Source organism: Pectobacterium atrosepticum (genome assembly GCF_000740965.1).
Lineage (GTDB): Bacteria > Pseudomonadota > Gammaproteobacteria > Enterobacterales > Enterobacteriaceae > Pectobacterium > Pectobacterium atrosepticum.
In genome coordinates, this window is the sequence record NZ_CP009125.1 from 3,977,179 (window position 1) to 4,034,849 (window position 57,671).

Annotated in this window: 59 protein-coding genes, 1 pseudogene and 1 CRISPR repeat array (2 of these 61 only partly in view); of the genes and pseudogenes, 36 read left to right on the plus strand and 24 right to left on the minus strand. The window is 49.6% G+C overall.

The window, feature by feature from the left end; genetic code table 11:
• Positions 1-1,440 carry the 5' portion of a ribonuclease R gene (rnr, locus tag GZ59_RS17575; protein WP_011095124.1) on the minus strand. The gene continues 1,017 nt to the left of window position 1, outside the view, so 1,440 of the gene's 2,457 nt are visible here — the first part of the coding sequence; its start codon is at positions 1,438-1,440; its stop codon lies beyond the left edge, outside the window.
• A 41-nt stretch (positions 1,441-1,481) separates the two neighbouring features.
• The gene (nsrR, locus tag GZ59_RS17580; RefSeq protein ID WP_011095125.1) at positions 1,482-1,907 is read right to left on the minus strand and encodes a nitric oxide-sensing transcriptional repressor NsrR; all 426 of its coding nucleotides are present in this window, start codon (positions 1,905-1,907) and stop codon (positions 1,482-1,484) included.
• A 296-nt stretch (positions 1,908-2,203) separates the two neighbouring features.
• Between nsrR and GZ59_RS17585 the strand changes: the two genes are divergently transcribed.
• Both GZ59_RS17585 and GZ59_RS17590 read left to right on the plus strand, forming a co-directional pair.
• A complete protein-coding gene (locus GZ59_RS17585; RefSeq protein WP_011095126.1) occupies positions 2,204-3,775 on the plus strand; it encodes a methyl-accepting chemotaxis protein in 1,572 nt (523 codons plus the stop codon).
• A gap of 530 nt (positions 3,776-4,305) precedes the next feature.
• Positions 4,306-6,138, plus strand: a complete 1,833-nt coding sequence (locus GZ59_RS17590; RefSeq protein WP_011095127.1) for a sensor domain-containing diguanylate cyclase — start codon at positions 4,306-4,308, stop codon at positions 6,136-6,138.
• Here the strand turns inward: GZ59_RS17590 and GZ59_RS17595 are convergent.
• On the minus strand, positions 6,107-7,123 hold the full coding sequence (locus GZ59_RS17595) for a type IV pilus twitching motility protein PilT (protein WP_011095128.1): 1,017 nt from the start codon (positions 7,121-7,123) through the stop codon (positions 6,107-6,109). The two genes, GZ59_RS17590 and GZ59_RS17595, sit on opposite strands and share 32 nt — an antisense overlap.
• A gap of 21 nt (positions 7,124-7,144) precedes the next feature.
• On the opposite strand from GZ59_RS17595, the gene GZ59_RS17600 reads away from it, so the two are divergent.
• From GZ59_RS17600 to GZ59_RS17630, 8 genes are all read left to right on the plus strand, one after another.
• Entirely contained in the window at positions 7,145-7,858 is a 714-nt protein-coding gene (locus GZ59_RS17600; protein WP_039293482.1) for a YggS family pyridoxal phosphate-dependent enzyme, read from the plus strand.
• Between the two features lie 97 nt (positions 7,859-7,955).
• A complete protein-coding gene (proC, locus tag GZ59_RS17605) occupies positions 7,956-8,777 on the plus strand; it encodes a pyrroline-5-carboxylate reductase (RefSeq protein WP_039295236.1) in 822 nt (273 codons plus the stop codon).
• 50 nt (positions 8,778-8,827) lie between these two features.
• Complete coding sequence (locus tag GZ59_RS17610) at positions 8,828-9,382, plus strand: YggT family protein (RefSeq protein WP_010295003.1); 555 nt, start codon at positions 8,828-8,830, stop codon at positions 9,380-9,382.
• A complete protein-coding gene (gene yggU, locus GZ59_RS17615) occupies positions 9,379-9,669 on the plus strand; it encodes a DUF167 family protein YggU (RefSeq protein ID WP_005974847.1) in 291 nt (96 codons plus the stop codon). Before GZ59_RS17610 ends, yggU begins: the two co-directional genes overlap by 4 nt.
• A 17-nt stretch (positions 9,670-9,686) precedes the next feature.
• Entirely contained in the window at positions 9,687-10,280 is a 594-nt protein-coding gene (locus GZ59_RS17620) for an XTP/dITP diphosphatase (RefSeq protein WP_039293489.1), read from the plus strand.
• Positions 10,273-11,412 (plus strand): radical SAM family heme chaperone HemW, encoded by a 1,140-nt coding sequence (gene hemW, locus GZ59_RS17625; protein WP_039293491.1) that lies wholly within the window; start codon positions 10,273-10,275, stop codon positions 11,410-11,412. The genes GZ59_RS17620 and hemW overlap by 8 nt, the downstream gene beginning before the upstream one ends.
• A 230-nt stretch (positions 11,413-11,642) precedes the next feature.
• On the plus strand, positions 11,643-11,903 hold the full coding sequence (locus GZ59_RS23095) for a type II toxin-antitoxin system ParD family antitoxin (protein WP_071843040.1): 261 nt from the start codon (positions 11,643-11,645) through the stop codon (positions 11,901-11,903).
• Complete coding sequence (locus GZ59_RS17630; RefSeq protein ID WP_080708297.1) at positions 11,854-12,078, plus strand: type II toxin-antitoxin system RelE/ParE family toxin; 225 nt, start codon at positions 11,854-11,856, stop codon at positions 12,076-12,078. The genes GZ59_RS23095 and GZ59_RS17630 overlap by 50 nt, the downstream gene beginning before the upstream one ends.
• 78 nt (positions 12,079-12,156) lie before the next feature.
• Here GZ59_RS17630 and GZ59_RS17635 read toward each other — a convergent pair whose 3' ends face one another.
• Positions 12,157-13,074 carry a LysR family transcriptional regulator gene (locus tag GZ59_RS17635; protein WP_011095135.1) on the minus strand — a complete coding sequence of 306 codons (918 nt, stop codon included), beginning with the start codon at positions 13,072-13,074 and terminating at the stop codon, positions 12,157-12,159.
• Positions 13,075-13,177: 103 nt separating this feature from the next.
• Here GZ59_RS17635 and GZ59_RS17640 point away from each other — a divergent pair, with 103 nt between their 5' ends.
• A complete protein-coding gene (locus GZ59_RS17640) occupies positions 13,178-14,386 on the plus strand; it encodes an MFS transporter (protein WP_039293495.1) in 1,209 nt (402 codons plus the stop codon).
• A 200-nt stretch (positions 14,387-14,586) separates the two neighbouring features.
• Complete coding sequence (locus GZ59_RS17645; protein ID WP_228729491.1) at positions 14,587-15,243, plus strand: hypothetical protein; 657 nt, start codon at positions 14,587-14,589, stop codon at positions 15,241-15,243.
• Positions 15,244-15,682: 439 nt separating this feature from the next.
• Here GZ59_RS17645 and GZ59_RS17650 read toward each other — a convergent pair whose 3' ends face one another.
• Complete coding sequence (locus GZ59_RS17650; protein ID WP_011095138.1) at positions 15,683-16,069, minus strand: hypothetical protein; 387 nt, start codon at positions 16,067-16,069, stop codon at positions 15,683-15,685.
• 374 nt (positions 16,070-16,443) lie between these two features.
• Between GZ59_RS17650 and GZ59_RS17655 the strand changes: the two genes are divergently transcribed.
• Complete coding sequence (locus GZ59_RS17655) at positions 16,444-16,572, plus strand: entericidin A/B family lipoprotein (protein WP_010279129.1); 129 nt, start codon at positions 16,444-16,446, stop codon at positions 16,570-16,572.
• A gap of 93 nt (positions 16,573-16,665) precedes the next feature.
• Here GZ59_RS17655 and GZ59_RS17660 read toward each other — a convergent pair whose 3' ends face one another.
• The 3 genes from GZ59_RS17660 to aas are packed head-to-tail and all read right to left on the minus strand — an operon-like array spanning position 16,666 to position 20,570.
• Entirely contained in the window at positions 16,666-17,121 is a 456-nt protein-coding gene (locus tag GZ59_RS17660; RefSeq protein ID WP_039293499.1) for a GNAT family N-acetyltransferase, read from the minus strand.
• A gap of 12 nt (positions 17,122-17,133) precedes the next feature.
• The gene (gene lplT, locus GZ59_RS17665; RefSeq protein WP_011095141.1) at positions 17,134-18,357 is read right to left on the minus strand and encodes a lysophospholipid transporter LplT; all 1,224 of its coding nucleotides are present in this window, start codon (positions 18,355-18,357) and stop codon (positions 17,134-17,136) included.
• Entirely contained in the window at positions 18,354-20,570 is a 2,217-nt protein-coding gene (aas, locus tag GZ59_RS17670) for a bifunctional acyl-ACP--phospholipid O-acyltransferase/long-chain-fatty-acid--ACP ligase (protein ID WP_039293503.1), read from the minus strand. The genes lplT and aas overlap by 4 nt, the downstream gene beginning before the upstream one ends.
• A gap of 633 nt (positions 20,571-21,203) precedes the next feature.
• Here aas and GZ59_RS17675 point away from each other — a divergent pair.
• Positions 21,204-22,856, plus strand: coding sequence for a methyl-accepting chemotaxis protein (locus GZ59_RS17675; RefSeq protein WP_039293506.1), 1,653 nt, complete (start codon positions 21,204-21,206; stop codon positions 22,854-22,856).
• A 63-nt stretch (positions 22,857-22,919) separates the two neighbouring features.
• On the opposite strand, the gene GZ59_RS17680 is transcribed toward GZ59_RS17675, so the two are convergent.
• The 5 genes from GZ59_RS17680 to GZ59_RS17700 all read right to left on the minus strand — a co-directional run bounded on the left by GZ59_RS17680 (position 22,920) and on the right by GZ59_RS17700 (position 27,521).
• A complete protein-coding gene (locus tag GZ59_RS17680) occupies positions 22,920-23,387 on the minus strand; it encodes a GNAT family N-acetyltransferase (protein WP_011095144.1) in 468 nt (155 codons plus the stop codon).
• Between the two features lie 2 nt (positions 23,388-23,389).
• Positions 23,390-24,157: an FCD domain-containing protein gene (locus tag GZ59_RS17685; protein WP_011095145.1), complete on the minus strand. Its 768-nt coding sequence runs from the start codon at positions 24,155-24,157 to the stop codon at positions 23,390-23,392.
• Positions 24,158-24,375: 218 nt separating this feature from the next.
• Positions 24,376-24,693 (minus strand): PTS sugar transporter subunit IIB, encoded by a 318-nt coding sequence (locus GZ59_RS17690; protein WP_011095146.1) that lies wholly within the window; start codon positions 24,691-24,693, stop codon positions 24,376-24,378.
• Between the two features lie 29 nt (positions 24,694-24,722).
• Entirely contained in the window at positions 24,723-26,159 is a 1,437-nt protein-coding gene (locus tag GZ59_RS17695) for a glycoside hydrolase family 1 protein (protein WP_011095147.1), read from the minus strand.
• Between the two features lie 24 nt (positions 26,160-26,183).
• Positions 26,184-27,521: a PTS sugar transporter subunit IIC gene (locus tag GZ59_RS17700; RefSeq protein WP_011095148.1), complete on the minus strand. Its 1,338-nt coding sequence runs from the start codon at positions 27,519-27,521 to the stop codon at positions 26,184-26,186.
• Positions 27,522-27,807: 286 nt separating this feature from the next.
• On the opposite strand from GZ59_RS17700, the gene GZ59_RS17705 reads away from it, so the two are divergent.
• Both GZ59_RS17705 and GZ59_RS17710 read left to right on the plus strand, forming a co-directional pair.
• Positions 27,808-28,152 carry a PTS lactose/cellobiose transporter subunit IIA gene (locus tag GZ59_RS17705; protein WP_011095149.1) on the plus strand — a complete coding sequence of 115 codons (345 nt, stop codon included), beginning with the start codon at positions 27,808-27,810 and terminating at the stop codon, positions 28,150-28,152.
• A gap of 133 nt (positions 28,153-28,285) precedes the next feature.
• The gene (locus tag GZ59_RS17710; protein WP_011095150.1) at positions 28,286-29,311 is read left to right on the plus strand and encodes a LacI family DNA-binding transcriptional regulator; all 1,026 of its coding nucleotides are present in this window, start codon (positions 28,286-28,288) and stop codon (positions 29,309-29,311) included.
• 23 nt (positions 29,312-29,334) lie between these two features.
• On the opposite strand, the gene GZ59_RS17715 is transcribed toward GZ59_RS17710, so the two are convergent.
• The gene (locus tag GZ59_RS17715; RefSeq protein ID WP_039295241.1) at positions 29,335-29,925 is read right to left on the minus strand and encodes a helix-turn-helix domain-containing protein; all 591 of its coding nucleotides are present in this window, start codon (positions 29,923-29,925) and stop codon (positions 29,335-29,337) included.
• A gap of 148 nt (positions 29,926-30,073) precedes the next feature.
• Here GZ59_RS17715 and GZ59_RS17720 point away from each other — a divergent pair, with 148 nt between their 5' ends.
• Positions 30,074-31,030, plus strand: coding sequence for a DMT family transporter (locus GZ59_RS17720; RefSeq protein ID WP_011095152.1), 957 nt, complete (start codon positions 30,074-30,076; stop codon positions 31,028-31,030).
• Here GZ59_RS17720 and lysA read toward each other — a convergent pair.
• The gene (gene lysA / locus GZ59_RS17725; RefSeq protein WP_011095153.1) at positions 31,027-32,289 is read right to left on the minus strand and encodes a diaminopimelate decarboxylase; all 1,263 of its coding nucleotides are present in this window, start codon (positions 32,287-32,289) and stop codon (positions 31,027-31,029) included. The genes GZ59_RS17720 and lysA overlap by 4 nt on opposite strands.
• A gap of 135 nt (positions 32,290-32,424) precedes the next feature.
• Between lysA and GZ59_RS17730 the strand changes: the two genes are divergently transcribed.
• Positions 32,425-33,348 (plus strand): LysR family transcriptional regulator, encoded by a 924-nt coding sequence (locus GZ59_RS17730; RefSeq protein ID WP_011095154.1) that lies wholly within the window; start codon positions 32,425-32,427, stop codon positions 33,346-33,348.
• Positions 33,349-33,374: 26 nt separating this feature from the next.
• Here GZ59_RS17730 and GZ59_RS17735 read toward each other — a convergent pair whose 3' ends face one another.
• A complete protein-coding gene (locus GZ59_RS17735) occupies positions 33,375-34,283 on the minus strand; it encodes a LysR family transcriptional regulator (RefSeq protein WP_011095155.1) in 909 nt (302 codons plus the stop codon).
• 107 nt (positions 34,284-34,390) lie between these two features.
• Here GZ59_RS17735 and GZ59_RS17740 point away from each other — a divergent pair, with 107 nt between their 5' ends.
• The 7 genes from GZ59_RS17740 (at position 34,391) to pspG (ending at position 41,023) form a co-directional block, all read left to right on the plus strand.
• Complete coding sequence (locus tag GZ59_RS17740; RefSeq protein ID WP_011095156.1) at positions 34,391-35,272, plus strand: MBL fold metallo-hydrolase; 882 nt, start codon at positions 34,391-34,393, stop codon at positions 35,270-35,272.
• The gene (locus tag GZ59_RS17745) at positions 35,260-35,916 is read left to right on the plus strand and encodes a DsbA family protein (RefSeq protein WP_011095157.1); all 657 of its coding nucleotides are present in this window, start codon (positions 35,260-35,262) and stop codon (positions 35,914-35,916) included. Before GZ59_RS17740 ends, GZ59_RS17745 begins: the two co-directional genes overlap by 13 nt.
• A gap of 193 nt (positions 35,917-36,109) precedes the next feature.
• Positions 36,110-36,403 (plus strand): DUF7677 family protein, encoded by a 294-nt coding sequence (locus GZ59_RS17750; RefSeq protein WP_010279195.1) that lies wholly within the window; start codon positions 36,110-36,112, stop codon positions 36,401-36,403.
• 113 nt (positions 36,404-36,516) lie between these two features.
• On the plus strand, positions 36,517-37,146 hold the full coding sequence (locus GZ59_RS17755; protein ID WP_226302302.1) for a hypothetical protein: 630 nt from the start codon (positions 36,517-36,519) through the stop codon (positions 37,144-37,146).
• A gap of 377 nt (positions 37,147-37,523) precedes the next feature.
• On the plus strand, positions 37,524-39,215 hold the full coding sequence (locus tag GZ59_RS17760) for a DUF262 domain-containing protein (protein WP_011095159.1): 1,692 nt from the start codon (positions 37,524-37,526) through the stop codon (positions 39,213-39,215).
• A 346-nt stretch (positions 39,216-39,561) separates the two neighbouring features.
• A complete protein-coding gene (gene dusA, locus GZ59_RS17765) occupies positions 39,562-40,584 on the plus strand; it encodes a tRNA dihydrouridine(20/20a) synthase DusA (RefSeq protein ID WP_011095160.1) in 1,023 nt (340 codons plus the stop codon).
• Positions 40,585-40,750: 166 nt separating this feature from the next.
• Positions 40,751-41,023 carry an envelope stress response protein PspG gene (pspG, locus tag GZ59_RS17770; protein ID WP_011095161.1) on the plus strand — a complete coding sequence of 91 codons (273 nt, stop codon included), beginning with the start codon at positions 40,751-40,753 and terminating at the stop codon, positions 41,021-41,023.
• A 447-nt stretch (positions 41,024-41,470) separates the two neighbouring features.
• Here pspG and GZ59_RS17775 read toward each other — a convergent pair whose 3' ends face one another.
• A complete protein-coding gene (locus GZ59_RS17775; protein WP_039293513.1) occupies positions 41,471-42,859 on the minus strand; it encodes a cytochrome P450 in 1,389 nt (462 codons plus the stop codon).
• 320 nt (positions 42,860-43,179) lie between these two features.
• Positions 43,180-44,166 (minus strand): quinone oxidoreductase, encoded by a 987-nt coding sequence (locus GZ59_RS17780; protein WP_039293515.1) that lies wholly within the window; start codon positions 44,164-44,166, stop codon positions 43,180-43,182.
• Between the two features lie 180 nt (positions 44,167-44,346).
• Here GZ59_RS17780 and dnaB point away from each other — a divergent pair, with 180 nt between their 5' ends.
• The 9 genes from dnaB to GZ59_RS17825 all read left to right on the plus strand — a co-directional run bounded on the left by dnaB (position 44,347) and on the right by GZ59_RS17825 (position 52,036).
• A complete protein-coding gene (dnaB, locus tag GZ59_RS17785; protein WP_039293518.1) occupies positions 44,347-45,753 on the plus strand; it encodes a replicative DNA helicase in 1,407 nt (468 codons plus the stop codon).
• A 41-nt stretch (positions 45,754-45,794) separates the two neighbouring features.
• A complete protein-coding gene (alr, locus tag GZ59_RS17790) occupies positions 45,795-46,877 on the plus strand; it encodes an alanine racemase (protein WP_011095165.1) in 1,083 nt (360 codons plus the stop codon).
• The gene (locus GZ59_RS17795; protein ID WP_011095166.1) at positions 46,870-47,538 is read left to right on the plus strand and encodes a hypothetical protein; all 669 of its coding nucleotides are present in this window, start codon (positions 46,870-46,872) and stop codon (positions 47,536-47,538) included. Before alr ends, GZ59_RS17795 begins: the two co-directional genes overlap by 8 nt.
• 163 nt (positions 47,539-47,701) lie before the next feature.
• Positions 47,702-48,031 carry a hypothetical protein gene (locus GZ59_RS17800; protein WP_011095167.1) on the plus strand — a complete coding sequence of 110 codons (330 nt, stop codon included), beginning with the start codon at positions 47,702-47,704 and terminating at the stop codon, positions 48,029-48,031.
• 125 nt (positions 48,032-48,156) lie between these two features.
• Complete coding sequence (locus GZ59_RS17805; protein ID WP_011095168.1) at positions 48,157-48,627, plus strand: Lrp/AsnC family transcriptional regulator; 471 nt, start codon at positions 48,157-48,159, stop codon at positions 48,625-48,627.
• Positions 48,628-48,882: 255 nt separating this feature from the next.
• On the plus strand, positions 48,883-49,497 hold the full coding sequence (locus GZ59_RS17810; protein ID WP_039293524.1) for a YitT family protein: 615 nt from the start codon (positions 48,883-48,885) through the stop codon (positions 49,495-49,497).
• Positions 49,498-49,560: 63 nt separating this feature from the next.
• On the plus strand, positions 49,561-50,754 hold the full coding sequence (locus tag GZ59_RS17815) for an amino acid aminotransferase (protein ID WP_039293526.1): 1,194 nt from the start codon (positions 49,561-49,563) through the stop codon (positions 50,752-50,754).
• A 184-nt stretch (positions 50,755-50,938) separates the two neighbouring features.
• The gene (locus GZ59_RS17820) at positions 50,939-51,436 is read left to right on the plus strand and encodes a M48 family metallopeptidase (RefSeq protein ID WP_011095171.1); all 498 of its coding nucleotides are present in this window, start codon (positions 50,939-50,941) and stop codon (positions 51,434-51,436) included.
• A gap of 120 nt (positions 51,437-51,556) precedes the next feature.
• Positions 51,557-52,036 (plus strand): Hcp family type VI secretion system effector, encoded by a 480-nt coding sequence (locus GZ59_RS17825; RefSeq protein WP_011095172.1) that lies wholly within the window; start codon positions 51,557-51,559, stop codon positions 52,034-52,036.
• 48 nt (positions 52,037-52,084) lie between these two features.
• Here the strand turns inward: GZ59_RS17825 and GZ59_RS23105 are convergent, their stop codons facing one another.
• From GZ59_RS23105 to GZ59_RS23120, 6 genes and pseudogenes are all read right to left on the minus strand, one after another.
• Positions 52,085-52,492 carry a DUF1240 domain-containing protein gene (locus GZ59_RS23105; RefSeq protein ID WP_071598488.1) on the minus strand — a complete coding sequence of 136 codons (408 nt, stop codon included), beginning with the start codon at positions 52,490-52,492 and terminating at the stop codon, positions 52,085-52,087.
• A gap of 45 nt (positions 52,493-52,537) precedes the next feature.
• Positions 52,538-52,943 (minus strand): annotated as a pseudogene (locus GZ59_RS23110) (DUF1240 domain-containing protein).
• 46 nt (positions 52,944-52,989) lie between these two features.
• The gene (locus tag GZ59_RS17830; protein WP_039293529.1) at positions 52,990-53,394 is read right to left on the minus strand and encodes a DUF1240 domain-containing protein; all 405 of its coding nucleotides are present in this window, start codon (positions 53,392-53,394) and stop codon (positions 52,990-52,992) included.
• 51 nt (positions 53,395-53,445) lie between these two features.
• The gene (locus GZ59_RS17835; protein ID WP_039293532.1) at positions 53,446-53,853 is read right to left on the minus strand and encodes a DUF1240 domain-containing protein; all 408 of its coding nucleotides are present in this window, start codon (positions 53,851-53,853) and stop codon (positions 53,446-53,448) included.
• Between the two features lie 31 nt (positions 53,854-53,884).
• Positions 53,885-54,289: a DUF1240 domain-containing protein gene (locus GZ59_RS23115; protein ID WP_071598487.1), complete on the minus strand. Its 405-nt coding sequence runs from the start codon at positions 54,287-54,289 to the stop codon at positions 53,885-53,887.
• Complete coding sequence (locus GZ59_RS23120; protein ID WP_080641334.1) at positions 54,282-55,139, minus strand: hypothetical protein; 858 nt, start codon at positions 55,137-55,139, stop codon at positions 54,282-54,284. The genes GZ59_RS23115 and GZ59_RS23120 overlap by 8 nt, the downstream gene beginning before the upstream one ends.
• Before the next feature lie 491 nt (positions 55,140-55,630).
• Positions 55,631-56,141: a CRISPR direct-repeat array (repeat unit 28 nt; unit sequence TTTCTAAGCTGCCTGTACGGCAGTGAAC).
• Positions 56,142-56,436: 295 nt separating this feature from the next.
• Here GZ59_RS23120 and cas1f point away from each other — a divergent pair.
• Both cas1f and cas3f read left to right on the plus strand, forming a co-directional pair.
• Entirely contained in the window at positions 56,437-57,417 is a 981-nt protein-coding gene (gene cas1f, locus GZ59_RS17845; protein WP_039295246.1) for a type I-F CRISPR-associated endonuclease Cas1f, read from the plus strand.
• A protein-coding gene (cas3f, locus tag GZ59_RS17850) for a type I-F CRISPR-associated helicase Cas3f (RefSeq protein ID WP_039293535.1) crosses the window boundary here: on the plus strand, positions 57,414-57,671 show its 5' portion. Its footprint extends 3,039 nt past the window's final position; the window shows 258 of its 3,297 coding nt (coding positions 1-258); it begins with the start codon at positions 57,414-57,416; the stop codon falls past the right edge of the window. The genes cas1f and cas3f overlap by 4 nt, the downstream gene beginning before the upstream one ends.

Here is a 57,671-nt window from a genome sequence, read left to right on the forward strand (position 1 = left end):
GGGCTCTTCGTTCTTCTCCACAAATTTCGCGGCCGAGATATTCGCCAGAATCATGCACTCTTCGATCAGCTTGTGCGCGTCGTTACGCACCACCGCTTCCACACGGTCGATACGGCGTTCGGCGTTGAAAATAAACTTCGCCTCTTCAGTTTCAAACGCGATGCCGCCACGTACTTCACGCGCATGTTCCAGCGCTTTGTACATGTGGTGCAACTCTTCCAGCCCGCCAACCAATGGCTTGTAGTGCTCACGCAACTCGGCATCGCCTTGCAGAATATTCCACACTTTGGTGTAGGTCAGACGCGCGTGTGAACTCATCACCGCTTCATAAAACTTGTAAGACGACAGCTTACCCTGCGTCGAAACGGTCATTTCACAGACCATACACAAGCGATCGACCTGCGGGTTAAGCGAACAGAGCCCGTTCGACAGCACTTCCGGCAGCATCGGTACCACCTGCGATGGGAAGTACACCGACGTGCCACGCGCCCGTGCTTCATGGTCGAGCGGTGTATTCGGCCGAACGTAATAACTCACGTCAGCAATCGCAACCCACAAACGCCAGCCGCCGCCGCGTTTCGGCTCACAGTACACGGCATCATCGAAATCGCGGGCATCTTCGCCGTCAATCGTGACCAGCGGCAGCTTACGCAGATCCACACGGCCTTTTTTCGCGGCTTCAGGTACTTCTTCAGAAAGATCCTTCACCTGATCTTCCACTTTAGGTGGCCAGGTGTGAGGAATATCGTGGGTACGCAGAGCGATATCCACTGCCAGACCGGTGCCCATGTTGTCACCGAGGATCTCGACAATCTTACCGACCGCTTTCGTGCGGCGCGTGGCGCGTTGCGTCAGCTCAACCACCACCACGAAACCCATACGAGCGCCGTTAATTTCTTCTTTCGGGATCAGAATATCAAAGCTCAGGCGGCTATCATCCGGTACAACGAACCCGATACCCGCATCGACAAAATAGCGGCCGACAATTTGTCCGGTACGCGGTTCCAGCACGCGCACAATGCGTCCTTCGCGACGACCTTTACGATCCTCACCCAGCGGCTGCGCCAGCACAACATCGCCGTGAATCGCCCGTTTCATCTCTTCAGCCGACAGATAAAGATCGTCTTTGCGGCCTTCCACACGCAGGAAACCGAAGCCATCGCGATGGCCGATAACCGTGCCACGCAGTAGATCGAGCTTTTCCGGCAACGCATAGCATTGGCGGCGAGTAAAAATAAGCTGACCGTCACGCTCCATTGCACGCAGACGGCGGCGCAGCGCTTCGAGGGCTTCTTCTCCAGTTAATTGCAGATCGGTGGCCAATTCTTCTCGGCTGATCGGGGTATCGCGCTTGGCGATGTGCGCCAAGATATATTCACGACTGGGGATAGGAGATTCGTATTTTTCTGCTTCTCGTTCCAGGAATGGATCTTGTGACATTGCGGTTCCTCCGTTGTCATCAGCAGGAGGCTGAACAAAACTCATTCAACCAACAATAATTTATAAAGCGGCGGGTTTTCTTTGACCATATCAGCCAACGTGTATTGATCCAGCTCATGCAGGAAATTTTGTACCGCCTGTTGGAGCACCTGTTTCAAGCGACAGGCTGCAGTAATGTGGCAAAACTCATGGCTACAGTTGACCAACGTGAGCGGCTCCAACTCGCGCACGACATCGCCAATTCGGATTGTTTCTGCCGGTTTTCCAAGGCGGATGCCGCCATTCTTACCGCGCACGGCCATCACCAACCCAGCACGACTAAGTTGATTGATAATTTTGACCATATGATTACGAGACACGCCATACACTTCCGTTACCTCCGAAATGCTGGTCATTTTCCCGCTCGGCAGTGACGCCATGTAAATCAGCGCCCGCAAGCCATAATCCGTGAAACTTGTTAACTGCACATAAACCTCGGATACCTCTGGGTATCATTGACAGGCGTATTGAGTACGCCACTGAAAAACCAACGCTATTGACAGATAATAAACCAGGCACAAACACTACGGCTAATTATTTATACCCTTTGCGTTACGAGGGATTGTCTAGTTGTACCCTACTCACTCAACCCTTTTTACATCTGCCATATCTTTTTAATTTTATCTCACCGCAACACAGATAACGTATTCTCTTTAGTTGCACTCACCAAATCTAACGATCGATATGCTATCACCCACGAAGGCGGCGTAAGGAAAAGGACACCATGGGGTTGAAAAATATTTCTATTCGTACCGGCTTATTAACGTTGTTGCTGCTAACCACCCTGTTGCTGCTTATCGTCAGCGGCATGGGCGTGGTTGCCATTAAGAAAGACAGGGAAACGCTGACAGCACAAAACCAGATTCAAGGCATTGAGCTGGGCAATCTGATGAGTGGCTATAACCAAACGCTCAGCGCGCGCGCCTCTGCAACGCTCGCCGTCAGGAAAATCGAAATCGGCCTGCTGGACGACGGCGTTAAGGAAACTGGGCTCGTAGAAAAACATCTCCGCCAGTCACAGGAAGACATTCAACGCGTGATCAAATCGGCCAAGGCCGATCCGAAGCAGCAAGCGCTGGCGCAGGAAGTGCTGAAAACCTATCAGGCCTATTTTCAGCAGGGCATGACCCCGATGCTGAACGCGCTGCAAAAACAGTATACCGACGAATATTATGAAGTCCTGGAAAAACAGCTCGGCACGCTGAGTGAAGCCTTTGATTTATCGATCCAAAATTTCCGTCAGTATGCCCAGCAGCTTTCCGAACAGGGTCTGGCACAGTCCGAACGTAATGAACGCATTATGCTGTTACTGATTGCGATTGCCAGCCTGTTATCTATCACACTGGTCGCATTAGCCTGGGTCGCACTGCGGCACATGCTGCTCAAACCGCTGGATTATGCCATTGAGCAGTTGGAGCAGGTCGCCGCTGGGAATCTGACGCGCCGTCTGATTCAAGGCGGAGACAACGAACTGGGCCGACTCAACGATGCCATAGGCCGCATGCAGGGTGCGCTGCTGGAGTCGGTTAGCCAAGTGCGCGATGCCAGCACGCAAATCGATCTCGGTAGCCGAGAACTGTTTGAAGAAAACGTCCAGCTCTCCCAACGTACTGAAGAATCCGTTGCAGCACTGGAACAAACCGCGGCCAGCATGGAGCAATTGAGCGCGACCGTGAAACTCAATGCCGATCACGCCGAACTGGCCCATCAACTCGCCAATAACGTCTCGAACACCAGCAGCCGCAGCAACGAATCTGTCGGTTATGTTATTGAAAAAATGCAGGAGATCGCTACCAGCGCCAAACGCATCAATGACATCCTCAGCGTAATTGACGGCATCGCGTTTCAGACCAACATTCTGGCGCTGAACGCTTCTGTCGAATCTGCCCGCGCAGGAGAACAAGGCAGAGGCTTTGCCGTCGTCGCCGGAGAAGTGCGTAATTTGGCGCAGCACAGCGCGAAGGCGGCGAAAGAGATCCGTTCGCTGATTTTGGATTCCCAGACGCGCGTATCTGAAGGACTTGAGCTGGCTTCCAAAGCGGGTGAAACCATGGACGACGTGACCGATGAAATCATCCGTATTACGCAACTGATGCGAGACATTTCTACCGCTACGCAAGAACAGCATCGCGGTATCGAGTTGGTGAATGTCGCCTTCACGCAGATTGACAAGGTCGCTCAGCACAATGCGCAACTCGTCAAAGCCTCATCCGCGACTACGCAGTCGTTGGAGCAGCAGTCTCAACAGCTAATGCGGTCCATGGCGCTGTTTCAGGTAGAACCTCGCCTTTCCTAATTTTGCACCGCTGGTGGTCAACTCCCATGCTGACCACCAGCATGACGCAGAATAGCCTCCGTTCCCCTTTTATTCCCTCCGTACATCGCCTAAAAAACCGAATAAATAATGAGAACAGGCAGAAAGACACTTTAAAAAAAACACATTTCACACGTTATACTTTCAGATAATTTGAGTATTATTTTTTTACCGCTATTCTCTGTTTTTACATATAAGCGTATAAATAGGGTTTCGGCATAAAAGCGATCAAAATAATCGCGTCAATGCATTGAATAAAAAGACAATAAGATAAATTTCTTATTGATAACAGTAGTCATGCGTTTCAGATCATTAATTACTTATTAATAATATATTTATTATATTAATTAATAGCACGCTATTTTATTAATTCTGCCCATTGATTTCAGCGCAAAGAAAAAGGGGGACCGCCAATCACCCGATAACACCGCAGACGGCATCATGGTAAAACAAATGCCTCTGACAACAGCGAATCAAGGGTAAAGACAGAAAGAATATAGGCAGAGATAAACATGAATAATCAGTCAGTCGATGTTGATTTGATTACCAGGTTTGACAATGAAGCCAAACTGCACGCGCTCGATTCCGTCTATGCTATCGCCGAATTCGATCTGGCAGGGAAACTGATTGAAGCCAATCCTCTTTTTTGCAAAATGCTGGGCTATAAAAAAGAAGACATTATTCAGAAAAGCCACACGCTTTTCCTGCCAGAAGCACAACGTCAAAAACACGACCATTTCTGGCACGATGTCATCAAAGGGAATATCAATGCGGGGGAATTTCAACGAAAAACCCAAAAAGGGGACATTATTTGGCTCCACGCCGCATATACGCCAATTATTGATCATTCAGGTCGTCGGATTGGTGTAATAAAACTGGCGCTTGATATTACTCAGGAAAAACGTCTGATGTCGGAACATCGAGCACAGCTAGATGCGATTGAAAATGCACAGGGCGTGATCGAATTTGATAAAGACGGCTATATCACTCACGTCAATAAACACTACCTGATACTGACAGGCTATGAAGCAAAGGAAATTCTCGGTCTACATCACAAATCACTCTGCGATCCCATTTATACCGAACAGGCCGACTATCAAACATTTTGGGAAACCTTGCATCGCGGCCACCCTATCAGCGGGCGCTTCCACCGACTGGGCAAAGGCAACCATTCATTCTGGATACAGGCAACTTATAGTCCGGTCATGGATAGTGATGGTAATGTGAGAAAAATCATTAAATATGCTCACAACATCACGCAAAACGTCGAAACCGAAAAGAAAGCCCATCAGCAAGGTATCATTCTCGATATCCTGCTGTCAGTTCATGACAGCTTTCTGCTCGACCATAATCTGCCTTCAGCCTGCGATAAAGTCTTCGAGCGGTTGCTTGACGTGACCAACAGCAGCTTCGGTTTTATCGCCACGTTGCAGGAAGATGAAGACGGCCAATCACTATACCTTCCTGCGATTTCCAACCTTGCCTGGGATGAAGAAACCCTGACATGGTACAGACACCAGCGCAGAACCCACGGCGGCCTGAGGCTGCGTAAACTTGATAACCTGTTTGGCCATGTTGTGACTCACAACACGGTGGTGTGCACCAATAGCCTACTGAGGCAAAAGGCCGGTCGGGACCTTCCCCCCATACATCCTGCACTACATTCCCTGCTCGGTATTCCTATCACCCACAACGGCAAAACGGTCGGGATGATCGCACTGGCCAACCGCCGGGAAGGTTACGATCAAACGATGATCGAGTTACTGGCTCCGCTGGTAAAAACGCTCGGTATCATCATTCACGCGCGTTTGCTTGAGGATGAACGCACACAGATAGAAGCGTCTCTCCGCTTTAACGCAGGACATGACTTTCTGACTGGCCTGCCAAATCGCAGCAGCTTCTTCGAGCAAGCCAGCGCATTTTTCCTGCTCAGACAGCAAAACCAGCACGCAGATAAAAGCTGCCTGGCGATTATTGATATCGATTTATTCAAAAACATTAATGACCAATTCGGCCATCTGGCTGGCGATGCCGTCCTCAAAGAACTGGCGATGCTGATGCGTATGTCATTACGTCAGGAAGATCTGGTCGCCCGTATTGGGGGAGAAGAATTCATCATCCTGCTAAAAGATGTCCCTTATCAAACCGCCGTCATGGCTATCGAGCGTATTCGCAAAGCGATTGAGCAACATACGCTGGAATACGATCGCCAGAATCTGAATTTCACGATCAGTGCAGGGATCGCAGCTTACCGTTCCGATCTCGCTTCCGTTGAAGACTGGATTCAGTTAGCCGATGAAAATCTCTACGCAGCTAAACGGCAAGGACGCAACTGTGTGAAATAAGCCCATCCCGGCAGCGCTGCTGGTAGCTTTGCTCGAACGTTTGCATTCCCGCAGCGGCTCCGGTTTGAATCAGGCCAGGAAGCTGGTGCGTTTTTCCCTCACGAATCAGGTTGCTGACTGCCGCTGTAGCAGTCAGCACTTCATAAAGTGCAATTCGACCGCCTTGCGCTGCGGGCAATAGCTTTTGCGTCACTACCGCCTGCAAACAGGTCGATAACTGGCTACGAACATAGGCTTTCTCTTCACCGGGAAAAACATCAATCAAACGGTCGACTGCCTGTGATGCACTGCGCGTATGTAGCGTTGATAACACCAAGTGGCCAGTTTCCGCTGCTGTCAGCGCCAGCCGAATCGTCTCCGTATCGCGCAGTTCTCCCAGCAGAATGACATCAGGATCTTCCCTCAATGCCGCCCGTAGCGCCTGCGCAAAAGAAGCGCTGTGCGCACCGATTTCTCGCTGTTGAATCAGGCAACGTCGGCTGACATGAATAAACTCGATCGGATCCTCCAGCGTAATCACATGGCGATCGCTGCTGTCGTTTAACGCCCCGACCATCGCCGCTAGCGTCGTGGATTTACCGCTGCCCGTCGCGCCGGTAATCAGGATCAGTCCGTTTGGTTTCTCCAGCAGCGTCGAGAGCACGGGTGGCGCATGTAGCGCATCCAATGAAGGTTGAACAGATGGGATAATGCGTAGCGCCGCAGACAGTCCTTCCCGCTGACGAAACACATTTACCCGCAGGCGCTGTCCGTCAGGCAACATTAAGGCGCCGTCCACCTGCCCTGCCTGCCGCAGTTGCTCTTGCTGAGTCGGTTCTAGCCAGACATCGCACCATTGTGCCACCTGCTCCGGCGTTAAACATGGTAAGGTATTTTCAGGCTGTAGCCGCCCATCCACACGCAACACCGGAGGATGCCCGCTACAAAGGTGCAGATCCGAGGCATTATGTTTTACACTACGCGCCATCCACTCATCCAACTCCATAGATTAACCTCCTGAATAACCATGACGACAATCCAGCAGAATCTACAGGACATCCAGCAGCAAATCACAGCCGCCGCGACGCATTGCGCACGAGCGCCAGAAGAAATTACGCTACTTGCAGTCAGTAAAACCAAACCTGTGAGCGCGATCGAAGAAGCCATTGCGGCAGGTCAGCGTGCGTTCGGCGAAAATTATGTCCAGGAAGGCGTGGAGAAGATTCATTATTTCCAGGAAAACCAGCCGAACACACCGTTGGAATGGCACTTTATCGGCCCGTTACAGTCAAATAAAAGTCGGCTGGTAGCGGAGAACTTTGACTGGTTTCACACCGTGGATCGCCTGCGTATCGCACAGCGTCTGAGTGAACAACGTCCAGCCACCTTGCCGCCGCTAAATGTTCTATTGCAGATTAATATCAGCAATGAGCCGAGCAAATCCGGCATTATGGTGGATGAACTTGCAGAACTCGCCGCCAGCGTCGCCGTTTTGCCTAACCTACGCCTGCGCGGGTTAATGGCCATTCCGGCACCGGAAACGGATCACGAACGGCAGCTTGCTGTTTTTAAACAAATGACAGCGCTGTTCCAAACATTGTCAGTAAATTATCCGCATATTGATACACTCTCTATGGGGATGACGGATGACATGCGTGCGGCGATTACCGCAGGCAGCACGTTGGTGCGCATCGGTACGGCAGTCTTTGGCGCGCGAGACTATTCATCCCCAAAGGCATGAACAGTCAGCCAAGAGCGCATAAACAACAGGCATGCCCTGAACAACACGTCATCTTTAGACAGAATACAAACGGAACAGGTGATCAGCGATAATGCAGATGCAGCAACGTAAAATAGCGTTTATTGGTGCCGGAAATATGGCGCAGGCCATTATCGCCGGGTTGGTCAACGGCGGTTATCCCGCTCAACACATCAGCGTTTGCGCGCCTTCGGGTAAAAACCGCGATGCGCTGGCTGCACAATATGGCGTCATCAGTAGCGCAGATAATGCACGCTGCGCTCAGGAAGCGGACGTCATTGTTCTGGCCGTCAAACCGCAAATGATGGCGACGGTTTGCGAACCGTTACATGAACAGGTCAATTTCGCGGGCAAGCTGGTGCTCTCGATTGCCGCGGGAATCAACATCGCCCGTTTCCAGGCGCTGCTGGGTGAGCCGCTGAATATCGTGCGCATTATGCCCAACACGCCGTCTCTGGTCGGAAAAGGGATGAGCGGAATGTACGCCCCCGCATCCGTCAGTCAGGATGATAAAGACTTCACCGCACAACTGATGCAGAGCGTTGGTAAAATTTGCTGGGTAGATAGCGAATCCGGCATTAACGGCGTGATCGCCGCAGCGGGCAGCGCACCGGCCTATTTCTTCCTGTTTATGGAAGCGATGCAGCAGGAAGCCATTCGCCAAGGGTTCGATCAAGAAACCGCTCGCCTGTTGGTACAACAGGCCGCCTCGGGCGCTGCTGCGCTGGTTGAGGCTAATCCCGATACACCGCTGTCGACCTTGCGGGAAAATGTCACCTCCAAAGGTGGCACCACGGCAGAAGCACTACGGGTGTTTAACGAACAGCAGTTGACGCAAACCGTGGCCGAGGCCATGCAGGCGGCAATTGCTCGCGCACAGGAAATGGAAACGCTTTTTTAATCAAAAGCGGCATCCCCGATTCTTTATCTTATTAAGGAAAAGACGTACTTATGCTCACCCTGACTTTTCTGGTCAAAACGCTGGTCGACCTCTATGTAATGGTCCTGCTGCTACGCATTTGGATGCAGTGGTCACGCAGTGATTTCTATAACCCACTGTCGCAGTTTGTCGTCAAAATCACACAGCCGATTGTCGGGCCGTTGCGCCGGATTCTGCCGTCGCTGGGGCCGATTGACAGCGCCTCACTGCTGCTGGCCTTTATCCTGACGACGATCAAATACCCGTTACTGTTGTTGATTCAGGTTGGCGCCATCTCTCTTAGCCCAATGAACCTGCTGGTCGGGCTCATTTCGCTGATTAAATCCGCGGGCTATCTGGTCTTCTGGGTCATCATCATTCGTTCCATCATGAGCTGGGTCAGCCAGGGCCGTAGCCCCATTGAGTACCTGCTGCATCAGCTGACCGAGCCGCTAATGGCACCGCTCCGTCGCATTATCCCCGTGATGGGCGGCATTGATTTCTCTGCCATGGCCGTCATTCTGATTCTGTATATGCTCAACTATCTGGGCATGGACCTGTTTCCGGGGCTGTGGTTCCTGCTGTGAGTGCGATTACCCGCCACGGTGATGCGCTGGTGATTCGGCTGTATATTCAGCCGAAAGCCAGCCGCGATCAGATCGTGGGTTTGCATGGCGACGAATTGAAAGTCGCCATCACCGCTCCACCGGTTGATGGGCAGGCCAATGCCCATCTAACCAAATTCCTCGCCAAACAGTTTCGGGTCGCCAAGAGTCTGGTTGTGATTGAAAAAGGCGAACTCGGACGGCATAAACAGATTAGAATTACCCATCCGCAGCACATCCCGGCTGACGTCGCGGAATTCATTGAATAAACACGCAGGACAAGACGATGCAAAAAGTGGTTTTGGCTACCGGAAACCCCGGTAAAGTGCGCGAGCTCGCCAGCTTGCTGGCCGATTTCGGTCTGGATATTGTGGCTCAAACCGAGCTGGGCGTGGATTCCGCCGAAGAAACCGGCCTGACCTTCATCGAAAACGCCATCCTGAAAGCACGTCATGCGGCGAAAATCACCGGATTGCCAGCCATTGCCGATGACTCAGGGCTAGCTGTCGATGCGCTGGGCGGCGCACCGGGCATTTACTCGGCACGCTACGCGGGCGTAGAAGCAAGCGACCAGCAAAATCTGGATAAGCTACTGCTGACAGTAAAAGATGTACCGGATGAGCAACGCCGCGCCAGCTTCCACTGCGTGCTGGTGTATCTGCGCCACGCGGAAGACCCGACACCGATTGTCTGCCACGGCAGTTGGCAGGGAGTACTGACACACCAAGCCTCTGGCAACGGTGGCTTTGGCTATGATCCCATTTTCTTCGTCCCTGAGCTGGGTAAAACGGCAGCAGAATTAACGCGTGAAGAGAAGAACGCGCAGTCCCATCGTGGTCAGGCGCTACGCCTGCTGTTGGATGCGCTACGCAATGCTTAAGCTCCCCCCGCTCAGCCTGTACATCCATATTCCGTGGTGCGTACAGAAATGTCCGTATTGCGACTTCAACTCGCATGCGCTGAAAGGCGATGTGCCGCATCAGGAATATGTCGATCATCTGCTGGCGGATCTGGATGCCGATTTGCCACTCGCGGGTGGCCGCGCACTGCACTCAATTTTTATCGGCGGTGGCACACCTAGCCTGCTAAGCGCGGAAGCGATGCAGGCACTGCTCGACGGCGTTCGGGCGCGAATTCCGTTAACGCCAGATGCTGAAATTACGATGGAAGCCAATCCCGGTACAGTCGAAGCCGACCGTTTCAGCGGTTATCAACGCGCAGGGATTAACCGTATCTCCATCGGCGTACAGAGTTTTGATCCGCAAAAGCTGACGCGTCTTGGGCGTATTCACGGCCCAGAAGAGGCCAAGCGCGCGGCACAGCTAGCAACCGGTCTGAAATTACGCAGTTTTAATCTGGATCTGATGCACGGCCTGCCGGATCAATCATTGGACGAAGCACTGGACGACCTGCGTCAGGCGATTGCGCTCAATCCGCCGCATTTATCGTGGTATCAGTTGACCATCGAGCCCAACACGCTGTTTAGCTCTCGTCCGCCAACACTGCCGGATGATGACGCACTGTGGGACATCTACGAGCAGGGTCACGCACTACTGAGCGCAGCGGGTTACCAGCAGTATGAAACCTCCGCCTATGCCAAACCGGGCTACCAGTGCCAGCACAACCTGAACTACTGGCGCTTCGGTGACTATCTGGGGATTGGCTGTGGGGCACACGGCAAGCTGACCTTCAGCGACGGCCGCATTCTGCGCACGGTAAAAGTCCGTCATCCACGTGGCTATATGCAGGGCACGTACATGGATAAGCAACACGATGTTGCCAACGACGATCGGCCTTTTGAGTTTTTCATGAATCGCTTTCGCCTGCTGGAAGCCGCCCCGCGCGCGGATTTCACGGCCTATACCGGTCTGGAAGAACACAGCATCCGTCCGCAGTTGGATCAGGCATTGGCACAAGGCTACCTCACGGAAACCGCCACCCACTGGCAAATCACCGAACACGGTAAACTGTTTCTGAATTCTCTGCTGGAGCTGTTTCTGGCGGAAGAGTAGCAACAATTCAGTGGGCACGTTTTCTCTGGTAAACCTGCCCATTGCTTTCCCTTCTGTTTCTCTTTTGCAACGTTTACAACGCTTATTGCGAACCGCCTCCCTTTCCCATCAAGCACCGCTTGTACGCGGTGCGAAAATCCTTTTTCCTTGTACTAGACGACGATTTCATCTTTAAGTACGCTACTCGCTTCTGATAAGAATAAATCTTACATCTGAGAATCGGAGGCATGATGGCCAGAACCATGACAATTGACCTTGGCGATGAACTTCGCCATTACGTGGAATCGCTGGTGGAATCAGGCGATTACCGCACGCAAAGTGAAGTCATTCGGGAAGCGCTGAGAATGCTACGGGAAAAACAGGCGGAGTCAGATCTGCAAACGTTGCGTCATTTAATCGCTGAAGGGATAAACAGCGGAGAGCCACAGGAGTGGGATAAAGATGAATTCTTGCAAAAAATCAGAAACAGGACGCGAACGGCCACCCGATAAAATCAAGCTAACACCGCAAGCACAGCGCGATCTGGAAGACATTTATCTTTATGGCCTGCGGAATTTTAATGAAGAAAGGGCTGAAGCCTATCTGGAAACCATCGAACACGCATTTATCGCTATCAGGCACAACAATTTTCGCGGACAGAATACAATCAAATTTGGCAGGCCGTAATGAGCGAACAGCGGGCGTTCCGTGTTAAGTAGGGATTCATTGTGACAACTGTACTCTCTGTGGCGATTCAATGCTGCCTTATGTTGCTAAGGATATATTGCTCAATTTCTGATGTATGAAATCAATGAGCGATCTTGTTTTGGCGGGCAAGTAACGCCGATCTGAATAAATTGCGAACAATTGTAATGGGGCTACCGATTGTTCAAACTCAACCTCGATTAACCGTCCATCGTCAATGTAGGGTTGGCAGGCTTGTTTCGATAGAATTGCAAAACCGACACCTGATACCGCAGCCCGTCCAGCCATCTCTCCGCTATTTACCCGATAATGCCCTTTAACCTTAATTGTCTCGAATCCCCCCTTTGTATTGACAAACTGCCAGGGAGCGCCTTTCAGCGCACTTACCGTTGTAATACAGGGTAATTCTTCAAATTGCTGGATATGAGAAGGGGTGCCATAACGCTGAATAACGGAGGGGGCTGCAACAATGGTGCAAGGAATAGTCACCAGATGACGAGCTATGTAGTCACTGTCATCCATCTGACCGCGGGTAATAATGATAGCTAAATCCAGATCATCCCGCAGGGATTCGAAACCAGACAAATTTGTGACACAGCTAATCTCTAGATCCGGGTACTGACAGGCAAAATCGGCAACGACAGAACCCAGCAATGCAGGACCTATTTCATTGGGAATACAGATACGTAATGGGCCCTTGAGTTGCATTTGCCGCAACGTTAATTCTGTCTCAGTTTGCTCAAGCGCCTCCAGTAATGGCTTCGCTCGGGTATAGAGTAAGTGCCCCGCTTGGGTGAGTTTCATATGTCGAGTGCTGCGCTCAATAAGCTGAAGATTCAGTTTTTCTTCTAACTGAGAAATACAACGACTAACATTTGATGTCGGCATTTCAAGGACTTTCGATGCCCCAACAAAACTTTCTCTTTCAACCACAGCAGTGAACACTTTCAGGGTATTAAAATCAAGAGCCGGACGCATCAATTATCCCATATATGATAATAATGAGCACCATTTTTACCATGTAATGCACGCCATTGATATCGATTAAACTCAGATATCTTTCATCCACAGGTTGCTTGCTATGCCACTGGTCACACAAACGTTTAATCATAAAGCCCTCATGCGGATAGCTATTGTAATGGCTTTTATCCAGTTCACTAATGCGCTGGAGTATATGGCGTTAACGCCTGTTTTTACTTTTATGGCAGACGAGTTTTCGGTTCCTGTATCATTTTCTGGTTATGTCTCTGGTATGTACACACTGGGTGCCGTCCTTTCTGGAATTATTGCTTTTTATTGGATCGACCTGTTTAATAAAAAACAATTCTTGATCAAGAATATGGTGCTCCTGGGAGCACTAACATTTTTGTCCACACTCACTACTCATTTTGGCACGCTTCTGGTACTACGATTTTGCGCAGGGTTGGTTGGTGGTACGACAATGGGTGTGGGTACGAGTATTTTGATAAATTGTGCCCCAGCAAACTTGCGAGGAAAAATACTGGCAACGGTGATTACATCATTTTCGATGGTAAGTATCGTCGGAATGCCAGCTATATTATTTTTGTGCACACACTATGGTTGGCATACTGCGTTGTGGTTAATCAGTTCACTTTGCCTGCTGTCTTTACCGTTGATAGTATTTATTATTCCCAAGGATACGGTTCAATCAGGCGTGAAAGCCAAACTATCTATTGATGCTCAAACCTTACTTTTCGCCTCTTGTTCTGCACTGGTACAATTTAGTCCAATGCTCATTATTCCCATTTTGACTCCATTAATGTTGCAGTATATGGGAGCACAACAAACCCTATTACCCTTATTGTTCTTAAGTGGGGGGATTGCAGGTTATCTGTCTACAAAAATAACAGGTGTTCTGACATCGCATTTATCTGCTCTGATGTTGGCAACAATTTCAACGCTATTCTTTGTAGCAAGTTTGCTGATTCCTGCAATGGGCTATCATAATGCCGTTCTATTTATAACCTTATTTCTTGGAGCCTCATATAGCCGACTGGTTTCCGCTTCGTCGGTTGCTGTCCAGTATCCTGAGAATGAACAACGAGCCAGTTTTTCTTCACTACAGACAGCAATGATGTTCCTGATAACAACTCTCGCATTCTTTTTGTCTTCCTTATTACTACCTGATCAGGGAATAACAACGCAAAATCTAAACAGACTGTTGGTTGTAAGTGCATTAGCCGCATCTGGATTTCCCGTAATGGTCATAATACTTCAAAAGAAACTGGCTAAACGTACTCTCCAGCCTGACCGCCCCATCATTGATTAGCATAACGTCCGCTCTTGCGCGAAGGACACAGGCTCACTGAGCTTAAGGACAGCGTTGAGCGGAAGCGGACATTCCGTATGCAATAATCTTTAATAAATCTCAACAAAATTATGCCTCTATGCGATCGTCTTCAAACAAACATTCATTTATGTTAAATTATTTAACATTGCCTCAAGTCGTGGAGGGTTCCCGCAATTTTGATGCAGAAAATGAATGTTGAAATCAATCTCAAAGGAAAGAAGATGAAAAAAAATTTATTAGCATTGTCTCCAGCAATCTTAATAGCTCTGCCCTATCTTGTTCCTCCAGCCTATTCCGCGCCGTCCGTTCGTTCTGTTGATGTAAAATCCTTCGATGTCGGCGGCGTAAAGACCGGAATGAGTGTTGAAGAAGCTCGCACGGCAATGCAAAAAAATTTCGGTGTTTCAGCAGATAAAATTCGAGCCTCTAAGTCCATGAAAAATCAGTATGCTACCATTATTTACGGTAGCCCGCAGATTCAGGATCTTGTATATGAAAACAATGGCACCCGCATGCAGGTGAGTTTCGATCCTCGTATTCCTTATAATAAATCTAATCCGATGGCTGTTTCGCAGGTCATCTATGAAATACCTTGGACGAAAGAAAATGAAGACAACATGGTCAAGGCTGCCCTGAAAAAGTACGGACCAGTATCAACTGGTGGAGTATTTCCTGTGTGGTGTGAAAAACCGATGCCTAGTTCAGGAATGGGCTGTGAGAGTGGCACGGCAAGCCTTACTATGGGAAATACAAAAATTAAGCTGATTGATCCTGCCTGGCAAAATGCTACTAGCAAATATATGGATCAGCAAAAGGCGACTAAACCACAGTTTTAGCGTTGGCAGTAAATTTCATCTCCTTTGCCCTGCAACTGGCGCGGGGAGGGAAATGAAGTCCCAGAAGGAAGTATTGAAGTTTATCAACTTTTCAAGAGTGTGGCTGGCCAGCCACACACCTATTCTGTTAATGAACACATTATAAATGACTACTACATCTGCTCCTGGCACTAAGCGGAAAAAGAATGTAAGAATATCAGGGCTGCTGATATATATTGGCTTTTGTTAAAATGTCTCCCACCTGCACAGCTTAAATACAACGTTTAGGGAATTTCCGTAATATGCTATCTGTTGGCGGATGTACAGAAAACAACAACGCGATAGCTATGCCCAATGAAATAAGGGTCAATGCCGTTGAATAGTTATTTTAATTTTGTATAAGAGATTGAAAAAATATCCGGGGAAAATAATATGCCCCGGTTAGATGTCTGTATTGATATTATGTCGGCATCGAGAATGTCGTGACTTTATTAGACTGTGGATCGATAGAGATGATGCAAATTGCTAAGTTACCACCGAAGCGATCTTTACGATCGGATATTTTAAGATTGTAAGTCTCAGAGAAGGACGTGTAGCCGGATGAATTACTTTCATTAAGCTTAAATCCAACTAATTGTTCGAAGTAAGATCGCGTTTGCCCAACGCTGTTTTTGCATTGGTCATTAGTGATAGTGCCGACTTTTCTTGTGGACGTCGTCTGTACAGCGTTCGACGTTTTAGGCGTGAGTGCCTCATTCACTGCTTTCATCTGATCGCCAATATTTTTCGGAAAGTCAGCACATGAGGAAGTAGCCAGTACAAGCCCGCACAGTAAAATTTTTTTCATTAAAATCCTCATAATATTAAAGGGGTTGCTAATTTTAGATTCCATTTTTTACAAAGTGTTAACCATATTTTACCTGTTTGTATCTGTCAATACGAATCATCGATTATAGAAGCTGACCAGCCCCCGCAGATTAGTACATTCAGATGTTAGCAACATCCGCTCCAGGCAATAGCTGCCGTTCAAATTAGGTTTAGCTCTGTGCATTAACAGAGTCAGATCAGAGCTCATACCCATCAACAGCAACATAATTTCAAACGATATCAGCTGGTTCAGGCTATACGAGGATTGAATTTTTACCTGCGGTTATGACACAGTAGAAACTTATCACACTCTATTTATCACACCTGTTTATCAACCACCTGCGGGTAACGATGATGAAACGTATAACAACAATCGTAGTAGCGCTGCTGGTCACAGCAGCATTGAGCGGCTGTAACACCACGCGCGGCTTTGGCCAAGACGTGCAGAAACTGGGTAGTAAAATTTCACACGCCGCTAGCTAACCCACCGTAAAATAACAAAAAACCGGCCATACTCAGCCGGTTTTTTCGTTTACGCCGCGATCTCTACTCTTTCCGCAGTTGGCTCAATATCCCTCAGAACGCCGACAGCATATCAATATGCGGGATACCGTCTTCGTCATATGCCTCACCGGTCGCCACAAAGCCAAACGCGCCGTAGAACGCCTGTAGATGAGCCTGCGCAGACAGGAAAAGATGCTTTTGCGGCCAGTGGCGTGCACAGGCAATCAACGCGTGCTCCATCAACTGATGGCCCAGATGTTGCCCACGAGCGTGAGGAGCCACAATCACGCGTCCAATCGTCACCACATCGTTGTTCGGATGAGGAGCGAGTAACCGAGCATACGCGGCCAGCTTGCCGTCGCGATATGCTGCGATGTGGCGATTACCGTCCACCAGATCGCGGCCATCAATATCCAAATAGGGGCAGGTTTGCTCAACCACAAATACCTGACTGCGCAGCGCCAATATGTCATGCAGTGAATACACGTTAAGGTCTGCCACATCCCAGTCATGCCATATCAGACTCATTTTCACCCTTCCCTATTTTGCACCGGCGGAACGTGCACGGCGCTTAGTCAGGATTAGCGATGCCCACAGCAGCGCAATCGCCAGCGCAAACAAAACGCCAAAACCAATCCCGATCGCGATAACCGAGACGCCCAGTTTCACCACCAGAGAATAGAGCCCCAGCATTAACAGCATAGCGCCGTTCTCACCCAAATTCTGTACGGCAATCGCATTACCCGCACCGACGCTGGCTTTTCCCCGTTCCTGCAACAGTGCATTAAGCGGAACAATGAAAAATCCACCCAACGCCCCCAGCAAAATCAGCAGGGAATAGGCGCTAAGGAGATTATGCTGAAGAGTGAAAATCACTACGACCACGCCGATCAGGAATCCCGCAGGCAGGCAGCGTCGTACATTATCGAGCGTAACCAGTCTGGCAGCGCCCCCCGCCCCCAGCACGATCCCCACGGCGACCATCGCATTAAGCAGCGTCGGCGTCGCGTTATCGGTAATGCCGAGCGCATGCGGCACCCACAGTACCAGCAGAAAACGCAGCGTCACGCCCGCGCCCCAAAACATGCTGGTGCCAATCAACGAAAGCCGGGCATCGCCATCGCGCCACAACACACGACAGGCAGAAAAGAAGCTGCTCGCCATCTGCACCGGATGCCACGGCTGCCCTGGACGTGCGGCGTTGAGATGTGGAATCAACATATTCGCGCCCAGCGCCACGCCATAAGCCACCGCACAAATCGATAGTGCCGCGTAAATATTCCAGTCCGCCAGCACGCCCCCCGCCACAGATCCGGTCAGGATCGCCGCAATGGTCGAGGCTTCCATCAAGCCATTGGCTTTGACCAACTGATCGCCACGCGTGATCTCACCCAGAATGCCGTATTTCGCGGGTGAATACGCAGCGGCACCAATGCCCACCAGCGTGTATCCCAGAAACGGATTACCACCCACGCAAATCAGCAGCGCTCCGGCCAGTTTCAGGGTATTGGCGAACATCATCACCCGCCCTTTGGCGAAGCTATCCGCTATTTGTCCGACAAATGGCGCTAACACGATGTACGCGGCCACAAACCCCATCTGCAAAAACGGCTGACTCCAGTCGGGATACACCAGCTGTTTGATCAGCGCTAACGTAGCAAACAGCAACGCGTTATCACCAAACGCGGAGAAGAACTGCGCGATAATCACCGCGCTCATACTACGCGACAGCAAAGGCGTCGCGGGTTCAGTCTGTTGACTCATGCACGAGGCTCCGACGCGTTAGTAATAGGTTGTTTGACGATCGATTGTTCGATGATCGATTGCTCGGAATTAGGCTCTTCAGCCATTTGGCGTAGCGTGACAAAATCAGGCTTGCCGCTGCCGAGTAACGGTAACGCTTTCACATAGCGAATATCACGTGGTACTGCCAATTCTGGCACCCCGCTGCTGCGGGCCTGTGCAAGCAGCACATCACGGGTTATCTGGCTGTCCGTTGTAAACAGCACCAGCGCTTCGCCTTTGCTGCTGTCGCTTTTCGCACTGGCTGCATGCTGCGCCTCCGGCGACACTTTAACCGCCAGCTGTTCCACGCTTTCGAGCGAGACCATCTCCCCCGCGAGCTTGGCAAAGCGCTTCACGCGACCGATGATGGTGCAGAACCCTCTTTCGTCGAGTTCGACAATATCGCCAGTGTCATACCAGCCCTGCTGCAATTCACCTTCTGCGTTTTCTGCAGCAGGCGTCTCGAGCACGCCGGGATTTTCCACCCTCAAATAGCCTTTCATGATATTCGGCCCGCGCAGTTGCAGCCGACCACCGCGCGTAATACCCGGCACCGTAATCAAACGCGACTCCATTTCCGGCAGCAGCAGGCCGACGGAATGGATTTTCGTCGCCATCGGCACGTTGATCGCCACTACCGGAGCGCACTCGGTCACGCCATATCCTTCCAGAATGCGGATACCGAATTTGTCCTGCCAGACCTGACGCGTCGTCTCAGACAGCTTTTCAGCCCCAGCGACCACATAGCGCAGACGAGCAAAATCATACGGGTGGGCAAAACGCGCATAGTTGCCTAAAAACGTAGACGTGCCAAACAGCACGGTACAGTTCTGGTCGTAAACCAGTTCCGGCACGATGCGATAATGCAGCGGGCTGGGATAGAGGAACACGCGAGCGCCTGTCATCAGCGGTGTTAACAGACCAACCGTCAGGCCAAACGCATGGAACAGCGGCAGTGCAGACATAAATCGATCGCGCGGGGTGAAATCCGCCACGGTACGAATCTGCTCAACGTTTGCCAGCAGGCTGTCATGAGAATGCACGACGCCTTTCGGATTCCCTTCAGAGCCGGAGGTAAACAGCACGATGGCCGCATCATCGGGTTTCTGCGGCAGCATCGCGCGGGCAGGAAATAGCAGATGAAACAGGATCCACAGCTTATCCTTCAGCGTCACAGTGTCTTTCAAATCTTCCAGATAAACCCAGTTGGCCTCGCTGACCTGCTTCGGCAGATCCGTCAATTTGCCCTTTTCAAGAAACTGGCGAGACGTGACGATCGTTTTGATCCCTGCCGCTTTCATTGCGCTTTGTAGCCCTTTCGCGCCAGCGGTGTAGTTCAGCATCGCGGGAATACGGTTACGCAGCGATGCGCCCAGGATTGATGCCGCAGTAATGGTCGCATTGGGCAACAGCATGCCGACATGTTCATCGGCGCGAGTGAAGCGCTGCAAAATGCGCGACACGCCCAGCGATTTTTTCAATAAGCCCTGATAGCTGTCTTCGTTAAATGAAATATCCGCAATGCTGGCAGAATGCCGTCCATAGCGGGATCTCGCCGCCAGAAATGCCTGATACAGCGTATGCTGCGGACGCGTTTCCATCCGCGCCTTCATCATAATCTGGTGCAAACGTTCACCGGCCAGTGCGCGACGCGCTCTGGCACTGCTGGCTTCCGGCATCGGCAATGTGGTCGGTGGCAAATAGGTGATAGTAACCTGTGGGAGGCAACGGCGTTTAAACACGCCCGCCAGCCGACCAAACGGCGAAAGCTCGATCCCATCAATACGCACGGGAATAATTGTTGCCCCGGATTTCGCCGCGACAAACGCCGCGCCGCTGTAAACCTTCATCAGCGATCCCGTTACGCTAATACGCCCTTCGGGGAAAACCACGACAGGCTGGCCGCGCTCGATCACCTTGATCAGCCCTTTGATCGCCAGAGGCTTGGTGGGATCCAACGGCACAAAGTCGATATAAGGCTTCAACCAGCGCATAAACCAGCGATCGGAAATAGAAGAGTACACGGCAAAAACCGGTTTTATCGGTAAGAATAACGCCAGCAGGACACCGTCAAGGAAAGAGACGTGATTGGGGGTGATGAGCAATTTGGATTGCTGAAACTGGCTGCTGTCGCCCTCGATCCGGATGCGATACAGACGCTGGAACACCCAACGTAACAGGGTATGAATCATGCCTTCTCCCAATAGACAGATAAACGGGCAGCTTGCTAAAGCGCAAAACCACCAAACGATACGTCAAAATACTATATACACGCCATAGTTCAAGCGACGGTGCGCGGCTTAACGCGAAGATTGTCGTCAGCACATCATTCGCATAGCATTAAAATCGCTGGAGATAGCAAAAGCGGGAAATTCAGGCAAAAAAAAACCTACGCATCCGCGTAGGTTGGTGTAATCAAATGATTTCAATGTACAGAGTACATCGATGTATCACCAATCAATACCTCTGGGACTTGTTACTCTAGGGATCGCGACTTATCTTCACCAGCGATGAATCGAAAGAGTTATTCTATAAGTGCAACCAACTGTAAAATTCTAGCGAATCATGTAAGCCAACCACCTTCTTACCGCCTTTTCACCAGATAAATACCGCTATTTTCCCTTAAAGACTCCTTTTCTCTCCGATCCCTCTTTTTCACCCTTTTCCCGTCCGATCACATTTCCTGATTTTTTATGTATAAATGACCACTCAAACACAGGGGTATTAGTCCACTTTTTCAACAGAATCAATCAGAAAGTGAGGAGTAGGATCGCGGAGTCTGCATAGGGCAGACGCTGAATTTAACCAGGTGTGTGTAACGAATAATGAAGAACTACAAAATAGGTACCCGACTGGCCGGCGGCTTTGGCCTACTTATTGCGCTTTCGCTGGCCATGCTGACCAGCGGCATTTACCAACTTAACCAGGTGTCCAGCAGTACACAACAGATGATGCAAGAGCCGCTACGCAAAGAACGGCTGGCATCGGACTGGCATGCCACGCTCGTCGCTGGTGTCCAGCGCAGTATGGCGGTAGCACGCAGCAATGACGATTCGCTGGTTGAGCTATTTGCCGCAGAAAACACTCGGGCCAGTAAAGAAAGCGGTAAACGGCAGGAGGATTTTGCCAGCCTGATCTCTACACCAGAAGAAAAAGCCTTATTCGACAAAGTTGGCGAATATCGTCAGTCCTACATCAAAAAGCGCGATGCGATTATCACAGAAAAAGGCGCGGGTAATTTCGACAGCGCCAGAACGCTCTTCGACAATGAGTTCGTTCCGGCTTCCAATGGTTATCTGGCTAGCGTGGAAGCGCTGCGAGACCACCAACGCGCCAGCATCGATAAAATGGGGCAAAACATTAACGCTGGCGCAAGCCGTGGCGATCTCATCCTTGCCGTCACGGGCGTGCTGAGCGCCATCATCGGCGTCCTGATCGCCTGGGTGCTCACCCGCAGTATCGTGCAGCCACTGGCGCGTGCCGTCCGTGCGACACAGGCCGTCGCGGCGGGCGATCTGACGCACAATATTCAGCCGGAAGGACGCGATGAAGCAGCCCAGCTACTGCACGCGCTGCAAGATATGACGGTGCGTCTGCGTTCTATCGTTGGCGAAGTTCGCCAAGGGTCTGAATCCATCGCGGGGGCTTCTTCACAGCTTGCCGCAGGTAATATCGACCTTTCCAGCCGCACGGAAGAGCAGGCCAGTGCGTTACAGGAAACCGCCGCCTCCATTGAGCAGTTAAGCTCGACGGTCAGGCAGAATGCCGATAACGCCCGTCAGGCCAATCAACTGGCACAATCGACCACACAGCAAGCGCAATCGGGTGGCCAGTTGGTGACAGAAGTAGTGGAAACGATGGGCGCGATCGACTCTTCCTCGAAGAAGATCGTCGATATCATCGGCGTCATCGACAGCATCGCGTTCCAGACCAACATTTTGGCGCTGAATGCCGCTGTAGAAGCCGCACGAGCCGGTGAGCAAGGTCGTGGTTTCGCCGTGGTCGCCAGTGAAGTGCGCAGTCTGGCACAGCGCAGCGCCTCTGCGGCCAAAGAGATCAAAGAGTTGATCGATCGCTCCGTTCAAACCGTCGAAGCGGGCAACCGATTGGTGGTACAAGCGGGTGTGTCGATACAAGATATCGTCAATGGCGTGCGCAAAGTCAGCGATCTGGTCGGAGAGATCAGTTCTGCCAGCAATGAACAAACGATGGGCATTGAGCAGGTGAACGTTGCGGTGAACCAGATGGAAGTGACCACCCAACAGAATGCCTCGCTGGTGAATGAAGCGTCGGCCGCCACGCAGTCTCTACAACAGCAGGCCGCACAGTTGGCCGAGACGGTCAGCCAGTTCCGCTTAGGCAACGGCCATCAGATCGCCCGTACACCAGCGGCGGCGCCGTTAACCCTTAGGCCTGCGCTGGCAGCACCGGGCAAGAGCGGTATCGCAGCTGGTGAAGGAGACTGGACATCGTTCTGATGTCCCCGATACTTCTCGGGTTTGCTGTCTCTGAGTCATTTTTTATGCAAACTAAGAGACCGCCTACAGCGGCTGGTGATACAGCCGCACGGCTTTGTCTGGGTAGTCCAGCCCATCGCCGATGTAACGCCAGCCGTGCTTTTCGTAATAGCCTCTAAACGTGGCGTACAGATAAAGATCTTCAAAACCTGCGCGGCGGCAGAAATCCAGTACGTGCCGTTGCAGTGCCACGCCCAGACCTTTATCACGATAACTTTCTTCCACATACAGCGACGCCAGCCAAGGCGTCAGATCCTGTCGGCTGATTAAATCGCAGCGCCAAAGCCCTACCGTCCCAACTAAACGATCACCATCCAGCGCGATAAACGTCAGCGGCAGCGCCGCAGGATTCAGGCTATTGCGTACAACACTGGCAAAGAATTCACGGCTATTCTGGCTACCGAATGCCTGCCATATCCAGTCGATCACCTGTTCCTGATGCTGGGGATAATCCGCCAGATAAACAATATTCGCCAAAGCCGTGTCCGCCATGACTACACCAGTTTCCCTTGAAAAATCGGCACAGAATCAAATAAATAACCGTCGAACTCCGGCGCATCGGCGTCGGAGATTTCCATCAGCGTATTTTTGACATTTTCAAGGTGTTGCCACATCGCCTGATAAGAGCCCGACACATCGCGACGCCGCAGTGCCGCCAGAATAGCCTGATGATCCGCCAGCCATTTCAGGCGATAACCCTGCGTACCAACGTGGGTATAAAGCTGCTGCCAGAGCGCATTATCGTCCCGGCACGCCCAAATATTGCTGACCGTTTCCAGCAGCATCTGGTTTTGCGTCGCGCCAGCAATTTGCAGGTGGAACAGGCGATCGAAATCACCACGGTAATCTTTTACGACAATCGCGGCCTGCTCTTGCTCCAGTATTTTACGCAGGTTTTCGATATCTGCCCGCGTTGCCATGCGTGCCGCAAATGCAGCGATATTGCTTTCCAGCAGTTGGCGCGCCTGTAGCATTTCAAACGCGCCGATATGATTTTTGGCGCTGTCTGCCGCATCGTCTTCATCGGGAATACGCAGGACATAAACCCCGGAGCCCTGACGAATATCAACCGTACCTTCCAACTCAAGCATCAATAGTGCTTCGCGCACTATCGTCCGGCTAACGCCATAGGTTTCCGCAATATTTCGTTCAGGAGGAAGACGCGATCCGACAGGGTAATCCCCTGACTGAATCTTCTGGCGCAAATCACAGCCGATTTCCTGATATTGCTTCTTCTCTTGCAGAACCACATCCTTCGCCACGCTTTCACCCTACATACACTGTCGCACTGAATGCGGACGTCAGGCCCGCACCGATTTATGCCCGTCATACTTCAAGCTGCATGTACGTTGGCTTCTCTTACTCACCCCAGTCGCTTACTTGAGTAAGCTCCTGGGGATTCCTGCGCTTGCCGCCTTCCTGCAACTCGAATTATTTAGGGCATGCGCCCAGCCACACGTACTGACGTCGCGGTGGGGCATTAGTCTACCAAACTCAGCGCCTGATCCAGTACTTTTGCGCCATTTAATGTGCCATAGGCGACAGAGTCGATCACCGCGATAGGAATCTGATAGCTGTCCGTTAGCTTTTTATTTTCGTTAAGTTTGAAGCGCACCTGCGGCCCCAACAGAACCGCAATAATATCGCTGCCGAACTCCTGCAATTCATCCCGCAGATTTTGTTCCGGGATCGCGTAGATCTTAAACACCATTCCCCGCGCTTCTGCTTCCTTCTCCATTTTGGTGACCACCAGTGAGGTCGACATGCCTGCCGAGCAAGCCAGTACGATTCTTTTCATATTCCGTTCCTCATTTTGGTTATCTGCGTCTATTTCTCTTCATCATCCAACGTCAATTCAAGCTGACGTGTGTCGTGTAGCTGACGAAACCAGGCGGCGGATTTTTTCGGCCGCCGTTGTCGATCCTGTTCCAGATCGATTTCGATCAATCCGTAGCGATTTTTAAACGCATTCATCGGCGAAACATTGTCGGTAAACGCCCACAGCATATAGCCTCGGCAGTTTGCCCCCTCTTCCTTCGCCTTCAGCGTCCAGTAAAGATGCTCCGCAATAAACGCAATGCGGTAATCATCCTGAATCACGCCCGCATCGTCTTTAAAGCGTGCCTCATTCTCAATACCGATGCCGTTTTCCGCCACAAACCACGGCACATTGTCGTATTCACGCTCTATACGCTTCGCCATGTCGTAAATGATTTTGGGATTGATCTCCCAGCCGCGCGAGGTGTTCATACGGCGTCCCGGCAACTCAAAATGCTCGTAGTAATAAGCAGGATGGAAAGGCGTTTCCTTGTTCCATTCACGGCTAGGCGCTTTTACCCGGTGCGGGTAATACAGGTTGATTCCCACCTCATCGACCGTGTTATCGCGAATGATCGCCAGCTCTTCTTCCGTGTAATCCCACTTCACCTGATGCTGCGCCAGCAGCGCGATCAGTTCCGCTGGATATTCCCCTTTTAGCGCCGGATCGAGGAAAACGCGGTTATAGAACAGATCGTAAAGGTGTGCCGCTTTCACATCATGCGCCGCACGAGATCGCGGATACGTCACTTCAGGGTTGAGGATCACGCCGATCGAGCCGCCCTCTCGGTCATAACCCTTCTGCCGAAACCGCTGCACCACCTTTGCCGTCGCCAGATTCTTATGGTGATTCCACTGCATCCACGTGTGCGTGTTCTGCTCATAAGGGTAGCGTAGCGCGTCCAGATAAACGCGCGTCTGCACCACAATCGGCTCATTGAAGGTAAACCAGCGCTTCACTTTTCCGGCATAGCGGGCGAAAACGGTATCGGCATACAGCACAAACCATTCCACTACCTGCTTTGATGACCAGCCCTGATACTTCTCCAGCAGGCAGGCGGGCAGTTCGTAATGTTCAAGGCAGATCATCGGTTCGATCCCCTGCCGGTGCATTTCATCCAGCAGATTATCGATGTAGGCTGCGTACTCCTCATCGACGATGCCCTTCTCATAGTCCAGCATAAAACGTGACCAGTTGATCGACGTACGATAGTGCGTCAGCCCCGCCAGCTTCATCAGCGCCACATCTTCTCGATAACGGTTAAAGAAGTCTGTCGCTTTCGCCGGACCATACCCGTTATGCCACACCTGACGATCCTGCTTGTACCAGAGATCCAAATAGGAATCCTGCCCTGCCTTCTTGCCGCTCCATCCTTCCGTTTGCCATGCCGATGCCGCCGCACCCAGAATAAAATCTGGGGGAATAGTCAGTGAAACCTTACTCATGCGTTACCTCTCTTCTCGTCCGTTTCAGGCTTTTTTCGCTGCGGCCTGCTTTTCCGCTTCCAACTGCGCTAACTCAGCTCGGCGAGACGCAACTTTGACAAACGGCAGATAGATCAGCATCGCAACGATGATGCACACGATCTGTGTCGCGACCGCCCCCATGGAGCCCGCCGTCGACAGCCAGGCGTTAATGATTGGCGGCGTCGTCCACGGCACCATCACCACCGCTTTACCGGCAAACCCCATACTGGTGGCGAAATAACCAATCGTACCGGTGACTAACGGTGTGATAATGAAGGGAATCGCCAGAATCGGGTTGAGCATAATCGGCATACCAAAAATCACTGGCTCATTAATATTGAACACGCTGGGGCCGAAAGAGATTTTGGCAATCTCTTTCATCTCTTTGCGTTTAGACGCGATCATCACCGCCATCAGCAGGCCAATCGTCAAACCGGAACCACCGATGCTCATGTACACATCCCAGAACGGCATGGTGATAATGTTCGGCACTTCCAGTCCCTGTTCGAACGCCGTCATGTTGACGGCAATCGCCCCCAGCAGCAGCGGTTCACGAATCGGTTTAATCATCTGGTTACCGTGAATCCCAATCACCCAGAACAGCTGGGCGACGAACATCAGCACCAATAAACCGGGTAGGCTTTGTACGACGGATTCAAGCGGCTGTTGCACCACCTGATAAACAGCGTCATACAGGTACATGCCCGTCACGCGGTGAAACACAAACCCAAAGGTGGCAATAGCAACCACCGTGATGATGGAAGGAAACAGCGCAGAAAAAGAGGCTGCAACATTAGGCGGCACGCTGTCAGGCATTTTAATCCGCAGCCGATCGACGCTTTCTAACCGGGTATACATTTCTACCGACAGGATGGCGATGAACATCCCCAGAAACAGGCTTTTGGTATCGGAAAACTGTTTCGCCAGCACGTCTTTGACCACCATCATCTGCCCGTTGACGGCCATTTCGATCGTGGTTGGCGTAACGGCAATAAAGCAGATCACCGCCAGCAGGCCGGGAAACAGCCCGCGTGAACCGTTAATCTTCCCAAGCTCGATACCAATCAGGAAGACGGCACCGATAGTCAAAAAGCTGAGCGTGGCGTAGTTAATGCCGCTCATGATCGGCTTGAGCTCCGCCAGAAACGAGAACATGGAGAAACTGGCCAGACCATTTTTAGGGTCCATCACCATGTTGGAAATCAGAACGGAAAACGCGCCGACGATAATGACGGGCATCAGCGTAATAAAGGATGCCTTAATCGCCATGATGTACCGCAGGCTATTAAATTTATTGGCAAATGAGCCCAATGAATCAATCAGTTGGTCCTTAAATGACATAACACCACCTCTTTGATCATCATATTGTTATATCGCGTGTTATACGCGGGATGGCCGTTACGCGCAGGGTAAATGCAGGTACCGCGCTTTCGCGTTTGGCATACCAAAAATCAACCATAATGAATTATTTTTCTGTGACATGATTCTCACAAGACAATATTGGAATTCCAATATGATGAAAATGTGATTTTTGGCATACCATAAGCGTTTGGCTATATAAATTCTTAGCTACATAAATTCTCAGCCAACTTAGGCTGTTTTCCTGACCGCGATAAGGAAACCTACGATGAAAGACACAGAGAACCTCCCTGAATTCGATATGGAACAAACCGTGATGGAGTTGCTGATCAACGCGGGTGAAGCCCGCTCAAACGCCATGATGGCAATTCAGGCCGCGCGTCAGCGAGAGTGGCAACAGGCCGACGCGCTGCTTGCCGCGTCACAAGAGACGGCGCGTGCCGCTCACCGCGTTCAAACACGGCTAATCGGTTTGGATGAAGGAGAAGGAAAGGTGCCCGTCAACCTGATCATGGTACATGCGCAGGATCATCTGATGACCGCCATGCTATGCCGGGATTTGGCGGAAGAGATTGTCTTGTTACGGCGAGAAATGGCTACATCACAAAACTGACAAAAATCGGGTTGAGAAACGAGCATCAGCCGTTAAATCCGACAATATGCCTGTGGTATCATGTCGCATGATGTTCGTAACAAGGATGGATTGGCTTTTTCAGCCCGTCATCATACTCAATTAAGGTGCAGCCATGAAAACCATGCTTGAAGTGGCGAAACGCGCAGGCGTGTCCAAAGCGACCGTGTCCAGAGTGCTAAACGGCATCGGCCAGGTCAAACAGGCAACGCGCGATGCAGTATTTCAGGCAATGGATGAGCTCGGCTACCGCCCTAATTTTCTGGCGCGTTCGCTGGCTCGCCGTACCTCAAACAGCATCGGTCTCGTTATCTCCAATTTTGACGGCCCCTATTTTGGCCGCCTGCTACGTCGTGCCGCAGAGATAACGGAAAGCAGCGGGAAGCACCTGATCGTCACCGACGGGCACGATACGCCCGAAGACGAAATGCGCGCGGTGCAACTTCTGTCTGACAGACAGTGTGACGCCATTATTCTCTACACCCGCTATATGTCCGAAGCGGATCTCATGACATTGCTCAACACGCAGACCATTCCAATCATGGTGATGAATCGCGATCTGCCGCAGGCGCGGGAACGCTGTATTTTCTTCCGCCAGCAGCAGGCCGCGTTTGACGTGGTGAATTACCTGATCGAACAAGGCCATCGCGAAATCGCCTGCATTACCGCACCGATGCAAACGCCGACGGCACGAGCACGCCTCGCGGGCTATCAGCAGGCATTAATCGACCACCAGATCGACGTTGACCCGCGCCGGGTGGCGCACGGAACCAGCATGGTCGCCAGTGGCTATCAGGCCGCACGCCAGTTGCTGGATAACGGCATCAGCTTTAGCGCGCTGTTCGTCAGCAACGATGATATGGCGATTGGCGCGATGAAAGCGCTATACGAAGCGGGGAAAAGATTGCCGCAGGATGTCTCCGTCTTCGGCTTTGACGATGAACCCTGCGCGACCTACCTGCACCCTTCACTTTCCACCGTCTATATGCCGATTGAAGAAATGGCCGCTACCGCGATTACGCAAGTGCTGGATCTGATTGCAGGCAAAGACGTCAAACCGCTGCAACCTTTTACCGGCGAACTTAAGCTGCGCGAATCGGTACAGAAAGGGCCGTATTACGGACAGCAAAACTCGCGGTAAAACCGATCGCCTTCTCCGTGTTATCAGCCGTGTTCAATCAACATTACCGCTGTCGTGTCCGCCTCCAGCGCGTCAAACAGGTGCGGCACATCAGCGGAATAGCTGATGTAATCCCCCGCGCTGAGTTCAATGGGCTGTGCAACAGGCCCGATTCTGGCGCGACCGTGGCCCAGAATCACATGCTCTATCGTTCCCGGTTTGTGCGGCTGGGAGAGTCTGACCTCGCCCGGCTGCACTTTAAGCCGATAAATATCACGCTGCACGCCAGCCGGACACGCGGCCAGCAGCGTCGCGGCATAGTTTGCCTGCTCTGAATAGGTCGCCGCCCCCTCGTTAGCCCGAATCACCTGCACATGCTGGCGAGGTTGCCCAATCAGCTGGCTCACCTGCACATCGAGCGCCATCGCCAGCGCCCAGAGCGTTTCCAAACTCGGGTTACCGATTCCACTTTCCAGTTGCGAAAGGGTTGATTTAGCCAGCCCCGCACGCTTTGCCAGCTCGGTTACTGACAGGTTTAACCGCTCACGCTCACGCCGGATAGAGACAGCCAGCCGTGCGATAGGCGTAGCGACCTGCATACCCTCTTGTGCGCTATTTTCCTGATTATCAATCATCATATCGTTCACCATAACGGCCGATTGTTCGACTTGACGAACAATCGATTCGTGTTCATTATTTCACTCTATTGTTCATTATAAAAAATTTCGTTCGATATAACAGCACTCTCGCACTGATTTTTTCACACTGACAGGCAGGAAAAAGATGACACCACAGACTCGCGGCACGATAGAAATGGCTATCGCGATGATCATTTCCGGTACGGTTGGCTGGTTCGTCCTGACGGCAGGGCAACCCGCGATGACAGTGGTTTTCTGGCGCTGCGCGTTCGGCGCATTGACGATGCTGGTGGTATGCGGGCTATTGGGCTTATTGCGGCGAGGCATCATTAACAGGAAGCAGACCGGCATTGCCGTACTCGGCGGCCTGGCGCTGGTACTCAACTGGACGTTGCTGTTTGGCGCTTACTCACAGGCGTCTATTGCCGTCGCCACCGTGGTTTATCACACGCAGCCCTTTATGCTGGTGGGACTTGGCGCGATCTTTTTCAGGGAAACACTGACCCTCAACAAAACCTGCTGGCTACTGTGCGCCTTTGGCGGCATCGTCCTGATCGTCAGCGCTCAAACAGGGGCTGACAGCGATGACAAAGACTATCTGTCTGGCGTACTGATGGCACTGGGTGCGGCATTTTTTTATGCCGTAGCAGCCGCCATTACGAAAAAGCTCTCAGGGATCCCGCCGCACGTGCTTGTGCTGATACAGCTACTCGTTGGCGTTGTTGTTCTTGCCCCCTTTGCCGCTATTTCCACCTCTCCGACAGTGTCGCAATGGGGAATTCTCGTGGCTATCGGCGTGATCCATACCGGCCTGATGTCGACACTGTTATACAGCGCGATCCAGAAGATCCCGACCGCGCTGGTTGGCGCACTGTCGTTTATCTATCCCGTCATTGCGGCGCTGGTCGACTGGGCAGCCTTTGGACATAAACTGGATGGGATGCAGCTTGCCGGAGCGGTTGCGATTCTGCTGTCCGCCGCAGGGATGACGTTCGGCTGGCGCATCAGGTTCAACCGACAAGGGAATAATCTGCGTCATGCACCACGTTCAGGGGAAAAGCAGGACGCCTTTCCCCCGACACAGTCGAACCATGTCGATTAAAGCGCTTCCAGCGCCAGCAGCTCTTCCAGCGTTTGGCGACGGCGGATCAAGCGCGGTTCGCCATTTTCAAACAGTACCTCTGGCAGCAACGGACGGCTGTTGTAGTTAGAGGACATAGATGCACCGTACGCACCGGTGTCATGGAAGACCAGATAGTCGCCAACTTGCGCATCCGGCAACGAGAAAGTTTCCACGCCACCGCCCGCCTGCTGGGTAAACACATCGCCGGATTCACACAGCGGCCCCGCAATCACACTGTCGCGCAACGTGGACTGGCTGATATCGCGGCCATCGCCCGACAACAGAGAAACATGGTGATAGCTGCCGTACATCGCCGGACGCATCAAATCGTTAAACCCAGCATCAACCAGTACAAAGTGGCGGCTGCCCATGGATTTTATCGCTCGAACTTCCGCTACCAGCACGCCAGATTCAGCGACCAGGAAACGCCCTGGCTCAATTTCCAGCGTAATGGGATGACCGAGATGCGCAGCAATTTTCTCACGCGCCGCGTTCCACAGCCCGTAATAGTGTTCAGTATCAATCGCTTCTTCACCGTGACGATACGGAATCGACAGCCCGCCGCCCGCTGAAATCGCCTCGATATCCTGACCCAGCTCAACGACCTGCTGCACCATCGCCTCGCACACCTGCTCCAGATGGCCGTAATCGACGCCAGAGCCAATATGCATGTGAATTCCCACCAGCTTCAGCTGATAGCGCTGAATGTGCGCCAACGCCAGCGGCAAATCGCCGTACCAAATACCGTGCTTACTGTTCTCGCCACCGGTGTTAGTTTTCTGGCTATGACCATGACCAAAACCCGGATTCACGCGCAGCCACACCGGATGCCCCGGCGACTGCTGCCCAAGCTGTTCCAGCATATCGACCGAACCGGCGTTCACCGGAATGTTCAATTCGGAAACACGTTGCAGCGTCGGGCGATCCAGCAGATCGGCAGTAAAGACGATCTCGTGAGCATCGGTGCCCGGCACAAATCCTGCGATCAGAGCCCGTTCAATTTCCCCCAGCGATACCGAATCGACTTTCACACCTTGCTCATGCATCAGGCGCAAAATGTGCGTGTTGGAACACGCCTTCTGTGCGAAGCGAATCGTATCGAATTGGCGCAGTTGGGTGATGCGATTAACGATAGTCTGGGCGTCATAGGCCCACACCGGGCAGCCAAAACGGACAGGCAGTTCACGCAAACTTTGCGCGTTGAGAGCGTGTGTTACGTCATTCAGATCATGAGGCATAAATAATTACCGATTTACAGGGTTAAGCGTGATTGAACATCACTATAAAAATAACCTTAAAGGTAAACAAATATCGTTTTAGGCAGACTTTATTCATTTCTGATATGGTTTATCTCAATGAATCGAGGAGGCGATATGGCAGCAATATCCTTACGACACATCGAGATTTTCCATGCGGTCATGACCACGGGTAATTTGACGGAAGCAGCCGCGTTGCTGAACACGTCGCAGCCGACCGTTAGCCGCGAGCTGGCGCGCTTTGAGAAACTGATTCAGATGACGCTGTTCGAGCGGCTGCGCGGCAGGCTTTACCCGACAGCACAGGGGTTACAGCTGTTTGAAGAAGTGCAGCGTTCTTATTATGGATTAGATCGGATCATCAACGCCGCCAGCGATATTCGCCGTTTTCAGCAGGCTCAGCTTTCTATCGCCTGTCTGCCCGTGTTCTCACAGTCGCTACTGCCTGATGCCTGCAAGCCGCTGCTAGTGCGCTACCCACTGCTTAATCTGCACATTATTCCGCAGGATTCGCCACTGCTGGAAGAGTGGCTGTCCGCGCAGCGTCACGATCTAGGCTTAACGGAAAATAGCCTCACGCCAGCCGGTACAGAACGACAAACATTGATGCTGTTAAATGAAGTCTGCGTGCTGCCTGTCGGGCATCCGCTGGCGCAAAAATCCGTGCTTACGCCGCAGGATTTTGCCAATGAACCTTTTATTAGCCTGTCGAGCGCCGACAGCTATCGCCAGTTGCTAGACACGCTGTTTCAGGAACAGGGCGTGTCGCGCCGGATGGTGCTGGAAACCCACAGCGCAGCGTCGGTGTGTGCAATGGTACGGGCGGGTATTGGGCTTTCGATCGTCAATCCACTCACTGCGTTGGATTACGCGGTGTCTGGCGTGGTCGTGCGGCCTTTTAGTATTGATGTGCCTTTTACCGTCAGCCTGATTCGTCCTCTGCACCGCCCGGCTTCGTCACTGGTCGATACTGTCATTGATCAACTTAAACAGTACGCCGCAGGCGTGCCTTCGCGTCTAGAACAGGTTTTGCAGCAGTGACGATCCGATCTTGATTTGCTCACTTATCACTGTGTTAACCCCCGCCAGCGCGGATCGTGAGCAAACCATTCCACCAGAAAATCCAACAGAGTACGCAGCGCGGTTGGCATCTGACGGCGTGACGTGTAGATGCCATAAATCCCCATCATCTGTGGACGATATTCCGGTAACAGCGCCACCAACTGCCCACTGGCGAGATAAGACGTCACAGAATAGCGCGGTTGCAGCGCAATCCCTGCGCCTTCCAACGCGCCCGACAGCAGCACCAGCGATTCATTGCCACTGAGGTTTCCGCTTACCGGTATCGTAAATTTTTCATCACCACGGGAAAAATGCCACAGGCTTTTGCCAAAATAGGTGTAGGTCAGGCAGTTATGGATAGAGAGGTCAGTCAGCTGTCGTGGAATACCGTGCTCATTCAGATAAGAGGGGGAAGCACACAATACTGACTCACAGTTTGCCAGCGGTCGAGCGATCAGATTGGGATCCAACTCGTTGGTAATGCGCAGCGCCAGATCGATACGTTCCTCGACCAGATTCACCGATCGATTATTCATTTGCAGATCGATAGCGACCCGAGGATGGCGTCGTAGGAAAGCGGTTATCGCTATACCGAGAGCCCCCTGCGCCAGCGACTGCGAGCAACTGAGACGCAACAAGCCGCTTAGCGTGGCATCATCGGTATTGGCCTCGACGCGCATGTCCGCCGTCAGCGCCAGCATCTCCCGGCAGCGCACCAGCGTTTTTTCACCCGCATCCGTCAGACTCAGCTTGCGCGTGGTGCGATGTAATAATCGCGCCCCTGCCCATGCCTCCATTTCCGCTAGATAGCGTGTCACCATCGCCCGAGACATGTCTAGCGTCTCTGCCGCCGCAATCATGCTACCGCGGTCTATAATAGTCACAAACACTTCAGCAGCCGTAATGCGATCCATAAATTAGTCCGTTTTATGCAACAAACAATTGCCATTTTTGCGGTTTTTCGTACGATTAATGCAACATAACATGAAGCCACTTTCTGTCATACCCGTGGAGTATCACCATGTCTAAATCTATCGCTTTTACCGTATCTTTACTCGCTGCATCGCTGGGCCTGGCGTCTGTTGCTAACGCCGCTGAGTTAAAAATCGATGTGTTTAATCCAGGTGAAGCCAGTGTATTCCCCGTTTCCTCTGAAATTATCAGCGGCGATAAAGAAGTCGCCCTGATCGATGCCCAGTTCCAGCGTAACGATGCCCAAACGCTGGTTGATCGCATCAAAGCCACCGGCAAAAAACTGACCACCGTCTATATCAGCCACTCCGACCCTGACTACTACTTCGGTCTGGACGTGATCAAAGCCGCATTCCCAGACGCTAAAATTGTTGCGACCCAAGCAACCATCGACGCCATCAATGCGAGCAAAGACGGCAAAGTGGCACACTGGGGCCCCGTTCTGAAAGAAAACGCGCCGAAAGAAATCGTCGTTCCTCAACTACTGGCAGGCGATAGCTTTACCGTTGACGGCAAAAAACTGGAAGTGAAAGGGTTGAAAGGGCCAACGCCGGATCGGACTTTCGTCTGGATCCCGTCGCTGAAAGCCGTTGTCGGCGGTATTCCCGTGTCTGCGAACATCCACGTCTGGCTTGCTGATACCCAAACGCCAGAATCTCGCGTTCACTGGCGTGAAACGCTGAAATCTATTGAAGCGCTGAAGCCGACCACCGTCGTACCGGGCCATTTCATCGCGCCAACGGATTACACCTTGAAGAACGTGACGTTCACGCTGCAATATCTGGATACGGTGGAAAAAGAGCTGGCGAAAAGTAAAGATTCTGCCGAGCTGATCGCCGCAATGAAGAAACATTATCCGACACTGAAGGAAGAATCTGGCCTTGAACTGAGTGCCCAGGTCCTGAAAGGTGAAATGAAGTGGCCACAGTAAGACTGCATTACATTTACGATCCCTTGTGCGGCTGGTGCTACGGCGCCGCCCCACTCGCGCTAGCGGCGCAGGAAATCGACGGGTTGGAACTGATCCTCCACGGCGGCGGTATGATGACGGGCAGCAATAGCCGAACCATCACCCCAGAGTGGCACGATTATGTGATCCCGCACGATCGCCGTATAGCGCAATTGACCGGGCAAACTTTCGGGGAAGATTATTACGAAGGGCTGCTGCGCGACACTAGCGTTGTACTGGATTCCGCGCCGCCGACGGCTGCCGTGCTCGCTGCGGAAGCGATGGATGACAAAGGCATGGAGATGTTGCACCAGATTGAGCGGGCGCACTACGTTTCCGGACTTAAAATCGTCGATGCCGCCGTGCTGCGTCAGTGTGCGGAAGAAATCGGTCTGGATGGCGACGCCTTCTGCACGGAATTCGCCTTTATTCAGGCAGAAGCGCTGTCCAAGCATATCAACGCCAGCCGAGAATTACTGGCGAAAGTGCGCGGACAAGGCTTCCCCACGTTTGCGCTAGAAGATGCCAACGGGAACTTCCAGCAAATCCCAGCGGCAAACTACCTCGGTCAGGTAGAAACGTGGCGCAAGGTGCTGACACAGATGGTAAACCGCGCAGCCGCATAAGCGTTCTCATCGACCTTATCAAGGGAGCAAGCCAACAGTTTGCTCCCTTTGTTTTTTCGTTCCTGATACCGGCTGTATCTCATACCCTTAAACCGCTAAAGTATTTCCTTCGTGATAAATCAGCGTGCTACCGCGTTTATTCATCAATCTCGTTGAGGATGCGCAACGTAGTCAATAACGGAAGCAAATTACCATGAAATTAAGCCACAGTTTTAGCAGCGCATTAAGAACCTTCGCCTATTTCATGGCTAGCGGTACCCAAAATACGCTCGAAGGCATTGATTACCTTTCACTGTACGGTGAAGAGCCCAGCGCGTTTGAACAGGTCTTCGCGATCTACGCCAATGTGTTAGAGCTGGATGAAGATGGCAACGTACTGAACGCCAAATATGCCGAAAAACGAGCTACAGACTATTTACGACAATACTGCGACCCCAGTTTCACCGTTGAACCCCCTTATGAAGACTGGGAAGTTGAGCTGCATTGATTTATCCAGAGGACGTCTTCAAATGAAAAGCGCTGTTGACCACCAGCAGAATAAGATATGTGATACGTTATTTTAAATTTCAATGTCATCCTTTTTCTTTTGAGATCATTTACATGAATATAATTTACCCCAGTGATTACTTCGATAGTTCAAAAGCGGATGAGATTTTTGAGGCGGAATATCATTCTGCGAAAGAAAGTGGCTTATCGTGTCTATTGTTATCCACACAACATGCATCCAATGGAAAAGACAAATTTTCAAAAGGCTTTGAACTGAACGCACCTGTCATTTGGCGAGGCAGGATGCTCAAATCGGATGAGTATAAGAGTTTGAGCAATGCGGTGGATCAAAATGGCCGTAACATGCTCGTATCCTTAGAAGACTACCTCTCAAACCATCATATTACGGGATGGTATAAATCATGTGAGAAATACACGCCGGACACACTTTTCCTAAAAGAAGGTGATGGCTTCGAGCAGATTATTAACCAGCTAAAATGGCCTGCTTATTTCGTTAAAGACTATGTTAAATCGCTAACCACATCCAGAGTCTCTATCGCTACAAATGCTGAAGAGATCCAAGAAATAATATCCTCTATTAAAAAATTTCGTGGAAACATTGAGGAAGAAATTAGCCTAAGGAAGGTTGAAGATATTATAAAAACCAGTGAAAGACGCTATTTTTATTTAGAAATAACGTGTATTCTTCTGACGACATTGTTCCTGATCTTGTTGTTGAAATAGCACAGAATATCAGTTCACCCTTTTCTCGATTGATATGACTGAAAACGTTTCTGGTGATCTTCGCCTGATAGAAATTGGTGATGGACAAGTCTCTGACACCAAATAATGGAGCATCAATAAATTTATTAACATATTTATTAAATCAGAGTTTGGCTGATGATATTTTTACTAATCTCATACTTAATCTGACAAAATACTTAGTGCTAGGAGCGTAATTTACTGGTATTTTTATTAAATAATTACCCATGACATAAATACAGATTCTTCACTTTTAAATTGCCTTATACTTTAACAAGATGGTAAAGATTTGGCCGGATCAATATACATTACTTAGTACTCATAAAGTCAAAAAAACCATATCGATAAAGGATTATAGGATGTCAAAAAATATTACAGGTGCTGAATATTCCCTATCTAAAATATTCAGTTCAGATTTTGACTATGAAATACCACCTTATCAACGACCGTATGCTTGGACACCCGAAGAGGCTGGCGAGTTGTTTGATGATTTGAACGATTTTTATCACTACGAAAAAGAAGAAAGTTACTTTCTTGGTAGCATTGTACTCATCAAGCAAGAGAACAAACCTCATTCCCAAGTCATTGATGGTCAACAGCGTTTGACGACACTGACGATTTTAATCGCAGCACTTACTTCATTAATTGACGATAAAGAGGCTAAAGATGAATGTTTTTCTTATATTCAAGAGCCGGGCAAACGTCTACAAGGCATTCCAGCTAAACCTCGTTTAGCGCTGCGTCAGCGTGATAGGACGTTTTTTGCAACAACAGTTCAGGCACTCGAATTTGAAAATCTTGCAAATATTGACACTGCCCAATTAGAGAATGAATCGCAAGTTAATATTCAACTGAATGCTTTATTGCTACAAAAGAAATTACAGCAGACATTTTCTAATACAGAAACCTTAATCAATTTTGGTGTTTTTTTGATGACACGCTGTTTTTTGGTGGCAGTGACATCACCAAGTCAGCAGTCTGCATTCAGGGTATTTTCGGTACTGAATAATCGAGGCATGGATTTACTACCGTCCGATCTGATAAAGGCTGATGCAATCGGTAAAATTATTGAGTCAAAACGCGATATATTCAATGACAAATGGGAAGAAATTGAAGTCAATACCGGACGAAGTGGGCTAAATGATCTTCTTACCTACATTCGAATGATATATGCTAAAACTAAAGCAAAACGAGTATTATTAGAGGAGTTCAAAGAGCATGTTCAATCAAAAATAAATGATCCTGAAATTTTGATCGATAAGGTAATTTCACCTTATGCAGATGCTTACTTGATAGTACGAGATAGCAACTATGTTGCATCTACGAATGCAGAAAATGTTAATCAGATTTTGTATTGGCTTAATCGAATAGATAATTCAGATTGGCAACCAGTTGCCATCCAGTTCTTAGCTAAATTTGGTTCTAATAGTTCTGCTTTTTTGGATTTCATGTTCCGTTTAGAGAGGTTAGCTGCAAAATTACATATTTGTTCAGCTAATATTAATGAGCGTATTGATCGGTATGCAAAAGTACTTACTGAGTTAGAGACATCTTCACGCCCCAGTATTGAATCAGTAAACTTGTCTATTCAGGAAGCAAATGATTTTATTAAAGAAATTGATGGAAACATTTATTACCTGACAGCTCGAAGACGTAATTATATTATTTTACGCGTTGACTCATTTTTGACGGATAAAGCTGCAAAATATGATCACTCTATTTTGACTATTGAACATGTACTCCCACAGACTGTGGAGGACGGGAGCGAATGGCAAGCTAATTGGCCTGATGAGGAGCAACGAGAAATATGGACGCACCGTTTAGCTAATCTTGTCCCCTTAACACAAAGACGAAATTCCCAAGCATCAAATTTTGATTTCTCACGTAAAAAACAAGCGTACTTTGTGGGAAGCAGTGGTGTGTCATCATACATTTTAACAACTCAAGTGTTAAATGAGTCTGAATGGATACCGTCGGTTCTGGAAAGACGACAACTAAACTTAGTTGAATTATGTAAGGAAAACTGGAAGTTAGATGTGATATTTTCATAAATTAATAGAATTGAACAGATTCGTGGCTCTGTAAACTGACCTTCTCTCATTAACTAATATAAATATCTGCACGACCTATCAGCCTTTGCTGGTAGGTCTGCTCATATCTACCTGATTGTATCTCTGTATGCCGCTCAGTTCTTATTACCGACAGTCAAATTTAATCGTGTTCGAACACAGCTAAGCCAATACACGTAATAGGTAGCCAATAGCGTCATAATTCATATTTATTGAACTCCGATTATCGCGCATGCGGGGCGCATGTTCCCTGTGCTATAGTCGGACGCCAGCAAAGATAACCTCAGACAACACCGCCAGAAACACACGAAACGATGACTGACAAACCATGACCGACGTAAAATCAGATAAAAACAACACAATATCCGCCGACTCTCGCGCCTCTAGCCTTAACCGCTTTTCCATCGCGCCGATGCTCGACTGGACCGATCGTCATTGCCGTTACTTCCTTCGCCAGCTGACTAGCCAGACGCTGTTGTATACAGAAATGGTGACGACTGGCGCGATTCTTCACGGAAAAGGTGACTATCTGGCCTACAGCGAAGAAGAACATCCGCTGGCGCTGCAACTCGGCGGTAGCGATCCGCAAGCGCTGGCGCAGTGTGCCAAACTGGCAGAACAGCGCGGCTATGATGAAGTTAACCTAAACGTCGGTTGTCCGTCTGACCGTGTGCAAAATGGCCGTTTCGGCGCCTGCTTGATGGGCGACGCGGCGCTGGTGGCTGACTGTATCAAAGCGATGAAAGACAGTACCTCAATTCCGATTACGGTGAAAACCCGCATCGGCATCGACGATCAAGACAGCTATGAATTTCTGTGCGAATTTATTCAAACCGTAGCCGAACGCGGCGAGTGCGATACCTTTATCGTCCATGCGCGCAAAGCCTGGCTATCGGGCCTTAGCCCGAAAGAGAATAGGGAAATTCCACCGTTAGATTATCCGCGTGTTTACCAGCTCAAGCGTGATTTCCCAGCACTGACTATCGCTATCAACGGCGGTGTCAAAACGCTGGAAGAAGCCAAAATGCATTTGCAGCATCTCGACGGCGTGATGATGGGGCGTGAAGCCTACCAAAACCCCGGAATTCTGGCGCAGGTTGACCGCGAACTGTTTGGTATCGATGCCGCCACGCAAGATCTGGCTGGTGTAGTACGATCCATGTATCCCTACATCGAGCGTGAACTCTCTGGCGATGCCTCTTTAGGCCACATCACGCGCCATATGCTTGGCATGTTTCAGGGCATCCCCGGCGCTCGTCAGTGGCGACGCTACCTGAGCGAGAATGCCCACAAACCTGGAGCAGATTCTGCAGTGGTAGAACGTGCGCTGGCGTTGGTTAATCTGGTTTAAAAAACACTAATAGTTAGTATTTTTCATCAACACTCTTTTCTTTCTCTTCCTCGCGTCGCTGATAAATCAATCACTTATCAGCGACGCATCTTGGCACGATTCTTGTTATAGCTTATGTAGCACGCAGACTCATTTTTCTGCGGTTTAACCGCTACAGGAGCGCACCATGTTGGAAATTTTCTTCGTTATTGGCTTTTTTATCATGCTGATGTTGACGGGCGTGTCACTACTGGGCGTGATTGCAGCACTGTTTGTAGCGTCCCTTTTTATGCTGATTGGTGGGCTTTTTACTATGGCGATAAAAGTGTTGCCATGGCTGATTCTAGCTGTCGCAGCCGTGTGGCTATGGCGCAAGTTTAGCGGGCGACCTGTATACGACTCGCACCGTAATACCTATCGGAAAGACACCTACCGCCAGCGCAATCGAAATGAGTGGTAATGCCAGAAAAGGGAAAAACCTGAATTACGCGCGAAAATGACGGGCAATACCGTATTTAACACGACCTTGTTTTAGTAATACTTTGTATTCGCTCTACTTTATTTTAATACGATCTGTTTTAGTACAAAAGTGTGCGCCAGCAGATATTTTTTCCCTGATCTGGCTGCTAGGATGACGCCACAGCTTGACACCCTATTGCCGTTTAAAGGGTGACCATGCTAAGTGGCAAACAAGCCACACAATTTCATCATCGTCAGGGAAATAATAGCCGCACAGCGGCACTTTCGTGACGATCACCATGCTGTACCCTACATACAGTCTGATGAAATTAGAACGGCCAAGGCCTTTCAGGCAATAATACCGACTCTTCACGAGTCGGTATTATTGTCAGGTTCTACTTCTCAGCAACAACCTTCACCTCAGCAGACTCACACCACACCAGCCTCACTACTGTTGCAGCTCGCGTTTATGTAGCTTCACGCGAAAACCTGATGGCGTCACCGTAAAAGCAAAGCTCTCGGTGACTGCCGACGCAACCTGCAGTGCCTCTACGTGAAACCCGCTACACAGCGCGTGAAAACCCAGTTTGATCTCCATTAATGCCAGCGACCGTCCGGGGCACATACGCGGCCCGCCGCCAAAGGGCTGGAGATCGGAAAAAGCCGCCTTTCCGCGCTCAAGCCACCGCTCAGGCATGAAATCATAGGGCTGCTGAAATAGCTCGTCATTGAATCCGCTCGCATTCAGCATTAGCAGTAGAGGCGTGCCCTTTTTGATCAGGAAATCATCAATGACGGTGTCTCTGGTTGGCTCAAGGTACAGCAACGGCGCGACGGGCTTAAGCCGCATCGATTCATACATCACCGCAGTAAGCCAGGCCATACGCGGCAGCGGCCACGGAAGGATCGCCCCAACCCCCTCAGCCGCCTCTTTACACTCCTGAAAAACGCACTCTTCTACCGAAGGCGCCGAGCAAAGTAAAAAACTCATCCAGGTAAGCGTATTCGCCGTCGTGTCCTCCCCTGCAATAAGCAGCGTAATCGCATTCGCCACAATATCGTCGTCTTTCAGCGTCCCGTCTTTTTGCTGCTCAGCGAGCATCACTTGCAGCATATTTTCAGGCGCCTCCAGTAACTGCGGGTTCAGTTGGATGCGTTGCCGCTGGCGAGAAATAAATCCATCAACATATTCGCGAATCAGGTTCAGACTTGCATCAAACTGCTTATCTCGCGCCCTCCGGATGTAGCGCCATACGGGTATTGGGGACTCGCAGCGCTCATGAATGATGGGAAATAAGTGACGTAAGCTTTGCGATAGCGGGTTATCGCCTTGTTCGAGGGTATTAACGTCTTCGCCAAAAGCCAATAATGACGTGATATCAACCGTATAGCGCTTAAATTCATCTACCAGAGCAATCGCTTCTCCAGCTTCAGCCAGCATCGTAAAACGCTCAGATAATCGAGACGTAACCTTCCTGAGGCTGGAGTAAAAATACTTTAGATGGGCGGGCTGAAACATCGGCTCCGTCAGTTTTCGTTGGAGTTCCCACCGTTCCCCTTCAGATGAGAAAACCCCGTTTAACCCGGCTTCCTGAAAAACAGATTCAATGCTGCTGATGCGCCGAAACTCGTCGGGACGGGATTTCATTATGGTGCGAATCCATTCCGTGTCGGCAATCACTACCGCTGAACTAAGCCCCAGCCTTAATCGGAAAAAACAGCCATATTGCGCTTTCCACCGCAGCATCTGTAAGTGGATGTCACTTCGTTTTAAGTAATCAACATGCCCGAGAACACCTCGGGTTGGGGGCATTGGCAGGCGTTTGATAGATCTCATATTCGCATCCTTCTTTATGTATGTTCAAAAGCAGATGAATACATCACCTGTGAAAACAACAATCGAGATAGCGAAGAGGTATAGAAATGCAGACAACAAGCAAAACAGAGAATTTGGATGAACGTCGGAGCCTATTTTTTCGTCAAATCCTACAGAGAGGTGTTTAAAAAACAAACATGTTGATTTGGTTTTTTTGTTAATAAGTAAGACTACGGACAGCGGTCTTTTCTTCTACGGAAGGATGCGGCAAATAAACCGAAGCACGGCCAAACGAGGAAAGGCAAGGTTACCGCGACACGCACGATAACCTTCCTAAGTCATTAGCCCGGAATCAACAGGCATGAACCCTGCGTACCGCGACTTTCCAGCGCCCGGTGGGCAGCTTGTGCATCTGCCAGTGCGAATGTCTGATTCTGCGGCACGTCTACAGTAATCGCCCCGCTGGCAATTAATGAGAACAGTTCGTTGCTGGCCTGCTCCAGTTCAGCGCGGTTTGTCACATAACCAAACAGTGAAGGACGGGTCACGTACAGCGACCCTTTCTGGTTCAAAATGCCCAGATTGATACCGGTCACCGGCCCAGATGCATTACCGAAACTGACCATCAATCCGCGACGGCGCAGGCTGTCGAGAGAGGCTTCCCAGGTATCTTTCCCGACCGAGTCATACACGACCGCCACCTTCTGGCCATCGGTCAGTTCTGCGACGCGTTGCGCGATATTCTCGGTACGATAATTAATGGTTGCCCAAGCGCCCGCCTGTTTTGCACGCTCCGCTTTCTCATCGGAACCTACCGTCCCGATCAGCTTCGCCCCCAGCGCCTTCGCCCACTGGCAGGCAATCAACCCAACGCCGCCCGCAGCAGCATGGAACAAGAAGACTTCATTTGGTTTTATCTCATACGTCTGGCGCAGCAGATAGTAAACCGTCAGCCCTTTCAGGAAAGAGGCCGCTGCCTGCTCAAAGCTGATAGCGTCCGGCAGCAACGCAACCTTCTCCGCCACCACGTTGTGCACCTCGCTATACGCCCCTAGCCCAGACTGCGCATACACGACGCGATCGCCGACTTTCAGCACGCTAACACCCGCGCCGACTTTCGTTACGACGCCTGCCGCCTCAGTTCCCAATCCGGAAGGCAAATCGGGTACGGGATACAAGCCGCTGCGAATATAGGTATCGATAAAATTAATGCCGATGGCGTGATTCTCCACCTGAACCTCTCCCGCTGCGGGTTCGGCAGGCGTGAAATCCCCATATTGCAGAACCTCTGGGCCACCATAAGCTCGGAACTGAATGCGTTTTGCCATGTTATCTCCTTAATCGTGACAGGTTCATCGTCTCTCTATAACACATATACCCTAGGCGACTAAACGTAGCCAACGCACATGCAACTTGAAGTATGACGGGTATATTGTGTTATTTCGGACGTGCGGCATATACAATGCCCCCTTATCCAATGGCAAATCAACCGGTAAAGAATCCGTTTCATGGCAGAGAAAAGACCCACCAATAAATCGAATGAGCCTCGTGACCGCCAGATGGAAGGTCTGAAACTTCCGCCACATTCGCTGGAAGCGGAGCAATCGGTATTGGGTGGCCTGATGCTCGACAATGAACGTTGGGATAATGTCGCTGAGCGTGTTGTCGCTAACGACTTCTATAACCGCGCCCACCGCCTGATCTTCACCGAAATGCATCGTTTGCTGGAAATGAGCAAACCGATCGACCTGATTACGTTATCCGAATCACTCGAACTGCAAGGCTCATTGGAATCTGCCGGTGGCTTCGCTTATCTGGCTGAACTGGCAAAAAACACGCCGAGCGCCGCCAACATTGGTGCCTACGCTGACATCGTGCGTGAGCGCGCCGTAGTGCGTGAAATGATCTCCGTCGCCAATGAGATCGCCGATGCGGGCTACGATCCGCAAGGTCGCAGCAGCGAGGATCTACTCGATCTGGCGGAATCCCGCGTATTCCAGATCGCCGAAAACCGCGCTAGCAAAGATCAAGGCCCAAAAAGCATCGACCGTATTCTGGAAGATACCGTTTCCCGTATCGAGCAGCTTTACCAGAAGCCACACGATGGTGTTACAGGTGTGGATACGGGCTATCAGGATCTCAACAAAAAAACCGCCGGTTTGCAGAAATCTGACTTAATCATCGTGGCAGCGCGTCCATCAATGGGGAAAACCACCTTTGCGATGAACCTGTGTGAACATGCAGCCATGACCCAAGAAAAGCCTGTACTGATATTTAGTCTCGAGATGCCCGGCGAACAGATCATGATGCGTATGCTCGCGTCTCTGTCTCGCGTGGATCAGACCCGCATCCGTACGGGTCAGTTGGACGATGAAGACTGGGCGCGTATTTCCAGTACCATGGGGATCCTGCTGGAAAAGCGCAACATGTACATTGATGACTCTTCCGGCCTGACGCCAACCGACGTTCGTTCCCGTGCTCGCCGCGTGTTCCGTGAACATGATGGCCTGAGCATGATCATGATCGACTACCTGCAATTGATGCGCGTGCCGTCGCTGTCGGATAACCGTACACTGGAAATCGCAGAAATATCTCGCTCACTCAAAGCACTGGCAAAAGAATTGCAGGTTCCTGTCGTCGCCCTGTCGCAGCTTAACCGTAGTCTGGAACAGCGCGCCGATAAGCGTCCGGTCAACTCGGATCTGCGTGAATCCGGCTCCATCGAGCAGGATGCGGACCTGATTATGTTTATCTACCGTGATGAGGTTTATCACGAGAACAGCGACCTGAAAGGCATCGCTGAAATCATTCTGGGGAAACAGCGTAACGGCCCGATTGGTTCCGTTCGTTTAACCTTTAACGGGCAGTGGTCGCGCTTTGATAACTATGCCGGCCCACAATATGACGATGAATAACGCAGCGCTCAGCAATGACAACACTGCACTAAGGAACAAGAATGAAAACGGCAACTGCCGTCATTAACCGGCGTGCGTTACGCCACAACCTGCAACGAATCCGCCAGTTAGCGCCTGGCAGCCAGATCGTTGCCGTCGTGAAAGCCAACGCCTACGGCCACGGCATGATCGAATCCGCTCATACCTTCTGCGATGCTGACTGTTACGGCGTCGCGCGACTCTCCGAAGCGCTGGCGCTGCGTGCCGCAGGCATCACCAAACCTATCGTCCTGCTGGAAGGCTTTTTCTCCGCCGACGATCTCCCGCTTCTGGTGGAACACCAGCTAGAAACCGCCGTTCACAGCCTCGAACAGCTTGCTGCGTTGGAGCAAGCCACGTTGCCGCAGCCGATACGCGTGTGGATGAAGCTCGATACTGGCATGCACCGCCTTGGCGTTCTGCCGGAACATGCCGACGCGTTTTGGCAACGCCTGACCGAATGTCGGAATGTCGTGCAGCCGGTCAATATCATGAGCCACTTTTGCCGCGCCGATGAACCCGAGGCCGGAACCACCGAACGCCAGTTGGCCTGCTTCGATGCCTTTACCCAAGGTAAACCCGGCGCACAGTCCATCGCGGCTTCCGGCGGTATTCTACTGTGGCCGCAAGCGCACCGCGATCGCGTCCGCCCCGGCATTATCCTCTATGGCGTGTCGCCGCTGGATAACGAAGACGCCGCGCATTTCGGCTTCCAGCCTGCCATGACCTTTACGTCTCACCTTATCGCCGTTCGTGAACACAAAGCGGGTGAAACCGTCGGCTATGGCGGCACTTGGACCAGCCCGCGCGATACCCGTCTGGGCGTCGTCGCTGTCGGCTACGGCGATGGCTACCCGCGTTGCGCCCCCGCAGGTACGCCCGTGCTCATCAACGGTCGCGAAGTACCGCTTTCCGGCCGCGTATCGATGGATATGATTACGGTTGATTTAGGGCCGGATGCTCAGGATAAGGTCGGCGATGAAGTCATCCTTTGGGGGCCAACGCTATCGGTTGAACGCATTGCGGCACACACGGGTGCCAGCGCCTACGAGCTGATCACCCGTTTAACACAGCGCACGGCGTTGGAATACGTCGACGGTGAGTAAAAACGGACTGATTGGTTTTTATCGGCAAGCCACTGGCTTGCCAACTTTCAGGCTGGCTATCTACTATACGGCAAGCTGGCTTGCCGTATCCGCTATCCTGACGCTGTTTGCCCTCATTAATTTCTATACCCTGAAACCTACGGATGTCGGCGGTACGCTGTTTGGCGGTATGTTCGGTGCGATATTCGATCTGATCTACTGGTCTTGCGCGGCATCGGGATTCTGCTTTCTGGCGCTATTTAAGCTCTCGGGATGGCGCATTGCCTGGATACTCGCCGGGCTGGTGCAAATCGGTATCAGCGTCCTGTGGCGCATTCAATACTGGCAGGCGTATGAAAATGAGGAACTGATACTTTCTCCGACGACTGGCGAACTGTATGTTTCCATGCTGGTAGGCGTAGCGATGACCACTATCGGCGTCGTGAAGTACCGGCACGCTCAGCACGACCCGATAGATCCCCGCTCAACGCAGACCAAAACAGTTGCCACAAAAACGATCTCCACAAAAACAATCACCGCATTCGTCCTGATCGCGCTTTACCTGGCACTTCCGCTGTACCTCTATCTGCGTGAACCTCTACCCTACTGCGCCTTTAGCCCCAGCGGACAACAGTTAACGGTATGTTTGGGAGAGAGTGACGAGCGGATCATTGTGGAGTGATGGTATAAAATATCCCCAAACATTAGTCCACTACCTAGGTAAAGCGTCTCTTATTTTTACTCTTCAGATTACTCTAAGCTAAGCATTTTTGGCTCTTAAATGACTATGATTCAGCTCCAAGATACTTCCCATTTTAATGACAGAAAATAAGTAGGAATAAATAATGAAAAAGATGATCGTGCTGACATTTGGAATAATAGCTCTGGCTGGTTGTGCGACAAAACAATATCCCCAAGCAGCAACCGTAACAGGAGAAGAATCAGGGATTTTTGATTGCAAGGCTATAAAACAAGAAATCGCTAAAACCCGCAGCATCCAAAACGAGATCGAATCCACAGGAGAGTTTGATGGTAGAACAGTGCTTGGCGTTCTTGGTGATTTCGGAATAGGTAACGGTATGGCTAAAGGAGAAGCTCGTAAAAAAGCGCAGGCAAGGCTAACTCAGCTTCAAGCATTAGAAACGGTAAAATGCTCGATAAACTCCAATTCCTGACAGATACAAACTAATTTGAATATAGCTGTTTGTAACATATAGCAGCGATAAAAAACTCATAGGCAACGCGGCTTAAAAAGCTGGTAGTCTGTTTGACTGACTACTGACATGGTTTAAGGAACGCGATGTACAACATTGATGATTTCGATCTGAAAATCCTGACGCTGCTACAGACCAACGGTCGCCTGACTAATCAGGAATTGAGCGAACTGGTCGGTCTTTCCGCCTCGCAATGCTCACGCCGCCGCATCGCGCTGGAACAGGCACAGCTCATTCTTGGCTACCATGCTCGCCTGTCACCGAATGCCGTTGGATTGGAATGTCTGGGGTTAATTGAAGTCCGGTTGATCAACCACACCAGCGAATACGTTGAACGCTTTCACCAAATGCTGGGGGAAGTGGATGCGATTATTGACGCCTATAAAACCACGGGCGATGCCGATTATCTGTTAAAAGTCGCCGTCGCGGATCTGCCTGGACTCAGCACGCTGATTAGTCAGATTCTGTCGCAGAACAAGAGCGTCGCACACCTGAAAACCTCGGTAGTATTGAACCGCCTCAAAGAGAACGGTTTGATCACGCCTGCATTGCCCTGAATTGGGGCAATCGCGTCTATTTGGTGCAGAAAAACGAGCAACTCACGCAAAAAATCACAACTTATCGCACGACTCAGCCACATGAATTATGAAAAACGCACGAATCATGCGTTACTTTCATCGATATAATTCAATACGTTGCTCTTATTACCGTAGGTCTTTCGCGCAAACCAGCCGCTAAGCGGTATCATCTGGTGTGATTCTTGCTTGGGTAAGCACATGTTTTTACGACAGTCAGTCTATCGAGTGCTCATCATGGATAACGTTATTCCCACACAAAAAATATCACATACGTTGCTGGAAGATGTTCTGGCAATACTGATCGGCACGCTGATGGTGTCATTTGGCATCATTCTGCTGCGTCAGGCTGGCGCGCTCACCGGTGGCACCGCAGGCATCGCTTTTCTTGTCCATTATCTGACAAACGTTTCCTTTGGCGTCGCGTTTTTCCTGCTGAATCTGCCCTTCTATTATCTGGCCGTACGCCGCATGGGGTGGGAATTCACAGTGAAAACGTTCAGCGCTGTCGGGCTGGTTTCTCTGTTTTCCGATCTGCATCCGCTGTTCATTCATTTCGATCAGCTCAACCCGTTCTACGCCACGCTGTTCGGTAATATCATCACCGGAATAGGCTTCGTTGTGCTGTTCCGCCATAAAGCCAGCCTCGGCGGCGTTAACATTCTGGCGCTTTACCTTCAGGACAAATATGGCCTGCGGGCGGGGAAACTCCAGATGGGCGTTGACGTTGTGATTGTGCTGACTTCCCTGTTCGTGGTAAGCATACCGATGTTGATTGCTTCGATTCTAGGGGCAACCATTCTGAACCTGATTATCGCGATGAATCATCGCCCTGGCCGTTACGCGGCCTGATTGTCCCCCATCATCGTCGGGGTGCGGTACCCATAAAAATGACACACTCAGGAGAGCTACACTGTGTTTCAAAACGTTGATACCTATGCCGGAGATCCTATCCTGTCTCTGATGGAAAAATTCAAACAGGATCCAAGAGCAGATAAGATCAATTTGAGTATCGGGCTGTACTACAACGAGCAGAATATTATCCCTCAGTTGCGATCCGTCAGCGCAGCGGAAAGCAGCCTGCGGCAGCCTGCTCAGAGCGCGAATTCCTATCTGCCGATGGAAGGGTTACAGCCTTACCGCACGGCTATCCAGCATTTGTTGTTCGGTGAAAGCCACGCGGCGCTGGAAGCAGGTCGCATCGCGACCATCCAGACGTTGGGCGGTTCCGGTGCGCTGAAAGTCGGTGCAGATTTCCTGAAACGCTACTTCCCAGCGTCAGAAGTGTGGGTCAGCGATCCAACATGGGAAAACCATATTGCGATCTTCGAGGGCGCGGGCTTTAAGGTTCACACCTACCCGTATTTCGATGGCGAAAGCCTGGGCGTGAAATTTGATGCCATGCTCGCCACCCTGCAAACGCTGCCAGCACGCAGCATTGTGCTGCTGCATCCGTGCTGCCATAACCCGACTGGTTCCGATCTCACCACCGAACAGTGGGATCGCGTCATTGAGGTTATCATCCAGCGTGAGCTGATTCCGTTTATGGACATCGCTTATCAGGGCTTTGGCCTCGGCATCGAGCAGGATGCGTATGCAATTCGCGCCGTTGCCAGCGCAGGCGTTCCGGCACTGATCGCCAACTCGTTCTCCAAGATTTTCTCACTGTATAGCGAGCGCGTCGGTGGCCTTTCCGTGGTGTGTGACGATGCCGACAGCGCGCAGCGCGTATTGGGTCAGTTAAAAGCGACCGTACGCCGCAACTACTCTTCCCCACCAAATTTCGGCGCACAAGTGGTTTCTAAAGTCCTGAACGACGTGCAGTTAAACGCCGACTGGAAAGCGGAAGTCGAAGAGATGCGCACGCGTATTCTAAGCATGCGTCAGGAGCTGGTTTCCGCATTGAAAAACGCACTGCCGAACCGCAACGTCGACTACCTGCTCACCCAGCGCGGTATGTTCAGTTACACGGGTTTCAGCCCGGAGCAGGTTGACCGCCTGCGTGAAGAATTTGGCGTGTACCTGATCGCCAGCGGCCGTATGTGTATGGCGGGGCTCAACCACAGCAACGTCCAACGCGTCGCTGCCGCTTTCGCCGCCATTCAGTAAACCGTAAAATGACAAAGCCACTGATTTAATCGACGTGATAGTGTATAAACTCGGTTAAATCGGTGGCTTATGTTTCCAGCTAACCATCAAAGCAGTACGGTCGGTTTTCCACATTCGAACTAGCGAGAAAGTACCAATCAATCACCCGTGCTTAACCTGAATTATTCCAACGAATAAAAACACCATGACCCAATTACGCTACCTGAACGGCTACCCCCCAACGATTGTTGCACAAGCGCAGACGCTCGTTGATCAAGGTAAACTCGGCCTCTGGCTGGAAAAAAGATACCCTGACCGCCATCAGATTCAGAGTGATAAGTCGCTCTATCAATTTGTCGCTGAACTCAAGCAGCGATATCTGAAGAATGCACCAGCAATATCAAAGGTGCTTTACGACAATAAACAGAACCCGATAAAAGGGACGCTGGGAACCAATACATTTGTAGCACGCGTACAGGGCGGAAAATTAAAGTCCAACAACGAAATCAGAATAGCGACGTTATTTCGTGACGGGCCAGAAGATTTCCTGCGTATGATCGTGGTACACGAACTCGCCCACCTCAAAGAAAAAGACCACAACAAAGCCTTCTATCAACTCTGCTGCCATATGGATCCTGATTATCACCAGTTAGAATTTGATATGCGAATCTGGCTAAACTGGCGAGAAATAAATGCAGGTTAGATTTCACACCCGACTTTTATGAGGGTTTGCTTTGATGTTGCGTTAGCCGTATTATTTCTGCGCTGATAATCGATATATTATCATTCAGTCTATTAATAAATTTTCTCATAAGGATTTGATATGGCTAATTTGATTTACGCCAGCATTAATGGTCAGAAACAGGGTTTAATCTCATCCGGTTGCTCAACGCTCGACTCAATTGGCAATCGTTATCAAGCCGGTCATGAAGACCAAATACAAGTATTAGGCTTAAACCACAGCATTAGTCGCGATCAAAATGTTTCTCATCACCCCATTAATTTTATTAAGCCAATCGATAAATCATCCCCGTTATTAGGAATGGCGATCTCTTATAATGAAAAGGTAGATGTGACATTCTATTTTTATCGCGTAAATTCCGCTGGGCAGTTAGAGCTTTATTATGAAGTTGCCTTAACGGATGCGAGCATTGTAGATGTCACCTGTGTCTACCCACACGTCATCGATAACAACGACATCATGCCGTATGAAAAAGTCCAGCTGAAATATAAAACCATAGCATGGAACCATAAGATCGCAGGAACGTCGGGTTACAGCATTTGGGAGGAAATGAGTCTCTAATATTTATGACCGCTGATAACAAGCGCATCTTATCAGTTGTGCTTGTTATTACCACTCATCACAAAGAGCAATATCTTTCACATACTTATTGGGAGCTATCCAAGATATTTTTGGACAGATTTTATAATCATGAAAATTAAGGTTGTATGATATATACGATGATGAAAAAAAACTAACCACAGCACCAAATATAAGGATTTTAATCAACCACTCACCTAATTTATTATTTATCTTTATGTGTTTATTTTTTATAGCAGAGAAAAAACAAACATATGAAAAATAGAATGACAAAGGTACTCCAAATATAGCAAACCCCACTCTCCATGAAAAAATTATTACATCATTTAATTTAAAAAATGACAAGTATGCACTTAAAGAAAACCAAGTTCCCCAGCAGGAAAGACATAAAAGAAAAACAGAAAATGCCCCAATTAATGGTCTATTTACTTTAGCCACGGCTAATTCCCCCCCAAGAATGAAATAACATAATTAGTACTATTTTCATTCTTTACAAAGAGCAATGTTTTTTACATATTTATTGGGAGCTATCCATGAGTTCTTGGGACAGATTTTATAACCCTGCTCATTAAGACTATAAGAGATATACATAGATGAAAATAAACTCACCGCAGTACCAAAAACAGCAAATATAGCCAATACATTTGAAAATTTATTATTCATTTCAATTGGTCTGTTTTTTACAGCAGAAAAAAAACCAAAATAAGAAAACTGGAACACTATTGGAACTAGAAAAATTATCACCCCCGAGTTTCCATGAAAATGAAATAACATCATTTAGATTAAAGAAATCGATATACCCGTTTAAAGAGAACCATCCTCCCCAGCATGAAAGAATAAAAATAAAAACCGAGTATATGAAAAAAAACGGTCTATTTATCTTAACCATGAATTTCCCTACCCCAAACATGAAAAAGCATACTCTCGTACCATTTCTAGTCTTTACAAAGAGAAATGTCTTTCACATACTTATTGGGATCCATCCAGGATATTTTTTGACATACTAAATAACCTCTATCATCCAGACTATACGATATATACATTGATGAAAAAAAACTAACCACTGCGCCAAATATAGCTATAACAGCCAATACATTAGCTAGTTTATTATTCATCCTCGCCATTTCATTTTTCATTGCGGAATGAAATGCCAAGTATGAAAAATAGAACAATAGTGGCACTGCAAATACTAAAACACCAACTTTCCAAGAAAAAATTATTACATTACTTAATTTAACGAAAGCTAAATACCCACTTAAAGAAAACCAGCCCCCCCAGCAGGACATGAGGAAAACCAACGTCGCAAATGCACCAAATAATGGCCTATTTATCTTAACCACGATTGATTCTTCCTTGGTAGGAAAATAAAAACCACTAGATATTCTTGTTATTTACCATTCATCACAGAGAGCAATATTTTTCACATACTTATTGGGATCCATCCAAGATACTTTAGGACATAATTCATAACCATAAGCTCTAAAATTATAAGATATGTAGAAAGATGAGAGCAAACTAATTATAGCACCAGCTATCATTACTATAAATAGCCCCCCTCCAAATTTATTATTTATTTTCGCCACTTCATTATTTATTGCAGAATAAAAAAACAAATATGAAAAATAGAATAGCAAAGGAGAACCAAATACCATTAACCCGACTCTCCATGAAAAGACTATCGTATCATTTAACTGTAAAATATCCAAATATGAATTAAAAGAAAACCAACCAGTAAAGCATGTCAATAGAAAAATAAAAACTGCAAATGCACCAGCTAATGGTCTATTTACCTTAACCACGAATAACCCCTAAATCATAAAATAATTATATTTACTCTTTACAAATAGCAATATTCTTTACATATTTATTGGGATCTATCCAGGATTTTTTAGGACAGGTCGCATATCCCTGTTCATTCAGGCTATACGATATATATACAGATGAAATAAAACTAATTATCGCACCAAAGATAAAAATCGCCACTAATAAGTTTGATAATTTACTATTCGTTTTAATAGGTCTGTTTTTTATTGCAGATAAAAAACCAAAATAAGAAAAATAAAATATTATAGGTGAACCGAACACCATTAGACCAAGCTTCCATGAGAAAATAACCGTATCACTTGATTGAAAAAAATCCACATATCCGCTTAAAGAAAACCAACTAATAAAACATGACAAAAAGAAAAGAAAAACCGAATATATGAAAAAAAATGGCCTATTTATTTTAACCACGACTATATCTCCCCCAAGCTTGAAAAAACTGATCAGGATGGTATGGAGTATATTGTTTTTTATGTGACTTTAAATTTTTTATTATAGTCTCACTTATTTTATATTCATTATCTAACCAAAATAATGAAAAACCAACGGCAAATCCAACTAAAAATATGCCGCAAGCAATAAGAACAACACTACCTCCAGTGACCATCGCTGTAGTAGCTAATGTTTTCGCTCCCCAAGCGGCCCCGATAGATACTGCTAGTTTTGCCGCATCCATCGTTAAATTAACAAAGAAATCGGTTAGTGCGTATTCATCTTTCAACATCAACTCAACGGCTCGATAAGCGGCTGAAAAAATAATGCAGAACCTTGCCCCAGTCGCAATACCACTTTCAATACCTTTCGTACCAATCCCCATATCTAATATTTTTTGGTTCCCGACTAAATATCGGGTGGCGTCTAAATACTTTCTTACCCCCGGATAGCCAGATAATTTTATGTATTTACTGCCATTTTTCCCGACATATTCCGTTGCCGTTACCCCAAATCCTTTAATTTCTATCACGATTCTGCTAACAGACACCGCTTCTGCAATATTCCCAGCAAACGATGAGAGAGGATCGGTACAGCCAAACATGGCTGTTTTCCACGATTGATTAGGATTAGGTGTGCATAACGTTTGTAAGAAATACGTCGCTTCCTGCGCAGTCAATATGGCATGAATGTTATCGTTATTTATTTCATTTAGTTGAGCATGTAATTTCTGATAGTTAATATCTGCATGCTGTTTTTTAAAATCAAGATGATCTTCTAACCGATAGTCATCATCAACAAGCGTTTTTAAAACCGGATCGTATTTCACAAGTGACTCACTCCTTTGAATTTTACTTAAGTCAACGAACTATTTCCCTGTAAGGTCACTTTAACGGAAAAATGATGATTTTTAAATGTTAATAACGTCCAATCTGCAATTTTCCATTCGCACCAAAAGAAACCCGTTACTTGAAAATATTACGAAAATAAGCCATCAACAATACGTTATTTAAGAGCTACAGGCATTGAGCGATGGCGCAGTGCAGCCTCGATAATAACCAGACAGCAGCGCTGAGTACCGTGAATAGGCTGCCTGTACGGCAGTGAACGTGAGGCTTCCTTTTTATGCACCTTCTGTCTGTTTTCTAAGCTGCCTGTGCGGCAGTGAACCGTCCGCCTCGGGGTTGCTCTGTACTACGCTTTTTCTAAGCTGCCTGTGCGGCAGTGAACATGATGCACGTTGTGCTTACTCCAATCAGCAATTTCTAAGCTGCCTGTGGCAGTGAACAATGGAACATGGCGACTCCTTACGGTTTCTCTTTTCTAAGCTGCCTGTACGGCAGTGAACACGCTATCCACTATGAACGACATTAGAAGTTTTTTCTAAGCTGCCTGTACGGCAGTGAACTTATTTAATTAGTTTTGCGGCGTACTCAATAATTTCTAAGCTGCCTGTACGGCAGTGAACAACTGAATAAACTCGACTCAACGCAAGATGCATTTCTAAGCTGCCTGTACGGCAGTGAACTAGTTGACGCGCAGATAACGCAGAACACCCTGCTTTCTAAGCTGCCTGTACGGCAGTGAACTAAGGCCATGTATGCGTGGTCTTTGGCTTATCATTTCTAAGCTGCCTGTACGGCAGTGAACAAATCAGCCAGCAACTCATCAGGGTTTACCTCTTTCTAAGCTGCCTGTACGGCAGTGAACAAGTACCTTCCAGTATCGATCGAGCTTCAACATTTCTAAGCTGCCTGTACGGCAGTGAACTTATGACCTTGCGGACGTGCAGCGATCATTTCATTTCTAAGCTGCCTGTACGGCAGTGAACTGTAGCCCGATCACTCTAACGATTTGTTTTATTAGCAGCAATTGCCATTTTCTTCGTAAAAACCCTTTTTTTAACCCTATCTGTAACTCATTGATTTTTAATCCTGTGAAATAGGCCAAATAAAAAGGGTCTACGTTTGGGTAATATTTTTTGCGGTCATCATTTTTCACATACAACTGTGATAGGCTGATTTTCATCAGTTTTCTGAATATTATATTTTTCCTTATCAAATAGTTAGCTTGCGATTTATTTCGCTGGCGTCATGGTTATTATCTATTACGGCAGAAAATACATTATGGATAACGCCTTTAGCCCTTCGGATTTAAAAACCATTCTGCATTCCAAACGTGCCAATGTTTATTACCTCCAACATTGCCGCATTCTCGTCAACGGTGGCCGTGTCGAATATGTCACGGAGGAAGGAAACCAGTCTCTGTACTGGAATATTCCCATCGCCAATACCAGCGTGGTGATGTTGGGAACGGGTACCTCCGTAACTCAAGCCGCCATGCGAGAGTTCGCCAGAGCAGGTGTGATGATTGGTTTTTGTGGCGGCGGCGGTACGCCGCTGTTTGCGGCCAATGAAGCTGAAATCGCGGTATCCTGGCTATCGCCACAGAGCGAATATCGACCAACCGAGTATTTGCAGGACTGGGTCAGCTTTTGGTTCGATGATGAGAAAAGGCTGGCCGCCGCCATCGCCTTCCAACAAGTGCGAATAGCGCAAATTCGTCAGCACTGGCTGGGTTCTCGTCTGTCCCGTGAATCGCGCTTTACCTTTAAGTCCGAGCATCTTCAGGCGCTTCTGGATCGTTATCAAAAAGGGTTAACCGATTGCCGCACCAGCAATGACGTACTGGTACAGGAAGCGATGATGACTAAAGCCCTGTACAGACTGGCCGCTAATGCCGTGAGCTATGGTGACTTTACCCGCGCCAAACGCGGCGGCGGTACCGATCTGGCGAACCGCTTTCTCGATCACGGTAACTATCTGGCTTATGGGCTGGCTGCCGTCTCAACGTGGGTGCTGGGCCTGCCGCACGGATTAGCGGTGTTACACGGTAAAACTCGCCGTGGCGGGCTGGTATTCGACGTCGCCGATTTAATTAAAGATGCGCTCGTGCTGCCGCAGGCTTTTATTGCCGCGATGGAAGGCGAAGATGATCAAGAATTTCGTCAGCGCTGCCTGACCGCATTTCAACAATCCGAAGCGCTGGATGTTATGATCGGCAGCTTGCAGGATGTCGCCAGCAAACTGAGTCAGGTAGCGCGATGAACATTCTGCTGATTTCAGAATGCAATAAGCGCGCGCTGGTCGAAACCCGCCGGATACTGGATCAGTTTGCTGAACGCAAAGGCGAGCGCAGTTGGCAAACCGCCATCACGCTGGAAGGGCTGAACACGCTACGCAAGCTGCTGCGTAAAACGGCGCGTCGCAATACGGCAGTTGCCTGCCACTGGGTTCGTAGCACAAACCACACCGAGCTACTGTGGGTCGTCGGTAATCTGCGACGTTTTAATGCGCAAGGA

Excerpts from the sequence above, each read along its gene's own strand:
- GZ59_RS17585 (WP_011095126.1), top strand. The coding sequence starts at position 2,204 with ATGGGGTTGAAAAATATTTCTATTCGTACCGGCTTATTAACGTTGTTG.
- GZ59_RS17590 (WP_011095127.1), top strand. The coding sequence starts at position 4,306 with ATGAATAATCAGTCAGTCGATGTTGATTTGATTACCAGGTTTGACAAT.
- GZ59_RS17595 (WP_011095128.1), bottom strand. The coding sequence starts at position 7,123 with ATGGAGTTGGATGAGTGGATGGCGCGTAGTGTAAAACATAATGCCTCG.
- GZ59_RS17600 (WP_039293482.1), top strand. The coding sequence starts at position 7,145 with ATGACGACAATCCAGCAGAATCTACAGGACATCCAGCAGCAAATCACA.
- proC (WP_039295236.1), top strand. The coding sequence starts at position 7,956 with ATGCAGCAACGTAAAATAGCGTTTATTGGTGCCGGAAATATGGCGCAG.
- GZ59_RS17610 (WP_010295003.1), top strand. The coding sequence starts at position 8,828 with ATGCTCACCCTGACTTTTCTGGTCAAAACGCTGGTCGACCTCTATGTA.
- GZ59_RS17620 (WP_039293489.1), top strand. The coding sequence starts at position 9,687 with ATGCAAAAAGTGGTTTTGGCTACCGGAAACCCCGGTAAAGTGCGCGAG.
- hemW (WP_039293491.1), top strand. The coding sequence starts at position 10,273 with ATGCTTAAGCTCCCCCCGCTCAGCCTGTACATCCATATTCCGTGGTGC.
- GZ59_RS23095 (WP_071843040.1), top strand. The coding sequence starts at position 11,643 with ATGGCCAGAACCATGACAATTGACCTTGGCGATGAACTTCGCCATTAC.
- GZ59_RS17630 (WP_080708297.1), top strand. The coding sequence starts at position 11,854 with ATGAATTCTTGCAAAAAATCAGAAACAGGACGCGAACGGCCACCCGAT.
- GZ59_RS17635 (WP_011095135.1), bottom strand. The coding sequence starts at position 13,074 with ATGCGTCCGGCTCTTGATTTTAATACCCTGAAAGTGTTCACTGCTGTG.
- GZ59_RS17640 (WP_039293495.1), top strand. The coding sequence starts at position 13,178 with ATGCCACTGGTCACACAAACGTTTAATCATAAAGCCCTCATGCGGATA.
- GZ59_RS17645 (WP_228729491.1), top strand. The coding sequence starts at position 14,587 with ATGCAGAAAATGAATGTTGAAATCAATCTCAAAGGAAAGAAGATGAAA.
- GZ59_RS17650 (WP_011095138.1), bottom strand. The coding sequence starts at position 16,069 with ATGAAAAAAATTTTACTGTGCGGGCTTGTACTGGCTACTTCCTCATGT.
- GZ59_RS17655 (WP_010279129.1), top strand. The coding sequence starts at position 16,444 with ATGAAACGTATAACAACAATCGTAGTAGCGCTGCTGGTCACAGCAGCA.
- GZ59_RS17660 (WP_039293499.1), bottom strand. The coding sequence starts at position 17,121 with ATGAGTCTGATATGGCATGACTGGGATGTGGCAGACCTTAACGTGTAT.
- lplT (WP_011095141.1), bottom strand. The coding sequence starts at position 18,357 with ATGAGTCAACAGACTGAACCCGCGACGCCTTTGCTGTCGCGTAGTATG.
- aas (WP_039293503.1), bottom strand. The coding sequence starts at position 20,570 with ATGATTCATACCCTGTTACGTTGGGTGTTCCAGCGTCTGTATCGCATC.
- GZ59_RS17675 (WP_039293506.1), top strand. The coding sequence starts at position 21,204 with ATGAAGAACTACAAAATAGGTACCCGACTGGCCGGCGGCTTTGGCCTA.
- GZ59_RS17680 (WP_011095144.1), bottom strand. The coding sequence starts at position 23,387 with ATGGCGGACACGGCTTTGGCGAATATTGTTTATCTGGCGGATTATCCC.
- GZ59_RS17690 (WP_011095146.1), bottom strand. The coding sequence starts at position 24,693 with ATGAAAAGAATCGTACTGGCTTGCTCGGCAGGCATGTCGACCTCACTG.
- GZ59_RS17695 (WP_011095147.1), bottom strand. The coding sequence starts at position 26,159 with ATGAGTAAGGTTTCACTGACTATTCCCCCAGATTTTATTCTGGGTGCG.
- GZ59_RS17700 (WP_011095148.1), bottom strand. The coding sequence starts at position 27,521 with ATGTCATTTAAGGACCAACTGATTGATTCATTGGGCTCATTTGCCAAT.
- GZ59_RS17705 (WP_011095149.1), top strand. The coding sequence starts at position 27,808 with ATGAAAGACACAGAGAACCTCCCTGAATTCGATATGGAACAAACCGTG.
- GZ59_RS17710 (WP_011095150.1), top strand. The coding sequence starts at position 28,286 with ATGAAAACCATGCTTGAAGTGGCGAAACGCGCAGGCGTGTCCAAAGCG.
- GZ59_RS17715 (WP_039295241.1), bottom strand. The coding sequence starts at position 29,925 with ATGATTGATAATCAGGAAAATAGCGCACAAGAGGGTATGCAGGTCGCT.
- GZ59_RS17720 (WP_011095152.1), top strand. The coding sequence starts at position 30,074 with ATGACACCACAGACTCGCGGCACGATAGAAATGGCTATCGCGATGATC.
- lysA (WP_011095153.1), bottom strand. The coding sequence starts at position 32,289 with ATGCCTCATGATCTGAATGACGTAACACACGCTCTCAACGCGCAAAGT.
- GZ59_RS17730 (WP_011095154.1), top strand. The coding sequence starts at position 32,425 with ATGGCAGCAATATCCTTACGACACATCGAGATTTTCCATGCGGTCATG.
- GZ59_RS17735 (WP_011095155.1), bottom strand. The coding sequence starts at position 34,283 with ATGGATCGCATTACGGCTGCTGAAGTGTTTGTGACTATTATAGACCGC.
- GZ59_RS17740 (WP_011095156.1), top strand. The coding sequence starts at position 34,391 with ATGTCTAAATCTATCGCTTTTACCGTATCTTTACTCGCTGCATCGCTG.
- GZ59_RS17750 (WP_010279195.1), top strand. The coding sequence starts at position 36,110 with ATGAAATTAAGCCACAGTTTTAGCAGCGCATTAAGAACCTTCGCCTAT.
- GZ59_RS17755 (WP_226302302.1), top strand. The coding sequence starts at position 36,517 with ATGAATATAATTTACCCCAGTGATTACTTCGATAGTTCAAAAGCGGAT.
- GZ59_RS17760 (WP_011095159.1), top strand. The coding sequence starts at position 37,524 with ATGTCAAAAAATATTACAGGTGCTGAATATTCCCTATCTAAAATATTC.
- dusA (WP_011095160.1), top strand. The coding sequence starts at position 39,562 with ATGACCGACGTAAAATCAGATAAAAACAACACAATATCCGCCGACTCT.
- pspG (WP_011095161.1), top strand. The coding sequence starts at position 40,751 with ATGTTGGAAATTTTCTTCGTTATTGGCTTTTTTATCATGCTGATGTTG.
- GZ59_RS17775 (WP_039293513.1), bottom strand. The coding sequence starts at position 42,859 with ATGAGATCTATCAAACGCCTGCCAATGCCCCCAACCCGAGGTGTTCTC.
- GZ59_RS17780 (WP_039293515.1), bottom strand. The coding sequence starts at position 44,166 with ATGGCAAAACGCATTCAGTTCCGAGCTTATGGTGGCCCAGAGGTTCTG.
- dnaB (WP_039293518.1), top strand. The coding sequence starts at position 44,347 with ATGGCAGAGAAAAGACCCACCAATAAATCGAATGAGCCTCGTGACCGC.
- alr (WP_011095165.1), top strand. The coding sequence starts at position 45,795 with ATGAAAACGGCAACTGCCGTCATTAACCGGCGTGCGTTACGCCACAAC.
- GZ59_RS17800 (WP_011095167.1), top strand. The coding sequence starts at position 47,702 with ATGAAAAAGATGATCGTGCTGACATTTGGAATAATAGCTCTGGCTGGT.
- GZ59_RS17805 (WP_011095168.1), top strand. The coding sequence starts at position 48,157 with ATGTACAACATTGATGATTTCGATCTGAAAATCCTGACGCTGCTACAG.
- GZ59_RS17810 (WP_039293524.1), top strand. The coding sequence starts at position 48,883 with ATGGATAACGTTATTCCCACACAAAAAATATCACATACGTTGCTGGAA.
- GZ59_RS17820 (WP_011095171.1), top strand. The coding sequence starts at position 50,939 with ATGACCCAATTACGCTACCTGAACGGCTACCCCCCAACGATTGTTGCA.
- GZ59_RS17825 (WP_011095172.1), top strand. The coding sequence starts at position 51,557 with ATGGCTAATTTGATTTACGCCAGCATTAATGGTCAGAAACAGGGTTTA.
- cas1f (WP_039295246.1), top strand. The coding sequence starts at position 56,437 with ATGGATAACGCCTTTAGCCCTTCGGATTTAAAAACCATTCTGCATTCC.